Here is a 56,568-nt window from a genome sequence, read left to right as displayed (position 1 = left end):
CGACCCCAAGGATTCGAGCTACACGGCCCAGCGCATCGCGGCGTTCGACCTGCACGTGTGCGCCACGCCGGCCTACCTGGCACGCCAGGGCCACCCCGGGTCGCCCGACGGCCTGGCGGGCCATGCCTGCTTTGCGTATGCCTACGCCACGGCCGGCGCGCGCTGGCCGCTGCGCTGGGCGGGCGACACGCATGTCAGCGTGGCCCCGCGCATGCGCGCCAACAGCACGCTCTTCCTCAAGCGCCTGGTGATGGCCGACCTGGGCATTGCCGTGCTGCCCGACTTCGTGGCGCGCGAAGAGATCGCCGCGGGCACCCTGGTGGAGCTGTTCCCCACTGTCGAGCGCCCGCCGCTGGTGCTCTACGCCATCTACCCCGAGCGGCGGCTGGTGCCGCGCAAGGTCTCGCTGTGCGTGGCCTTTCTCAAGGACTGGTTCGCGCGCGGGCAGCACCTGCCCGCTGGATGATCGGCAGCCGCCACAGCTCGTAGCGCTCTTCCCCCGCCTTCACCGCGCCCGCAAAGTGGTGGTTCAACCGGCTCGACGTGAAGTACAGCGCGCCCCCGGGGCCGATGGCCGGCGTGTCGGGCCACTGCACACCTTCATCGGCGGCCAGCAGGGCCAGGGCCTGGGTGGCAGGGTCGTAGCGCACGATGCCGTTGCGCGTCACGTCGGTGATGTACACGCGGCCGGCCGCATCGGCCACGATGCCATCGGTGTTGCCGCCCACCGCGCCCAGGTCGCGGATGGCGGCGGCACGCTCGGCATCGCTGGCGCCCGCATCGCGCAGCAGGGCCGTGGGCACGGCGCGCAGGCGCGTGCCCGTGGTCACCGTCCAGTACAGCGTCTGCGCATCGGGCGACAGTGCCACGCCGTTGATGCCCAGCAGCAGCGGGTTGCCGGGCCAGACCTCCTCGCCGTGCGAGACGACCTTCACCCCCGGCTCGATCTGCAGGCTGGCATGCTTGTCGAGCACGCGGCGCGCCTGGCTGCTGGCAAAGTCCACCACGATCAGGCCGACCTGGTTGTCGGGCGCGCTGCGCATGCCGCTGTCGGCGATGTACGCCACCTTGCGGCGCTCGTCCACCGCCACGTCGTTCAGAAAGCTGCCCGTGCGGTCGGCCACGCCATCGAGCGCAATGGCCTTGACGGTACGGCCCGTGCGCAGGTCCAGCACCACCAGTTTCTGTGCGCCCTCGGGCGCCACCTTCTCGCCCGCGACAAAGCCCATGTCCAGCGCCCACAACCACTGGTTGTGCCGGTCCACGTAAAAGCCCAGCACATTGCGCAACACCGCGCCCCCGGGGCCGCCGACCGCATTGGCGGCTTGCGACGGAAAGGCGGTGAGCCGCGCTGGGCCGCTTTGGGCGCGGGTGTCCAGAATGCTCAGCGTGGCCGGCGCATCGGCCGACACCAGTCGCGGCGTGGTCACGAAGGCGCGGCCCCGTGCGTCGAAATGCAGCCCGGCAATCGGTGCATTGACCGAGTTCGCAAACCGGCCTGCCGCAGGGGCCTTGGGGTCCCAGCTCACGCCGGTGTACGAGCGCCAGCGCTCGAGCGCCGGGGCATCGCCCGCATGGGCCGTGGACGTGGCGGCCAGCACGGCAGCCAGGGCGACTGCCGCGGCGCGCAGCAGGGGGGTGTTCAGCACATGCACCACCATCACGCCACCTGCCGCATCTGGAACAGCTCGAACACGCCGATCATCGGCCCCGCGTTGGCGCGAAACGTATCCATGTGCGGTCCGGCCATGTGCGCCTCCCACGCCGCGCGGTCGCGCCAGCGCTCGAAGAAGACCACCTCGCCGGGCGTGCCCTCGGCTTCGTGCAGTTCGTAGGCAATGCAGCCCGGCAGGCTGCGGACAACGCCGACCAGTTCGACCTGGGCGGCAACCAGCGCCGCTTCATGGCCGGGCTTGGCCTTGACGTGCGCAACGATGATGAGATCCGGCATGGGAGACAACTTTCTTGCTGGTGAATGGGATCACCGAAGATAGGTCGCCATGCCGGTTTGAAAAACCGGTCTGCAGTGCACAGACTGTGCACGCCAGGGAAAGAATCCGAGCGCTCCGCGCGCTCGTGCGTTGCCGCTCCGTTCAGGACTTGCGCGGCACCGCCACCGGCGAATCGACCTTCGCCTGCGCCGCCCCCGCATCCCGGCACGGCGTGAACATGTCCTGCTCGGGCTGGTAAGCCCCCGTCTGCACATCCATCAGCCCCAGCACCGAATGAAAATAGTGGTCGTGCGTGATGCGCCGCTCGCGCAGGTCGCGCTGCAAGCAGGCCGTGCTGGCGCCGATGCGCGCCTGCATCGCGGGCGAGAGCCAGGTGATCCAGGGCACGTGCTTTTGCACATCGGGCGCGATGGAATAGGGCAGGCCATGCAGGTAGATGTTGTTCTCGCCCAGCGACTCGCCATGGTCGGCCACGTACACCATGGCCGTCTGGGCCGTGGCGTCCTGCCGGCCCAGCCACTGCAGCACGCCGTCGAGAAAGCGGTCCGTCTCCACCACGCTGTTGTCGTACGCGTTCACCACCTGCTGGCGGCTGCACTCCTGCAGTGCGGTGGATGCGCATTCGGGCACAAACTTCTTGGCATCGGGCGCCGAGCGCTTGAAGTACGCCGGCCCATGGCTGCCCAGCTGGTGCATCACCACCACCGTGCCGCGCTGGCGCTGCTCGGCCGGCAGCGAGGCGATGCGCGCGTCCAGGTCCTTGAGCATGATGCGGTCCAGGCACTCGCCCTTGTGGGCGCACAGCTCGGGGTCCTTGAGGTTGGCGGTGTTGGTGTCGCCCAGCCGGTCGCACACGCCCTTGCAGCCCGACTGGTTGTCCAGCCACAGCACGGCCAGGCCCGCATGGTGCAGCACATCGATCAGGCTCTCGAAGTTGGCCGAGCGACCCTCGTAGCCGCTCTTGCCCAGGTGCGAGAACATGCACGGCACCGATGCCGCCGTGCTCGTGCCGCACGACCAGGCGTTGCCCGCGCTCACCAGCTCCTTGCCGCGGGCCGACAGCAGCGGCGTGGTGTCGCGCGCATAGCCGTTGATGCCGAAGTTGCCGCTGCGCCCCGTCTCGCCCAGCACCAGCACCAAGAGCGGCGGCTTGGCCTGGCCCGCATAGCTGGCGCCCAGGTGGGCGTCGCGGCCTACGGGGATCAGCGTGTGGTTGTCCATGCGCAGGGGCTTGGTGGCCACATTGCCCAGTGCGTACACGCTGTTGAGCGGGTTGATCAGGTAGCGCAGCTTGGTGTGGTTGCGCATGGTGGACGAGAAATCCTGGAACACCAGCAGCACGCTGGCCACGATGACCACGATGGAACCCAGCACCAGCAAGCCGTTGTGCGCCACCTGGCGCAGCGGCGCAAGGCGGCGCAGGGGCGTGCGGGCCAGCCAAACCAGCGGCGGTCCGGCCAGCGCAGCCACGGTGAGCAGCATGCGCAGGCTCAGCAGGTCGCCGGCCTCGTGTACATCGGTCTGCACTACGTTGGTCAGCATGCTGGCGTCGATGGCAATGCCATAGGCCAGCATGAAGTAGGCGCCAAACGCCGCCATCAGCACCAGCAGCGCGGCCGCGGGCTTGAGCGTCCAGCGCCAGGCCAGCAGGGCCAGCAGCCCCGCATTGCCCGCCGTGACGATGGCGCCGAAGGCCAGCGCAAAGCCCCAGCCGCGCAGGCTGCCCTGGCCGGGCAGCGCCGCCACCTCGCGCCACAGCGGCACATTGCACACCGTGGCCAGCCACAGGCTCACCAGCAGCACCGCCCAGGCCGGGTGCAGCGCCCGCGGCGGTGCCGAGGGGAGCGGGCGGGTGGCATGCGGGGCGGAAGACGAGGGCGACAGCAGGGGCCGCGACAGCTGCAGGAAGGTCAGGCGCATGGAGGGCAGTCTCCGGGCCTGGGACTTACGGGCGCATTACCGCCAGTTCGTCGCTGGTTCTTCTGCTGCTGCTGTGCTGCTCCTGCGGCGTGGGGGCTGGAGGAGAAGGAGAGGGGGCTGGGCCGGACGAGGATCTGGGGCATGGGCGGCAGTCTCCCGCCCCAGACTTAAGTGCACATTAACGCCGTCTTAGCGTTCCCTTAGCGCTTGCTTGGCCCCGTGCGGTCAGTCCCCTGGCGCGTTGTCGTCCACCTGCAGCGCTGCCCGCACCACCAGGGCGCGCAGCCAGCGGGCCGCGGGGTCGTTTTCCGAGCGGCGGCCATAGACCATGTCGATGCCGAAGGCTGTGTCCTGCAGCTCGGGCGGCAGGGCCCGGATGGCCGTGCCCTCGGGCGCCATGAGGCGCGCCACCCGCTCTGCCATGGTGGCCAGCAGGTCGGTGCCGCGCACGGCAAAGGGCAGCGCCGCGATGTGCGCAAAGGTGGCCAGCACCTGCCGCTCGCGCCCCAGGCGCGCCAGGTGCACGTCGATCACGCCGCGGCTCGACCCGTTGTCGCTGGGCACGAACAGCGCATGCGGCTGGCCCAGGTAGGTCTCCAGGTCCAGGGCCTCGTGCGGCGGGCCCAGCCGCTCGCGGTCGCCGATGCAGACAAAGCGCTCCTCGTACAGCCGCTGCTGCAGCATGCGCTTGGGCGGATCGAGCAGGCCGCCAATCGCCAGGTCGATGCCCGACTGGTCGAGCTGCTCGTACACCGTCTCGCGGTTCAGCCGCGCCACGCGCAGCGCCACACCGGGCGCCTCGCGCCGCAGCAGGGCCACGATGTGCGGCACCAGCACCATGTCGGCATAGTCGCTGGTCGCCATCGTGAAGCGCCGGCCCTGCGCGGCCAGCGGGTCGAAGTCGAGGCCCTGTGCCAGCGCGCGGCGCAATTGCTCCAGCGCCAGCGCAATGCCGGGGGATCAGCGCCTGCGCGCGCTCGGTGGGCACCATGCCGTCGGCCGTGCGCACGAACAGCTCGTCCTGGAACGCGTGGCGCAGCCGGCCCAGCGCGTTGCTCACCGAGGGCTGGGCCCGGTTCAGGCGCTGGCCGGCCAGGGTCACGCTGCCGGTCTCGTACAGCGCCTCGAACGTGAGCAGCAGGTTCAGGTCCATCGCGGCGAGGTTCATGGCCTCAATCTAACCCAAGTGCAATGCAGCACCCTCCATTCACGCCGTGGATACGACGCATGCCGGAAATCCATTTCCCTGCCGGCGCGCTCCGGCCTAGGATGGCCACCCCATGACCCGCAACATCCTCATCACCGGCATCGAACCCTTCGATGGCGAAACCATCAACCCCTCCTGGGAGGCCGTGCGCGTGCTCGATGGCGAGCACATCGGCGGCGGCCACCGCCTGGTGGCACGCCAGCTGCCCTGCGTGATTGCCGAGGTGGGCCCCGTGCTGATCGCCGCCATCGAAGAACTGGACCCGGTGCTGGTGCTCTGCCTGGGCCAGGCCGGCGGACGCGCCGACATCACCGTGGAGCGCGTGGCCATCAACATCGTGGACGCGCGCATCCCCGACAACGCGGGCCGCCAGCCGGTGGACGAGCCCGTGGTGCCCGGCGGCCCCGCCGCGTATTTCTCCACCCTGCCCATCAAGGCGCTGGTGGCGGCGCTGCGCGAGCAGGGCATCCCCGCATCGGTATCGCAAACGGCCGGTACCTACAACTGCAATGCCATCTTCTACGCGCTGGCACACCACATCGCCACGCGCAGGCCGGCCCTGCGCGGCGGCTTCATCCATGTGCCCTATTTGCCCAGCATGGCCACGCGCCACCCCGGCGCACCCAGCCTGGCCCGCGAGATGGTGACGCAGGCGGTGCGCACCATGGTTGCCACCTCGCTCGCTGTGGCCAGTGACATCCGCGCTGGCGGCGGCGCCGAGCACTGACGGGTCAAGAGGCCGTTAGCTCCCTGCCAGTTGCTTTGCATGGTGCGCCAGGTGGTCCGCCATGAAGCTCTGGATGAAGTAGTACCCGTGGTCATAGCCCGCGTGCTGGCGCAGCGTCAGCGGCTGGCCAATGGCCTGGCAGGCCTCTTCGAACAGGCGCGGGTTCAACTGCGTGGGCAGGAACTTGTCGGCCAGCCCCTGGTCGATCAGAATGCCCGCAGGGTAGGGCGCCACCGGCTGGTGCTGCATGAGCACCGTGGCATCGTGCTCGATCCAGGCCGTGCGGTCCGCGCCCAGGTAGCCCGTGAAAGCCTTCTCGCCCCAGGGGCACTGCGTGGGCGCGCAAATGGGCGCAAACGCCGACACACTCTTGAACCGCCCCGGATGGCGCAGCGCCAGCGTCAGCGCGCCATGTCCGCCCATCGAGTGGCCGAAGATGCCCAGGCGCTCGCCATCCACGGGCAGTTGCGCCGCCACCTGCGGCAGCAGCTCCTTCACCACATAGCTTTCCATGCGCCAGTGGCGCGCCCAGGGCTCGGCCGTGGCATCGAGGTAAAAGCCCGCGCCCACGCCAAAGTCCCAGCTCTCCGCCTCGCCCGGCACATTGGCGCCGCGCGGGCTGGTGTCGGGCGCAATCAGCGCCAGCCCCAGCTCGGCCGCCAGGCGCTGGGCCCCGGCCTTGACCATGAAGGTCTCTTCGGTGCAGGTCAGCCCCGCCAGGTACAGCAGGGCCGGCACGGGCCCCTGCTGCGCCGCTGGCGGCAGGTAAACCGAGAACTTCATCGGCAGCCCGATCTCGGTGGAAGCGTGCTGATAAAAGCGCTGCACGCCGCCAAAGCAGGCGTGCTCGCTGAGCAGTTCAAACGATGTGGAAGACATGTTCAGCAGAGCCTCAAGCGGCGTATTTCACAACCGAGCGGATCGACTTACCCTCGTGCATCAAATCGAAGGCTTCGTTGATGTCCTTGAGACCCATGGTGTGCGTCACAAACGGCTCCAGCTGGATCTTGCCGGCCATGGCGTCTTCCACCATGCCGGGCAACTCGCTGCGGCCCTTCACGCCGCCAAAGGCCGTGCCCAGCCACTTGCGGCCCGTCACCAGCTGGAAGGGCCGGGTCGAGATCTCCTGCCCCGCACCGGCCACGCCGATGATGACCGACTGCCCCCAGCCGCGGTGCGCGCATTCCAGCGCCGCACGCATCACGTTCACGTTGCCGATGCACTCGAAGCTGTGGTCCACGCCCCAGGTCGTCATCTCCACGATCACCTGCTGGATCGGCTTGTCGAAGTCCTTGGGGTTGATGCAGTCCGTGGCGCCAAAGGTCTTGGCCAGGTCGAACTTGCTCGGGTTGGTGTCGATCGCGATGATGCGCCCCGCCTTGGCCAGCTTGGCGCCCTGGATCACGGCCAGGCCAATGCCGCCCAGGCCAAACACCGCCACCGTATCGCTCTCCTGCACCTTGGCCGTGTTCTTCACCGCGCCCAGGCCCGTGGTCACGCCGCAGCCCAGCAGGCACACCTGCTCGGGGTTGGCCTGGGGGTTGATCTTGGCCAGCGACACCTCGGCCACCACGGTGTACTCGCTGAAGGTCGAGCAGCCCATGTAGTGGTAGATCGGCTGGCCGTTGTAGCTGAAGCGCGTGGTGCCATCGGGCATCACGCCCTTGCCCTGCGTGGCGCGCACCGCTACGCACAGGTTGGTCTTGCCACTCTTGCAGAACAGGCACTCGCCGCACTCTGCGGTGTACAGCGGAATCACATGGTCGCCCGGCTTCACGCTGGTCACGCCTTCGCCCACTTCCACCACAATGCCCGCACCCTCATGGCCCAGCACCACGGGGAACAGGCCCTCGGGGTCGTCACCGCTCAGGGTGAAGGCATCCGTGTGGCATACGCCCGTGTCGGTGATGCGGATCAGCACCTCGCCCTTCTTGGGCGGTGCCACGTCGATCTCGACGATCTGCAGGGGTTCTCCGGCCTTGAAGGCCACGGCGGCTTTGGATTTGATGGTCATGGTGTTGGGGTGATGGGTTGGTAAAGGGGAGGGGGCCTGAGGTTCTGCGACCTCCGGGCACGGGTGGACTGCATGACTGTAGGCCATGTGCAGCGCATGCAGAAACCCATGGCCGCAGACCTTGGGGGTATGGCCGAATTCCATCGTTCATGCCCCTGGCGGACATGGCCTCCCGTATAGTCCATCGCCTTGCCCTGCACCCGCTCGCCCATGGACAACCACCATCCGCACCACCACCCCGCCGGCCAGCCCCACCGCATCGACCTCGTCGTCTACCCCGGCTTCAAGGCGCTGGAGGCCGTGGGCCCCATGTCCGTGTTCGACTACGCCAACGTCCACCTGCGCCAGCACGGCCGGCCCGACGGCTACGCCGTGCGCGTGGTGGCGGCCCAGGCCGGGGCCGTGCAGTCCGACACCCTCATGGCCCTCACGGCCACCCACACCCTTGCCGAGCTGGAGCAACAAGAGGGCGGCACAGGCTGCACCGTGGTGCTGGTCGGCTCGCGCAACATCGAGCAGGTGCTGGCCGCCTCGCCCGACCTCGTCGCTTGGGCCGCCCGCGTCGCCCCGCGCGTGGACCGCATGATCGCCCTGTGCTCCGGCAGCTTCTTCCTGGCCGCCGCCGGGCTGCTCGACGGCCGCCGCGCCGCCACCCACTGGAGCGTGGCCGCCCTGCTGCGCCAACGCTACCCCGCCATCGACGTGGACCCCGATGCCATCTACGTGCGCGACGGCCCGCTGTGGACGTCGGCCGGCGTCACCGCCGGCATCGACCTCGCCCTGGCCCTGGTGGAAGAGGATTTTGGCCACGCCCTCGCGCTGGAGGTGGCGCGCGACCTCGTCATGTACCTCAAGCGCCCAGGCGGCCAATCCCAGTTCAGCGTGCAACTGGCCAGCCAGGGCACCGCCCACCGCGACATCCAGGCCGTGCAGACCTGGGTCCTCGACCACCTGGCCGAACCCATGCCCCTGGCCGCGCTGGCCGCGCGCGCTGCCATGAGCGAGCGGCACTTTCGCCGGGTGTTCGTGCAGGAGACGGGGCAAACTCCATCGGCGTTTGTCGATGCCGCGCGGCTGGAAGGGGCGCGGCGGTTGCTGGAGTCAACATCCCAGCCGCAGGCCGCTTTGCCGCTGAAAACCGTGGCCGCGCGCGTGGGCATGGGGTCGGAGCAGGCGCTGCGGCAGCTGTTTGTGCGGCATCTGGGGATCACGCCACAGGCGTATCGGGAGCGGTTTGGCGGGCCGGGGCGCCGCTGAATCGCAGCAGTCCTGAGCGGGACTGAAACAAGGGTAGGGCACGGCCCGGGCCGTGCCCCCTGGGGCTCAGGTGGAGTGCATCAGCAGGGGCTCCTGCCGGCGCAGCTCGCGCACCTTGAGCGTGGCGCGGCCCAGGCCGGTCACGGTCAGCACCTGGGCCGGCCCGCCAGTGCCCGCTGGCGGCAACGATGCCGTGACCATCCCCGCAGCCGCCAACACCCTGAGCTTGTCGATCTGGCCCTCGTCCGACACAGCGAGCGGCAACTCGGCATCGGCAATTTCACGAAGGAACTCGATAGGCATGGCATGTGCTCCAGAATTTTTTTGATGCCCGTGGAAATAAGGGCTGCCATGGTGATTTCAAGAACCATGTCGGCGCGTTGAGTGAGACGGCCCGCCGCGCAACCCCTTGGGAGCCTGGGGGCCTACTGGTCCCGCTGCTGCTCCCACAGGGCCCTGGCCGCGGTCAGGCTGACCGCACCGGAATGTGCCTCACGGCATCGCGCTCGGCTTTCGGTATCTCGATGCGCAACACCCCGTCGCGGTACACGGCCACGCCCTGCGCGGCCTGCACGCGCGCAGGCAGTGCCAGGTAGCGGTAGAACGAGCCGTAAGCCCACTGCGACACCTGCCACCCGCCTGTGCGGGCCTGGTGGAACTGTGAGCGCCGCACGCCCCGCACCTTCAGCGCGCGCTCCTGCACCTCGATGCTGAAATCCTCGCGCTGCATGCCCGGCGCATCGATCCGCACGATCACTGCGCGCTCATCCTCCAGCACCGCGGCGGACATGAAGGCCCAGCCCTTGATGCGTGACACCGGGTTGCGCAACGGGCCGGCTTCATCATCGGCTGCTCGGCCAACTGGCGCCCGCAGCGGCGGCCTGTGCTGGTCCCAGGCCTGCCGGGCCCGGGCTAACAGGCCACGCCAGCCGCTGGACATTGCGCTCCACAGGGAGCCCACACCCTGCTTAGGTTTTGCTGCCATAGGGTTCATGTTCATTCTCCGGCAATGGTGGTGTTGTGTGCCCCCCGCAGCTCAGTGGATCGCCACGGGAATCTTGCGCGCCTGCGCATGGGCCTTTTTCGGAATGTGCAGTGACAGCACGCCATCCTTGAGCTGCGCCTGAATGCCGTCGGTATCCAGCTCGCGGCTCAGCACAAAGCTGCGGCGGTAGCGCGGTACGCGCACCTCGGCATGCACCGCCTCCAGGCCCTCCGGCATGCGGGTTTGCACCGTGCCCTCGATCAATAGCGATTCGCCCTCTACCTTGATATCCAGTTGCTCACGCGGCACGCCGGGCATGTCGGCCAGCAAGGTGATGCCATGCGGGTTCTCGAACACGTCCACGGCCGGCAGCACCGAATGCTGCAGATCCTGCTCCACCGCGCTGTTGCCACGGGTGTTGGCGGCGGCAGCGCCGGTGGTGGTGGTGACTTGTTGTTGCTGTTGCTGCGTCATGATGGGTTCTCCTCGATGGTCTGTGGGTTCCGTCGGCCTTCAGTGGATGGCGATGCGCGTGGGCTGGGGCGCTTCCTTGCGGGCGATGCTCACCTGCAGCACGCCGTCCCGGTAGCTCGCGCTCACCTTTTCAGGGTCGATGTCGTCCGGTAGCGAAACGGTGCGCGAGAACGCGCCGTTGCGCCGCTCGCGCGCATAGACCTGCACGCTGGAGTCGTTCTGCGGAATGGTGCTGGCCCGCTCACCCGAGATGCGCAGAATGCCCCGGTCCAGGTCCACGTCGATCTTCGACGGATCGAGGCCGGGCACGAAGGCGTACACCTCCACGCTCGACGGCGTGCGCCCCACGTTCAGGGCCGGCAAGGTGCCCGAGGCAACGGATCGAATGGCGCTCGGCAGGCTGGCAGCGCCGAACACGTCGTCGAGTTCACGGCGCAGCCGCTCGAAATGACCGAACAGGCTGCCTGGATGATTCAACAGCGATGCATACATGGTGGGTCCTCCAAGGGGTGGGTTGATGAACACACCGGCAGGACGGACACCGTCCTGGCCGGCTCGGAAGGAAAAATAGAGCCGGCCAAAAGAGTTTCAAGAGGGTTTTTTTGCAGGCGTGAAACCCTGTCTTCACAGGCGGTGCAGCCTGCGGGGGGGCGTCAAAAAGCGCAAGGTGCAACAGGTGCGCCATTGCCCCCCGCCATTCGCCGTCTGCCATCTACGTGCGCACCGGACGGCGTGCTGTGGACATCGGTCGGCGTCACCGCCGGCATCGACCTCGCCCTGGCCCTGGTGGAAGAGGATTTTGGCCACGCCCTGGCGCTGGAGGTGGCGCGCGACCTGGTCATGTACCTCAAGCGCCCAGGCGGCCAATCCCAGTTCAGCGTGCAACTGGCCAGCCAGGGCACCGCCCACCGCGACATCCAGGCAGTGCAGACCTGGGTGCTCGACCACCTGGCCGAACCCATGCCCCTGGCCGCGCTGGCCGCCCGCGCCGCCATGAGCGAGCGGCACTTTCGCCGGGTGTTCGTGCAGGAGACGGGGCAAACGCCCTCGGCGTTTGTCGATGCGGCGCGGCTGGAAGGGCGTGGCGCTTGCTGGAGTCAGCATCACAGCAGCAGGGTGGAGCAACACGGCCTCTCAAAACCGTGGCCGCGCGAGTGGGCATGGGGTCGGAGCAGGCGCTAAGGCAGCTGTTTGTGCGGCATCTGGGGATTACGCCGCAAGCGTATCGGGAGAGGTTTGGGGCCGGGGAGGCAGTGATTTGGATGAGTCTTTGACTCAACGCTTAACAATGCAAGCCGCCACTTTTAAGGTTATCCTTGTAAAAATATGTACAACTACATGTGTCAATTAAAACTTGACTGGTACTACGGTTGGTGATAATCCAAATTAACATGGCAGCGTAAGAGCTGGTGGGGCGGGCATGATGGGATGGATGTACGGATTGCGGCAGGTGATTTATAGAAATGAATCTCCTAATACTTTGAATGAATGCGCCAATAACGGCTGGTTCTCTTTTTCGGGATCCGAGTTGGTTATTGTTTTCGTTCATGGATTTTTGTCCGATTCAAATAAATGCTGGCGTTCATCCAGCGGATCTTATTGGCCAAAAATAGTCATGGATGATAGTCGATTTAGTGGTGCTTCTGTTTATCTCGGCGGCTTTCATACGTCTATTAATTCTGGTGAATATGATATTAGGCAGTGTGCCTCTGAATTAATTGATTCGTTGAGATTGAAAGATGCTGATCAAAAATGTCCATTGGACTTTCAAAATTTTCTATTTGTTTGCCACAGTCTTGGCGGTGTGGTGTGTCGGCGCATGCTCGAAGAATCTTCGCAAAGGTTTTCTGGAAAAACGATTGGACTTTTCTTGGTTGCATCGCCTACTCTGGGCTCTGAATACGCAGATAATTGGGGTGCGGTGGGGCGGCTCTATGGTAATAAAATTGCTTCAGAGCTGAAAAAAAGTAGTGCGGCACTGGTGGATATTGATGAGCGTTTTCGGAAGCTTCTGGAATATAATCGGTTTAATGCTTTGGTCGGAGCGGAGGTTTGTGAGCAAAATGGACCTATTATGTCGAAGTATCTCCCTATTAGGACTAAGCCAATTGTTGCTGCAGAAAATGCGGCAAGATATTTTGGATCGACAAAAATTATTGCCAAGACAAATCATTCTACTATTGCTAAGCCTTCTTCGTTAGAGGACGCTTCTCATAAGAGTCTTGCTCTTTTTTACCAAGAGAAGCTGAAGCCAGTGTTGTTGCGCAGTTCGCTAAATTTTAAGTCTAGTAAGGCGCTTCTCCCGGTGGCAAATCCATTGTTCGAGGTTTATGGCGGCGCGCATTCTGAATTTTACGTTGTGCGGCCTATTGACGAGTCGTTGGCCGTTAAAATAAAAAATCGCAGCGTTTGGATATACGGGAAATCGGGTGTAGGGAAGACCTCATTGGCTAAGCGCGTAATTGAACGGCTTGGAGGAAAAACGGCTGAAATTCATTTGGGCCATCTGGATGATGCGTCGGCTAAAGATCAGCTGTTAGTGGATATTATTTTTCGACTTAGTCCTGATGAGGATGTTAATCAGCTAAATCTCCACCAGCGAGCGGTACAGTTGATTAATGAAAGGACGGCGGAAACAACTATTCCGATTTTTTTGGATGAAGTTCCTATCGCGCCCGATGGGATTTCTGTGCTGGCTAATATGATTGGTAATATTCTGGATGCTGCTAAGCAAGCTAATTCGAATAATGTTAATTTTCTGATTTGTTCGATATCAGCACCTCCGAGTGATTCGATTTCTCAAAAAATGCGAGAACGTATTAATTTTGTTGAGGCGGAGCTATGGGCTGACGAATATTTGAAGGTGCTTTTTGATATGATTGCGAGGCAATTAAATCTAGTTGATTTCGTGGCTAATGAGCGTTCATCTGTTATAGAAGGTGCTAAAGGGCTGCCTCGCTTTATAAAGAACTTTTTCAGGGCGATTCATCACGCGGATGACCGAGTGAGCTCACAAATGGCGTTAGCGAGAGCGTTGAGTGAGGTCAAATGATGAAACAAGAGAAAGTTCTCAAGCCGCTGCCAATTGTTCCACCAGAGCTTTATGTAGAGCGAAGTGCAGATCGGCAGCTCGCAAGAATTTTAAATGACATGGGTCGGCCTGGCTACGTTCTTGTGGCTCGGCAAATGGGGAAAACGAATCTACTTCTGAATGCAAAGCGCGCGTTCGAATACGCTGAAAATAGTTTTGTATTTCTTGACTGTTCTAATGGTTTTCATGATTCACGTTCATTTTTTAGAAATATCATCGATACTTTTTTTGATATCACTACTTTTGAATTGAATGAGGGGTGGAAAAATTCTCTTCTTTCAAAAAGAAGTTCCTTGTCTAGACCTCCTCACAAAGAACATGAGGCCGAGCTGCGTGATATTCTTTCCGTGTTTCCCGGAAAGCTCATAGTTTGCTTGGATGAAATCGATGCATTGAATAAGTGGACTTATTCGGATCAGGTTTTTTCATTTATAAGAAGTGTGTATTTTCTTCGAAGTAACTTCCCTGTTTTTGAGCGGTTGACTTATGTTTTGTCTGGGGTGGCTGAACCGGCGGATATCATTAAGAACAAGGATATTTCACCTTTTAATATTGGCGAAAAAATTTATCTTGATGACTTTTCTTTAGAAGAGACGAAGCAGTTGCTGGATAAGTCAATATTGCCCAAGGATGATTTTATTGCGAAAAGCATATACGATTGGGCCAGTGGACACCCCAGAATTACTTGGGATATGGCTTCTGAGTTGGAGGATCTGTATGGGGAGGGGCGAGTATTGTCGCCCAGTTTGGTTGATGAAGTTGCAAAAAGACTATACATGTCTGATGTTGAGAGTGCTCCAATTGATAATATTAAGCGTTTGGCTCGGGAGAATAAGGATATTAGGGCGGCACTGATTGCAATGCAGTATGGCACATCAGCTATTCTTACGGAATCAATTAGAGCTAAACTTTATCTTGCCGGAATTACCAAGATGGCTGAAAAGCAAGAAATGGTTTCCTTTAAAAATAAAGTTTTGGAAGAGTCGCTGTCGTTTAATTTTTTGATAACTCTGCCATCAGAGTCTACTAGGGAGGTTATTGACAAAGGTGTGCAGAGCTTTAATAACGAAAATTACTATGTCGCTGCGAACGAGTTCATTGAGGCACTGAAGATTGCGAAAGGCGCAGAAGAAGTCGAAGCTCAGCTATGGCTGGCAAGAGCGCAGTTTTATTCCGGCGAATTTCTGGATGTGATCGAGAATTTAAGCAGTCAAAAGCTACTGACTCATCCAGATGCGGGAAAAGGCGACTTAGTTGAAATTTCCTATCTCAAAGGCTCTGCACATTTGCATAGTGAGAAATTTTCCGAGGCTGTGGTTGAGTTGCGCAGTCTTTTGGATATTAAATATTCAGGTAGGTTTTATTATGAGGCGGCGGTTGACTACATATATGCGGCACTTGAGGGGCCTGAAACAATACCTCTGGATGGTATAGAAAGCCTTTGCAAAAAGCTGTTGGATGATCGCGCAGAGCTTTTAGGCTCTACTTACCTGTTCAGGCCGCAAACAGAAATCTTAGCTCGCGTGCATTATTGTTTCGCTAAAACACTTTTACGCCAAGGTGCGCGTGAGCGTGCTGCTTCAGTTGCAAGTTCTGGGATGGAGTTTGCCGCAATAAACACTAAAATTTTGCTGCTTTTGGTACTGTTTGATGCTGGAAGCAATAAGGTAAAAAATACTGTCATAAATCAGGGGTTGGCATTTCTTAAAGGGTGCAAAGGATTCTCCAGTTTTGCGTTCTTAAAGCCTGATACGGTAGATGTTAAGACACTCTTTGATGTGCTTCGTAGACTACCCGTCAATCAAGTATCACAGGCGATGTCCTATATTTACTCTGAAGCGAAAATTGGCTTGAGTCAATCGAAGGTTTTTCCTGAGCTTGCAAATTTGGCATTTTCTCGTAGTGACAATGCTTTGACAGCGGCTTTTTTAGAGGTGGGTCTCAATGCGCAATTTGAGGAATTTAATTTATTAGAGCGTAGAAATATGTGGCGCTCTATTATGTTTATTTCGCCTGAAAAGATTTCAAAATATGGAAGGGATTTTATCGATTCTTTTGATGATATGCATTCGCCTAGGGCGGAGGATGTGAGGATATTGAATAATATTGCAATTCATAGCATGAATGGAGCTGGTTTTTCGACATCGAATAAAGCAGTTGAATTGCTAAAAGTATTTCTAAAGGAAAATCCTAGTCTTCCGGAGTTGGAGCGAAATAGTTTAGTATTGTTGATTGAATTTATTGATGCACATATAGCTTTTGCGTCACATCCAACGCATGGGCAAATAGCTGCTGCTAGATTTTTGCACGAAAAAATTTCAGCTTTAGGGGATTTTGTTTTTCAAGGCTTTAATAGGAATCATGGGCGTCTTATGCAGTCGCAATTGACGTGGTTGCTTGCGAAGTTTGGTTCGCGCGTGGATGTTAGAAATGGATTAAAAATAAAGCCTAATGACTATGTGTTGGTGAAATATGGCGATAAGACTATCAGGGGGAAGTTTAAAAAATATGAAAATGATATTAGGCGAGGGGTTTGTGAGTTGATTGGGAAGGCTGATTGAGGGGTACGTTGATTCTGGCTTATTTTGATTCGGCATTGATTTAAATTTTTGATATTGAGTTCTGCAAAGAGCTTCTACGGTATCTTTTTTGAGTGGTTTCGATTTGAAGCCTGCCGCCAGAGGCGCAATGCTGGCGCCTCTATCAACCGGTGAGTCTTAAAACCCCGCACTCCAAAAAGAAAAGCGCGTGGCCGCCGCCCTTTCACGGCTGCGGTCAGGCGCTTCGGTCTGGCAACCAAGGCGCACGATGGTGCGTCCTAAAGGTATCCAAGCAATCTTTCACAAAACGCCTCCTCCTGCTTCTTGCTCACAGAAGGCAACAACACAGTTAACAGCAGACCGCCGCCACCGCCAGCAGCGATGCCGACAGTGGCCGGGTCACCAGCACATTCCAGTCCCCGCGCGACAGCAGCAATGCGCGGCATACGCTCTCTTCATCATGGGCCCCAAATCAGCAGCAGCAACGGGGCAGGTTCGGAGACGAGCTTGTGGAACACGTAGCTCACCACGCCGAAGACGGCCACCATCCAGATCTCGAAAGTGTTGTTGATCTCGGAGTACACGCCAATCGCGTAGAACAGCACGATGGCGGGGAACAGCCACTTGTAGGGGATGGACAACAGCTTGAGCCACAGGCCTATCATGGGCAGGGTCAGCACCACCAGCACCAGGTTGTCGAGCCACATCGATGTGATCAGGCCCCAGAACAGGGCGGGGCTGGATGTTGTGGGTGGTCGTAGTGCCCATTACCAGCGCTATCAATGCGTGGGGGAATGCTCAAGCCTCAGCCGCGGGATGAGCGCGGTCCGAGCACCCACCTGCAAGGGCTTTGAGCATGAAAAAGCCCGCCGAAGCGGGCTTGTCTGTTGTGCCATGCCGCAAAGGCCAATAAGGCCTTCGTAAGGCAACTGCCGATCAGCGCTTGCCGATGGGCGGCACATCCCGGCGCACGGAGCCCGTGAACAGCTGGCGTGGGCGGCCGATCTTGTACTCGGGGTCGCCGATCATTTCGTTCAGCTGGGCGATCCAGCCGACCGTGCGGGCCAGGCTGAAGATGCCGGTGAACAGGTTCACGGGGATGCCGATGGCGCGCTGCACGATGCCGGAGTAGAAGTCCACGTTCGGGTAGAGCTTGCGCTGCACGAAGTAGTCGTCTTCCAGGGCGATCTTTTCCAGTTCCTTGGCCAGCTTGAACAGGGGGTCGTTTTCCAGGCCCAGTTCGGCCAGCACTTCGTTGCAGGTTTCCTGCATGAGCTTGGCGCGGGGGTCGTAGTTCTTGTACACGCGGTGGCCAAAGCCCATGAGCTTGACGCCGGAGTTCTTGTCCTTGACCTGCTTGATGAACTCGCCGATCTTTTCCACGCCGCCTTGGGCCTGGATGTCATACAGCATGTTCAGCGCTGCTTCGTTGGCGCCGCCGTGGGCAGGGCCCCACAGGCAGGCCACGCCGGCGGCGATGGCTGCGAACGGGTTGGTGCCCGACGAGCCGCACAGGCGCACGGTGGAGGTCGATGCGTTCTGCTCGTGGTCTGCGTGCAGGATGAAGATGCGGTCCAGCGCGCGTTCCAGCACGGGGTTGACCTTGTACTCTTCGCAGGGCGTGCCGAACATCATGCGCAGGAAGTTGCCTGCGTAGCTCAGGTTGTTCTGCGGGTACATGTAGGGCTGGCCCACGCCGTACTTGTACGCCATGGCCACCAGGGTGGGCATCTTGGCGATCAGGCGGATGGCAGCGATCTCGCGGTGCTGCGGGTTGTTGATGTCCGTGCTGTCGTGGTAGAAGGCCGACAGGGCGCCCACCAGGCCGGTCAGCACGGCCATGGGGTGCGCGTCACGGCGAAAGCCCCGCAGGAAGAACTGCATCTGCTCGTTGACCATGGTGTGGTTGGTCACGCGGCTGGTGAAGTCGGTCTTCTGGGCTTCGTTGGGCAGGTCACCGTACAGCAGCAGGTGGCAGGTTTCCAGGAAGTCGCAGTTCTGGGCCAACTGCTCAATGGGGTAGCCGCGGTACAGCAGTTCGCCCTTGTCGCCATCGATGTAGGTGATGGCCGACTGGGTCGCTGCCGTCGACAGGAAGCCCGGGTCATAGGTGAACATGCCCGTTTGCGCGTACAGCTTGCGGATGTCGATGACATCCGGGCCAATGCTGCCCTGGTAGACCGGCAGGTCTACGCTGGGGCTGCCGTTACTGAACGACAGGGTGGCTTTGTTGTCAGCTAGCTTCATTGTTACTTTCCTTGGGTAGGTTTGCCGGAATTCCGGTGGTAAGGGGCCCTGTCTCCAGGTCAGGCCCGGGGCCGCGCTGCGCCACCACTGAGCCGCAGCATGCCGAGTACTTCACGCACTTCTTCTGTATCGAGCGGACCTTCGGGCTCACGGCGGGCGAGCACCAGGTCCAAAAGGTCGTTGTCCGCCAGGTCCATCAACTGGGTCATGCCGTAGGCCTGGCGCCAGTTGATGGTGGCCCCGTGCAGCGCAAAGAAGTTCTCGATGTAGAGATCGTTCTCCAGCAGGCCGCGGCGCGAGCGCCAGTGCAGTTTGGCGCGCTCGCGGTCGTCCAGCAGGTCGGTAGGGGCCGGCGTCTGGGCGACGGGGGTCAGGGTCTCGGACATGGCAGTACGGGTCTCAAGAGGGTCAGACAGTGCGGCGCACCATCAGTTCCTTGATCTTGCCGATGGCCATCGTGGGGTTGAGGCCCTTGGGGCACACGTCCACGCAGTTCATGATGGTGTGGCAGCGGAACAGGCGGTACGGGTCTTCCAGGTTATCCAGGCGCGCACCCGTGGCTTCGTCGCGGCTGTCGGCGATGAAGCGGTAGGCCTGCAGCAGGCCGGCGGGGCCCACGAACTTGTCGGGGTTCCACCAGAAGCTGGGGCAGCTCGTGGAGCAGCTCGCGCACAGGATGCACTCGTACAGGCCGTTGAGCTCTTCGCGCTCTTCGGGGCTCTGCAGGCGTTCCTTCTCGGGGGCCAGGTCCTCGGTGATGAGGTAGGGCTTGATCGAGTTGTACTGCTTGAAGAACTGCGTCATGTCCACGATCAGGTCGCGGATCACCGGCAGGCCGGGCAGGGGCTTCAGAACAATGGTGCCCTTGAGGGTGTTCATGTTCGTCAGGCACGCCAGGCCGTTCTTGCCGTTGATGTTCATCGCGTCCGAGCCGCACACGCCTTCGCGGCACGAACGGCGGAACGACAGCGACGGGTCCTGCTCCTTGAGCTTGACCAGGGCGTCCAGCAGCATGCGCTCGTGGCCATCGAGTTCGATCTCGATGGTCTGCATGTAGGGCTTGGCGTCCTTGTCCGGATCGTAGCGGTAGATTTGAAAGGTGCGCTTCATGTTGTTCTTTCGTGAGGCTGCTGGTTCATCAGAACGTACGGACCTTGGGAGGCACGCTGTCCACCGTCAGGGGCTTGAGGTTCACAGGCTTGTAGGTCAGGCTGTTGTTCGCGCTGTGCCACAGGGTGTGCTTCATCCACTCCTTGTCGTTGCGGCCCAGCGGGAACTCAGCGTGGTCGGCAGGGTGCTCGTAGTCGTACACCGTGTGCGCGCCACGGCATTCGCGGCGGGCCGCGGCCGAGGTCATCGTGGCCTGGGCCACTTCGATCAGGTTGTCGACTTCCAGGGCTTCCATGCGGGCCGTGTTCCAGACCTTGGACTTGTCCTTCAGGGTCACGCCGCCCACGCGTTCGCGGATGGCGTTGATCTTGACCGTGCCTTCGTCCATGCTGGCCTGCGTGCGGAACACGCCGGCGTGCTGCTGCATGCTCGAGCGGATGTCGTTGGCCACGTCCTGGGCGTAGATGCCTTCGGTAGAGTCCTGCAGCTGGTTCAGGCGCGCCAGGGTGCGCTCTGCACCGTCGGCAGGCACGGCCAGGTTGTCGCCAAAGCCCTTCACGTAGCTCACGATGTGCTTGCCGGCCGACTTGCCGAAGACCAGCAGGTCCAGCAGCGAGTTGGTGCCCAGGCGGTTGGCGCCGTGCACCGAGACGCACGAGCATTCGCCCACGGCGTAGAGGCCGTTGACCACGTTGTTCTGCTGGCCGTCGTGCACCACGACCTGGCCGTTGATGTTGGTGGGGATGCCACCCATCTGGTAGTGGATGGTGGGCACCACAGGGATCGGTTCCTTGGTGATGTCCACGTTGGCGAAGTTGTGGCCGATCTCTTCCACCGATGGCAGGCGCTTGCGGATGGTGTCCGCGCCCAGGTGATCGAGCTTCATCAGGATGTAGTCCTTGTTCGGACCACAGCCACGGCCTTCCTTGATTTCCTGGTCCATCGAGCGCGACACGAAGTCACGCGGTGCCAGGTCCTTCAGGGTGGGCGCATAGCGCTCCATGAAGCGCTCGCCATTGCTGTTGAGCAGGATGGCGCCTTCGCCGCGGCAGCCTTCGGTCAGCAGCACGCCCGCGCCGGCCACGCCGGTGGGGTGGAACTGCCAGAACTCCATGTCCTGCAGCGGGATGCCGGCACGTGCCGCCATGCCCAGGCCGTCGCCGGTGTTGATGAAGGCGTTGGTCGACGCCGCGAAGATGCGGCCCGCGCCGCCGGTGGCCAGCAGCACGGCCTTGGCGTGCAGCTCGTACAGGTCGCCGGTTTCCAGCTCCAGCGCGGTCACGCCGACCACGTCGCCCTGGGTGTTGCGGATCAGGTCCAGCGCCATCCACTCCACGAAGAAGTTGGTCTTGGACTTCACGTTCTGCTGGTACAGCGTGTGCAGCATGGCGTGGCCGGTGCGGTCGGCCGCGGCGCAGGCGCGCTGCACGGGCTTTTCACCGTAGTTGGCGGTGTGGCCGCCGAAGGGGCGCTGGTAGATGGTGCCGTCGGGGTTGCGGTCGAACGGCATGCCGAAGTGTTCGAGCTCGATCACCACGTTCGGCGCTTCGCGGCACATGAACTCGATGGCGTCCTGGTCGCCCAGCCAGTCCGAGCCCTTGATGGTGTCGTAGAAGTGGTAGTGCCAGTTGTCCTCACTCATGTTGCCCAGCGATGCGGACACGCCGCCCTGCGCTGCCACCGTGTGCGAGCGGGTGGGGAAGACCTTGGACAGGCAGGCCACGTTCAGGCCTGCGCGGGACAGTTCCAGCGAGGCGCGCATGCCGGAGCCGCCGGCGCCGACGATGACGACGTCGAACTTGCGCTTGGTGATGTTAGCTTTGGAGTAGCTCATTGTTGTTTGCCTTCAGTCGCGGGGGGGATCAATCAGAGACGCCACAGAACCTGGATGCCCCAGCCGGCGCAGCCGACGAGCCAGACGATGGTGAAAACCTGCAGCACCAGGCGCAGGCCCACGGGCTTGATGTAGTCCATCAGGACTTCGCGCACGCCCACCCAGGCGTGCCAGGCCAGCGAAATGATCACGGTGAAAGTCAGCACCTTCATCCACTGGGCCGAGAAGATGCCGGCCCACTTGTCGTAGCCGATGGGGCCCTTGTTGAAGATCACCTGGACCAGCAGGGCCAGTGTGAACAGCGCCATCAGGATGGCGGTAACGCGCTGGCTGAGCCAGTCGCGCAGGCCATAGTGGGCGCCGACGACGACGCGCTTGGAACCGTAATTGACGGACATGGATGTTTTCCTTTTGTCTTGTTCTGCGTGGAGCACTTGGGGCAGCGGCCGCTGCCTTTTTTTATGGGGTTTGTCGAGCGGTCAGTACAGGCCGAACAGCTTGGCACCCAGCACCAGGGTCAGGGGGATACTGATGGCGAGCACGGCCAGGGCCGAGGTCTTGCCGAACTGCTTGTTCACGGCGCTGTGGCTCACATCCATCCACAGGTGGCGCAGGCCGGCCGTGAAGTGGTGCAGGTACGACCAGATCAGGGCCAGGGCCGCGAGCTTGACGAACCAGCCGGGCACGAAGCCGATGCCGATGTTGAACGCAGCGGTGAAGCGGGCGAACGAGATTTCGGACGACACCGAGGTGTCGAACATCCAGATGATGAAAGGCAGCAACAGGAACATGATCAGCCCGCTGCCGCGGTGCAGGATCGAGACCCACGCTGCAGGAGTCATGCGGTAGGTGGTCAGGTCCTTGAAGGCATTGATGTTGCGGAATTCAGGCCGTTTTTTGGCGAGTTCGGTCATGTTTTGTGCTTTCGTGGATGTAACTGCTTTGTAATTTGGACATGCAAAGAACGCAAAATTCTATTGCAACGCAACACACGCGGTTTCAAGTCGCCCCTAATGCCGACATTTCCGCTCAGTTGCCAGGGTAGTGTCAGCTCAGTTCATTACGGTAGTGGTGGGTGTCCGTGAGGTACAGCCCGCGCCGTAACTCCATCGGAACGTCGTTGTAGGTATACGCAATGCGCTCCACGCTGAGCAGCGGCGTGCCCGGTGCCACCTTCAGCACCGCAGCCTGTTCGGTATCAGGCAACACGGCTCGTATTTTCTCCTCGGCGCGCACCATGCGCACGCCGAAATCGATTTCGAACATCGCGTAGGTCGGGCCCTGGTAGCTGGCCAGCTGGTCTGCCGTCAGCCCTTTGAAAGCCTGGCCCGGCAGCCAGATGTCCTCGAGGATGGTGGGCACGCCCGCAAACGACAGCACGCGCCGCGCCTGCACCACCGGGTCGGCGCTGCGCAGCGCCAGCGCGCGCGCCACGTCGGCGCTGGCGCGCACGCGCTTGCAGTCGATCACCTGGCGCTGGGCGCGGCCCTCCACGCGGGCGTCGCCGGTGTCGGGCATGAGCTTCAAAAAGCGGTACTGCACATGCTGCTCGGCATGCGTGGCCACGAAGGTGCCCTTGCCCTGGCGGCGCATCACCAGGTTCTCGGCCGCCAGCTCGTCGATGGCCTTGCGCACCGTGCCCTGGCTCACCCGAAAGCGCGCGGCCAGGTCCATCTCGCTGGGGATCGCCTCGCCGGGCTTCCACTCGCCCTGCTGCAGGCTTTGCAGAATCAGGCCCTTGATCTGCTGGTACAGCGGGCTGAAAGCCGGCGTGGCAGAGCCCGCGCTGGCCGCAGGCTGTGCAGGGGTGTCGGCGTTGAGCGGTAGCGAGGACATGGCAGTCGGAGAATGGGGCTGTGGCTGGGGGCGTGTGGTGCGCTGCGAACGGGCAGGCGCACACCTTCCCCAGTTTGCTTTTTCAGGGTCCCGATCATATCTTATATAAGACATAAGACAAATTGACCAGGGTATTGAATCGGCGGTACACTCCAAGGCTGTTTTGCGGGGCACGGGCTGCTGGTAACAGGCGCTGGTGCTTGCGTTGCACACACCCCCTGATTTCCTCACTTCCCTGGAGTTCTCACCATGAGCAAGAAGCCCGTTCGCGTTGCCGTCACCGGCGCCGCTGGTCAAATCGGTTACGCACTGCTGTTCCGTATCGCCTCCGGCGAAATGCTGGGCAAGGACCAGCCGGTCATTCTGCAACTGCTCGAAGTCCCTGTCGAAGGCCCCCAGAAGGCGCTCAAGGGCGTGATGATGGAGCTGGACGACTGCGCGTTCCCGCTGCTGGTCGGCATGGAAGCCCACAGCGACCCGATGACCGCCTTCAAGGACGCCGACTACGCGCTGCTGGTCGGTTCGCGCCCACGTGGCCCGGGCATGGAACGCGCCGAGCTGCTGGCCGTCAACGGCGCCATCTTCACGGCACAGGGCAAGGCCCTGAACGCCGTGGCTTCGCGCAACGTGAAGGTGCTGGTCGTCGGCAACCCCGCCAACACCAACGCCTACATCGCCATGAAGTCGGCACCTGACCTGCCACGCAAGAACTTCACCGCCATGCTGCGCCTGGACCACAACCGCGCTGCCAGCCAGATCGCTGCCAAGACCGGCAAGGCCGTGGCCGACATCGAGAAGCTGACCGTCTGGGGCAACCACTCGCCCACGATGTACGCCGACTACCGTTTCGCCACCATCAACGGCGAAAGCGTCGCCAAGATGATCAACGACCAGGAATGGAACGCCAACACCTTCCTGCCCACCGTGGGCAAGCGCGGCGCCGCCATCATCGAAGCGCGCGGCCTGTCGTCGGCTGCTTCGGCTGCCAACGCCGCCATCGACCACATGCGCGACTGGGCCCTGGGCACCAACGGCCAGTGGGTCACCATGGGCATCCCGTCGGACGGCCAGTACGGCATCCCCAAGGACACCATGTTCGGCTTCCCTGTCACCTGCGAAAACGGCGAGTACAAGCTGGTCGAAGGCCTGGAGATCGACGCCTTCTCGCAAGAGCGCATCGACAAGACCCTGGCCGAGCTGCAAGGCGAGCAAGACGGCGTCAAGCACCTGCTGTAATCGGTAGCCAAAAGTCCTTCATGGCCGACTGGAACCCCGCGCTCTACCGCCGCTTCGAGGACGAGCGCACGCGCCCGGCCGATGAGCTGCTGGCGCGTGTGCCCCTGGCAGAGGCCACCCATGTGGTGGACCTGGGCTGCGGGCCGGGCAATTCCACCGAGCTGCTGGTGCGGCGCTTTCCAAAGGCGCAGGTCACCGGCATCGACACCTCGGCGGCCATGCTGGCCAGCGCGCGCGAGCGCCTGCCCGGCACGGCCTTCGAACAAGGCGACATCGCCACCTGGGTGCCCACCGTGGCACCCGACCTGATTTACGCCAACGCTGCCCTGCAATGGGTGGCGGGGCACGAAACCCTGGTTCCCCGGTTGTTCAGCCTGCTCGCCCCCGGCGGCGTGCTGGCCATCCAGATGCCCGACAACCGGCAACAACCCTCGCACCGCCTGATGCGCGACATCGCCGGGCAGTCGCCCTGGCGCGAGCCCATCGGCGATGCCGACAGCGTGCGCACCGAACTGGCCACCATCGCCGGCTACTACGACATGCTGGCCAGGGAGGCCGCCCTGGTGGACGTGTGGCACACCGTCTACCAGCACGTCATGCCCACGGCCGGCTCCATCGTCGACTGGCTGCGCAGCACCGGCCTGCGCCCCTTCCTCGACGCGCTGCCGGACGACGCCCTGCGCGCCAGTTTCCTGGCCGAGTACGAGCGCCGCATCGCCGAGGCCTACCCCGAGCGCAGCGACGGCAACCGCCTGCTGGCCTTTCCGCGCATGTTCATCGTTGCGCAGCGCCGTCCATCATGAGCACCGTGTCCGCACCCGCACACCCTGCCAGCGTATTGTTGGGCGCCCAGGCGGCCGCTGTGCGCCTGCCCGTCTGCGACCACTACAGCGGCGTGGAAGCGCGCATGAAAAAGAGCCTGCAGCTGCAGGCCGAGATGAGCGCCGAGTTCGGCCACTGCGTCTTCGACGTCACCCTGGACTGCGAAGACGGCGCCCCCGTGGGCCAGGAGCGCGAGCACGCCGCCCTGGTCGCGTCGCTGGTGCTGGGCGCCGCTGATGGCGCGCGCGTGGCCGCCCGCGTACACACCGTGGACCACGCCGCCTTTGCCAACGACATGGCCACCATTGCCGGCGAGGCTGGCCACCGCCTGTCGCACATCATGGTGCCCAAGGTCGAGTCGGTGGACGACGTGCTGCACGCCGAGAAGGCGCTGCTCGCCGCATCGGCCGGCCACCTGCCGCTGCACGTGCTGATCGAATCGCCCGCCGCCGTGCACCGCGCCTTCGAGATCGCCGCGCACCCGCGCGTGCAGAGCATCAGCTTCGGGCTCATGGATTTTGTCTCCGCGCACGGCGGGGCCATCCCCGCGTCGGCCATGGGCTCGCGCGGCCAGTTCGAGCACCCGCTGGTGGTGCGCGCCAAGCTCGAGATCGCCGCCGCCTGCCACGCGCACGGCAAGGTGCCATCGCACTGCGTGGTCACCGAGTTTTCCGACACCGCTGCCATGCAGGCCGCCGCCACCCGCGCCTCGCAGGAGCTTGGCTACACCCGCATGTGGAGCATCCACCCCGGCCAGATCCGCCCCATCCTGCAGGCCTTCGCGCCGCAGCAGGACGAGATCGACGTGGCCGCCCGCATCACTGTTTCCGCGGCGCAGGCCGACTGGGCGCCCATCAGCCACGATGGCACCCTGCACGACCGCGCCAGCTACCGCTACTACTGGCAGGTGCTCGAACGCGCCCACCAGACCGGGCGCGCACTGCCGCCCCAAGTAGCCCACTGGTTTGCTGCTTCCCCCGCTCCCCACCACGCTTGAAACCTTAAGCAGGACTCTCCCCATGAAATCACTGATTCTCACGTCCGCCCTGATGCTGGTGGCCCCTGGCCTTGCCCTGGCGCAGGCCGCTGCAGAGCCCGCCAAGAAGAGCGCGCCCGCTGCGAAGAAAGAAGCCGCTCCCAAGAAGGACACGGCTGCAGCCAAGCCGGCCGCCAAGCCCGCGGCCAAGACCGCCGAGGCCAAGGACAAGGCCCCTGCCAAGAAGACCGCCAAGGCAGAGCCCACCAGCAGCCGCCAGCAGCTGAACACAGCGGCCAACCAGGTGGCGTCCGGCCTCATCGCGGCCGATGCCGCGCTGAGCCCCGAAGAACAGGCCATTGCCCAGAAGGTGCACACCGGCCGCATTGCCTGCGAGCTGGGCGCCTTCGTCAACGTGACGGCCGATCCCGCCATCCCCGGGCGCTTTCACATCGAGGGCAAGGGCTTCAAGTACCACATGACTCCCGTGGTCACCAGCACCGGTGCCGTGCGCCTGGAAGACCAGAAGGGCGGCGCCGTGTGGCTGCAGATCGCCAACAAGTCCATGCTCATGAACCAGAAGCTCGGCCAGCGCCTGGCCGACGAGTGCATGAGCGCCGAGCAGACCCTGGTGGCCGAGGCCGCCAAGAAGGCGCCGCCCCAGAGCGTGTTCGACCCCGCGCCTGCCGCCACGGCCACTGCCACCACCAAATAACCAGAACCCGACGAGACACGGTACCCCCGCGCCGCATGGCCCTTGCAGCCCCGGCGCAACCACCCCACTTTAGAACGCAACCGGAGAAAAATGATGTTGAAAGCCTACCGTGACCATGTGGCCGAGCGCGCCGCGCTGGGCATCCCACCGCTGCCCCTGACGGCCAAGCAGACCGGCGAGCTGATCGAACTGCTCAAGAACCCGCCCGCTGGTGAAGAGGCCACGCTGGTGGACCTGATCACGCACCGCGTGCCAGCCGGCGTGGACGACGCCGCCAAGGTCAAGGCCAGCTACCTGGCCGCCGTGGCCCACGGTACCGAAGTTTGCACGCTGATCGGCCGCGAGCGCGCCACGCAGCTCCTGGGCACCATGCTGGGCGGCTACAACCTCACCCCCCTGATCGACCTGCTGGACGATGCGGCCGTGGCCTCCGTCGCCGCCGAAGCGCTCAAGAAGACGCTCTTGATGTTCGACCAGTTCCATGACGTCAAGGAAAAGGCCGACAAGGGCAACACCTTCGCCAAGTCCGTGCTGCAAAGCTGGGCCGACGCCGAGTGGTTCACCAGCCGCCCCGAAGTGCCCCAGAGCATCAAGCTCACCGTGCTCAAGGTCACCGGCGAAACCAACACCGACGACCTGTCGCCCGCGCCCGACGCCTGGAGCCGCCCCGACATCCCGCTGCATGCGCTGGCCATGCTCAAGAACAAGCGCGACGGCATCACGCCCGAAGAAGACGGCAAGCGCGGCCCCATCAAGTTCATCGAAGACCTGCGCGCCCGTGGCAACCTGGTGGCCTACGTGGGCGACGTGGTCGGCACCGGCTCCAGCCGCAAGTCGGCCACCAACAGCGTGCTGTGGTTCACGGGCGAAGACATCCCGTTCGTGCCCAACAAGCGCTTTGGCGGCGTGTGCCTGGGCAGCAAGATCGCTCCCATCTTCTACAACACCATGGAAGATGCCGGCGCTCTGCCCATCGAGCTGGACGTGAGCCAGATGAACATGGGCGACGAGATCGAGCTGCTGCCCTATGCCGGCAAGGCACTGAAGGACGGCCAGGTCATCGCCGAGTTCACCGTCAAGAGCGAAGTGCTGTTCGACGAAGTGCGCGCCGGTGGCCGCATTCCGCTGATCATCGGCCGCGGCCTCACGGCCAAGGCCCGCGAGGCCCTGGGCCTGGCGCCTTCCACCCTGTTCCGCCTGCCCCAGGTGCCTGCCGCTACCGGCAAGGGCTTCACCCTGGCGCAGAAGATGGTCGGCCGCGCCTGCGGCCTGCCCGAAGGCCTGGGCGTGGTGCCCGGCACGTACTGCGAGCCACGCATGACCTCGGTCGGCTCGCAGGACACCACCGGCCCCATGACCCGCGACGAACTGAAGGACCTGGCCTGCCTGGGCTTCAGCTCCGACCTGGTGATGCAGTCCTTCTGCCACACGGCCGCTTACCCCAAGCCCGTGGACGTGAAGATGCACCACGAGCTGCCCGACTTCATCAGCACGCGCGGCGGCATCTCGCTCAAGCCCGGCGACGGCATCATCCACAGCTGGCTCAACCGCATGCTGCTGCCCGACACCGTGGGCACGGGCGGCGACTCGCACACCCGCTTCCCCATCGGCATCAGCTTCCCCGCCGGCTCCGGCCTGGTGGCGTTCGCTGCCGCCACGGGCGTGATGCCCCTCGATATGCCTGAATCGGTGCTGGTGCGCTTCAAGGGCAAGATGCAGCCCGGCGTCACGCTGCGCGACCTGGTGCACGCGATTCCGCTGTACGCCATCAAGGCCGGCCACCTGACCGTGGCCAAGCAGGGCAAGAAGAACATCTTCTCGGGCCGCATCCTGGAAATCGAAGGCCTGCCGGACATGAAGGTCGAGCAGGCGTTCGAGCTGTCCGACGCGTCGGCCGAGCGCTCTGCCGCCGGCTGCACGGTGCGCCTGAACAAGGAACCCGTGATCGAGTACATCAACTCGAACATCGTGCTGCTCAAGAACATGATCGCCCAGGGCTACGCCGATCCACGCACCATCGGCCGCCGCATCAAGGCCATGGAAGCTTGGCTGGCCAATCCCCAGCTGCTGGCCCCCGATGAGAACGCCGACTACGCCGAAATCATCGAGATCGACCTGGCCGAGATCACCGAACCCATCGTCTGCTGCCCCAACGACCCCGATGACGCCAAGACGCTGTCGGACGTGGCCGGCGCCGCGATCGACGAAGTGTTCATCGGTTCGTGCATGACCAACATCGGCCACTTCCGCGCAGCCTCCAAGCTGCTCGAAGGCAAGAAGGACATCCCCGTCAAGCTGTGGATGGCCCCGCCCACGAAGATGGACGCGCACCAGCTCACCGAAGAAGGCCACTACGGCGTGTTCGGCGCGGCCGGTGCCCGCATGGAAATGCCCGGCTGCTCGCTGTGCATGGGCAACCAGGCCCAGGTGAAGGAGGGCGCCACCGTGATGTCCACCAGCACCCGCAACTTCCCCAACCGCCTGGGCAAGAACACCAACGTCTACCTGGGCTCGGCCGAACTCTCGGCCATCTGCTCCAAGCTGGGCCGCATTCCTTCCAAGGAAGAGTACCTGGCCGACATCGGTGTCATCAACCAGAACGGCGACAAGATCTACCAATACCTGAACTTCGACAAGATCGCCGAGTTCAAGGACGTGGCAGACGGCGTGGCCGCCTGATAGGCACCCTGAGGGACCGTTGACCGGTCCTTCCCAAGAAAAAGCGGCCCCGCGGGGCCGCTTTTTCTTTGCCTGCCCGCTCAGCCCAGCCGCATCGACAGCTCCACATCGCCGGCAAAGGGCACGCTCAGGTAGCCGCTGCCCGGCGCACGCACGCGCGCCAGGTAGTCGGGGCTGAAGTCGGCGTTGTCGGCCACGATCAGCGCGCCCGGGCGCAGGCGGGGCTCCACCAGCGCCAGCACGTCGGCGTACAGGGCCTTGGCGCCATCGAGCAGCAGCAGGTCGATGGCCTCGGGCAGGCCGCTGGCCAGGGTGTGCAGGGCATCGCCCTCGCGCACCTCGACCAGGTCGTCCAGGCCGCCCTGGGCCAAGTGCTCGCGCGCCCGGGCCACCTTGTTCGGTTCGAACTCGCTGGTGACAAGACGCCCGCCGCCGTTGTCGCGCAGCGCCGCGGCCAGGTGCAGGGTGGAGATGCCGAACGAGGTGCCGAACTCGACGATATGGTGCGCGCCCGTGCTGCGCGCCAGCAAGTAGAGCAGGGTGCCCGTGCTGCGCGACACCGGCAGCCACAGGTCCTTGATGCGGCTGTAGAAATCGAGGTACTCGGTCTTGCTGTGCATCAGGCGCTCGCGCTCTTCGCGCGAGATGCCGGCCAGTGCCGGGCTGGTGGCCGCATCGGCCTGCTCGAACAGGCGCTCCAGCAGGGGCGCCAGGGGAAGGGTGTTCAGTGTGTTCATGGACTTGTCCTGGATCGAAGCGCCTGGTGGGCACTCCCTTAGAATGCGATCAATTCGTCGCGTTTTGAGTATGCGATGAATTCGTCGCATTCACCAGTCGCATTCGCTGCCGCCCTTTTGGATCCCCATGACCGAACCCCGCCGTCCCCAGATCTCCTCGAGAAAGCAGCCCCAGCAGGCCCGTTCTGCCGGGCTCGTGGCCGCCATCCTGGAGGCCGCTGTTCAGGTTCTGGCCAAGGAAGGGGCGGCGCGCTTCACCACCGCCCGCGTGGCCGAGAAGGCCGGCGTCAGCGTCGGCTCGGTCTACCAGTACTTCCCGAACAAGGCGGCCATCCTGTTCCGCCTGCAGGCCGACGAATGGCAGCAGACGCAGGACATGCTGCGCAGCATCCTTACCGATGCCAGCCAGCCCCCGCTGGCGCGCGTGCGCACGCTGGTGCATGCCTTCATTCGCTCGGAGTGCGAGGAGGCCGGCATGCGCAGCGCCCTGCACGACGCGGCCCCGCTGTACCGCGATGCGCCCGAAGCGCAGGCCGTGCGTGCCAATGCCGACGGCATCATCGAGGCCTTCATGCAGGAGCTGTTGCCCGAGGTTCCCGCCGCGCAGCGCGCGCTGGCGGGCGACATGGTCACCGAAACCATGGCCGCCCTGGGCAGCCGCTTCTCTGCCAGCCCGCGCACCGAGGCCGAGATGACCGCCTATGCCGACGCCATGGCCGACATGTTCTGCGCCTACCTGCAGGCGCTGCAGCAGGGCTGAGCTGCAACGTATTTGCAACACAGCCGCCACCGGTTTGTCATGCAATTGTCATGATTGGCCTGCATTCTTCGCCCATAACAACAACAAAAAGAAATGGAGGGACATCCATGGCAAGAGAGAACAACCCCGAAGAGATAGACACCCTGGGCAAGCGCCTGGGGATGCTGCTGTTCAGCGGGCTCTTCGCAGCGGCCTTTGGCCTGGGCGGCTACTTCGCGGGGATCCAGCCCCTGGCGCAGACGCTCCGGGCGGCGCTGGAGGTGCGCAGCTGGCAGCCGGTGGCGGCCCAGGTGCTGGGCACCGAGCTCAAGCGCCACACGTCCAGCGACGGCACCACCTACCGGGTGCACGCCCGCTACCGCTACGAATTCGCGGGCCGGCAGTACGAGGGCACCCGGGTGGGGCTCGACCCCGAGGCCGGTGCCGACAACATCGGCGACTGGCACCAGCACTGGCACGGGCTGCTGCAAAGCGCCCAGTACCGTGGGCATCCCATCACCATCATGGTCAACCCGCAGGCGCCCGCGCAGGCCCTCATCGACCCTTCCATCCGCTGGGGGCTGCAGATGTTCCGCGTGCCCTTTGCCCTGGTCTTCACCGGCGTGGGGCTGGTGGCGGGCTGGTTCTTCGTGCATATCCTGCTGGGCGGGGGCGGCAGGAAGGAGGAGGCAGCGCAGGGCGTTTCGCCCAAGCCACTGCAAAAGGGCGCGGCCAGCAAGTCGGCGGGCGCCATCTGGTTCTTCACCGTCTTCTGGTGCGGCATCGCCTTCCCCATGGCCGCCCTGCTGTGGACCAGCGGCAGCGCCCCCTGGTACGCCAAGGCCTTCATCTCCATCTTCGTCATGGTGGGCGTGGGCCTGATCGGCCTGGCGCTGCACCAGACGCGCCTGGCCTGGCGCTATGCGGGCGCGGCGCTCTCGGCGCTGCCGTCCCAGCCGCGCGCCGGCCACCCGGTGGAGCTGACGCTGCTGCTGCCCGAGCGCGCTGCCGCCCACCAGCAGGACCACCGCCCGCAGCTGCGCCTGGCCCAGTACCGGGTGGACGAATCGAGCTCCGGCTCGCCCGAGCGCTGCGTCGAGTCCTTCACCGAAGCGGCGCGCATGCAGCGCACCGCAGATGGCGGGCTGCGGCTGGTGGCGCGCTTCGAGCTGCCGGCCGATGCGCCCCCGCATGGCGCCCAGCGCTCGGGCGAGCGGGTGGACTGGCGGCTGGAGCTGCTGCACGGGCCGGACGGCTCGGTGGAGCTGACCTACGACCTGCCCGTGCAGGCCGCACCGCGCGGCTTCGGCGGGGGCGACGAACTGCCCGACCGCTTCGACCGGCGCGCGGCCTGGAAGCAGGTGGTGCCCATTGCGCCCCTGGGCGAAGCCGAGGACGTGGACGAAGGCCCCCTGCCTTTGCCCCCGGCGGTCACGCTGCAGGAGACCCGAGAGGCATGGACCTACGAATTCAGCCAAAGTGGCTGGCGCTGGGCCGCCGGCCTGGTGCTGGCCGGCTTGGCGCTGGAGGCAGCCATCAACGGGCGCCTGGGCGCACAGGGCCTGGTGCTGCCCCACGGGTTCTTCGCGGCGGGCGCCTGGATCGGCCTGGCCGCGTTGGCCCTGCATGCCGCCACCCGCCGCTGGACCTTGACCGTACAGGACGGCGGCATCACCGCACGCCGCCACTCCTGGCTCTGGTCGCGCGCCGACACCGTGCCCGGCGATGCCAGCCGCACCCTGGTGCACAAGCTGCTGTACGCCACGGGCAGCGGCGCCAGCGAGCACCGCTACCACGCCGTGTATGCGCGCGGGGCTGGCGACACGCTGGTGCGGCTGACCCCCGGCCTGGGCGGCGAGGCGGCGGCCACGGCGCTGGGCCATTCACTGGCCCAGGCCTGGGCGCACCGGCGTGGCCGCTTTGCGGCCGGCATGCAGCGGCCTGCGCGGGCCCAACATGCCCGCCCGGCCTGGGGCGCGCTGCTGGTGCTGGCCCTGGTGGCCTGGTGGGTCGTGGGGCCCAAGGTGGCGGGCACCGCGCGCCGCGCGCCAGCGGCAGAGGCGACGGCGCCCGCCGTGTCGTACTCCGCCGTGGACGGCCGCCTGCTCGATGCCCAGAACGCGGGCGACGCCGCCGCCCTGCGCGCCGCGCTGGCGGCCGGTGCCAACCCCGATCTGCTGGCGCCCAACGGCTCCAGCGTGCTCATGCTCGCCGCCCACCGGGGCCAGCTGGAGCACATCGAAGCCCTGCTCGCAGCCGGTGCCCAACCCGACCTGCGCCAGACGCAAAAGGACAGCGAGCGCGGCGACACCGCGCTGCTGCGCGCCTTCTACGGCGGCCACCTGGCGGCGGCCCAGCGCCTGGTGCTGGCCGGGGCCGGCCTGTCGGCCCGCAACCGCTGGGACTGGGGCCCCGTGCACATGGCGGCCCAAAGCGGCTGCATCGCCTGCCTGGAATGGCTGGCTGCGCAGGGCCAGCCGCTGGATGAACCCGCATTGGCCAGCCGGGGGGAGACGCCGACCATGCTGGCCGCCGGCCGGGGCCGGGTGCAGGCGCTGCAGTGGTTTGCCGCCAGGGGCATCGACCTGGCGCGCAAGGACGCCCATGGCAAGACCGCACTCGACTGGGCGCGCTTCAAGCAGCAGGGCGAGGCCGAGCAGTGGCTGCTGGAGCGGGCGCGCTGAAGGCCTAGGCTTTTCGCTTCACCTGCGCACGCAGGTAGGCCAACAACCGCTCCACCCGTGCCAGCACCGCGTCTTTCTTGGCGGCAGGTGCCAGGCGTTCTTCGGTCTCCCGCTTCTTTTGGGCCATGGCCTGGAACTGGTCACCGCCGTACAGCCAGGCACTGACCAGCGCGGCGTAGCCGAAGTTCTGCTGGGCGTGCTCGGCCAGCGACTTGTGGCCCTGGCGATTGCCGGGGGGCAGGGGGAACACGGTGGTGCCCGCCATGATGGCGTGCATGCCTTGTGGCGTGCGGGTCATCTCGAGGATGGGGCCCACAGGGTCTTGCACCTCCTGCACCATGCGCTGCAGGTCTGCCGTGGACCGGATGGGGACATAGCCAGGGACGCCATGGAAAATCCCGACGTGAAAATTCAGCTGGCGCCTAAAGAACATCTCGTCGTGCTCGGGAAACACGGCCCGCAGGATGTTGGCGATCTCTTCGCTGAACACGTTCACGTCGATGGTGAGGCAAGGCAGTTGGTTGGTCGTCGACGTCAGCAGCACCACGCCCTGGCCCCCCGCCGGGGTGGTTCGGAAATAGGTCGCCTCCGCCTGGGCGCGGTAGTACGGCAGATCCAGCGCCACCCGCGGCGAGATGAAACCGTGCTGCGGCAACAGCGAGGCGAGCACGGCGCGCATCTCGTCGCGCGCCGACACCAGAGCCATGGTCATGGGGGCCGGCGCCGGCACGGGCGCTGCAGCGGGCGGGGGTGGCGGCCTGGGCGTGGGGGCGGGGGCGCCAGCAGTGCCCCGGGGCGCCCCTTCCAGAACCTGCATCGCCTCTTTCCAGAAGTCGGTGCGCTCCGGCGGCAGCACCTGGTTGGGCGCGGCCAGCGCCAGCCCCAGCTGGTCGTCCAGCACCGTCAGGCCCAGCGCATTGGCCCGCCTCACCACGGCCACCAGCAACTGCATGCGGTTGTCCGCAGGCAGCTGGAAGGTCCACACCCCCTTGCGGCAGGCCTTGGCATCCGCCACCGGATCGCCGACCCAGGGCGCGTCACCGTAGTCCTTGTACGCTGCCATCTGCGCGGCCAGGGCCGCGAATTTCGGGTTGGGCCCGGGCTCTACAAGCTCCAGCTCGAACCAGCTGCGCAGCGCTGCCTCGAACGAGGCCGGGGTGGCCTGGCCGGCGGGTGGTTCCCAAACACGAAGGTCGTAGCTCATGGTGCGGGTGTGAAACAGGGTGGAGCGGTTTTACCACTGGATGTGGGGTGTCGCACTGCGGCCAAGAATCAAAGCTGCGATTCGATCGCCGCCTTGTCGATCACCGACCACACCTCGGCGATCTTGCCATCGCGGAAGGTATAGAACACGTTCTCGGTGAACTGCACGCGCTGCCCGTTCACCGGCAGGCCCAGAAACTCGCCCGCCGGCGTGCAATCGAACTGCAGCCGCGCCGCCACGTTTCCCTGCAGAGGTCCGGCATCGGCCACCAGCTGGGCGATGTGGAACTGCAGGTCGGGGATGTCGCGGTAGTCCTGCTCCAGCATGGCGCGGTAGCCCGCCACGCCCAGGTGGCGTGCGTTGTGCGACGCCTCGGCATGCACGTAGTGCTGCAGCTCCTCCCAGCGCTGTGCGTTCAGGCAGGCGATGTAGGCGCGGTACACGCCTTCCAGGTCGGTGGCATTCGTCGTCATGGTGCGGCAGGTGGTGTTTCTTGCAAGGTCAGGTGTTGTACCAGTTGCTGGGCATGCTGGGGCAGGGCATTCAGGTCGCGCAGGCACAGCACCAGTTGCCGATTCGCCCAGGCATCGGTCAGGCGCACGGCCTTCACATGCTGCGCGCGGGCATGGCGCACCGCCGCCGCGCGGGGCAGTATGCCCACGCCCACCCCCAGGCCCACCAGCTGGCACACGGCCTCGAACTGGCGCAGCCGCACCCGGTAGCGCAGCCGTTGCCCCTGGCGCTGGGCGTGGCGCACCACCAGGGCCTGCAGCGCGCTGCCTTCGGCCAGGCCGATGAAGTCCAGGTGCGCCACCTCGGCCAGCGCCACGCTGCGGCGCGCGGCCAGCTCGTGGCCCTGCGGTACCACCAGCACCAGCGGGTCGGGCCGCAGCACCTGGGTGGCCAGACCTTCGAGGTCCACCGCGTCGGACACCAGGCCCATGTCGCACAGGCCTGCGCGCACCGCATCGGCCACCTCCTGGCTGGAGCGCTCCTCTACGTCCACCGAAATGCGCGGATGCCGCGCGAGAAAGCCCGCTATCGCCTGCGGCAGGTATTCGCTCAGCGCCGAGCTGTTGCACAGCACGCGCACATGGCCCGCCAGGCCCGCGCCGTACTCGCCCAGGTCGCCGCGCAACTGCTCCATCTGCTGCAGCACCAGCCGCGCATGGTGCAGCAGGGTGTGGCCCGCGGGCGTTGGCTCCACACCGCGCTGCGCGCGCAGCAGCAGGGGCACGCCCAGCGCATCCTCCATGCCACGGATGCGCTCGCTGGCCGAGGCCAGCGCCATGTGGCTGCGCTCGGCACCGCCGGTGATGGTGCCGGCCTCGTGCACGTTCAAAAACAGCCGCAGATCGGTCAGGTCAAAGCGCATGGGCCACAACGTACCACAACAGCCTTCGGCCCAGCCTGAGGCTGGGTGCACCGCATTCCGCATTTCCAGCAGGGCCCGCCTTGCCAAGAATGGCATCCGTCCACCTGCCGTACCTGGCAGGTACCGCACGGAGCACCCACGATGAGTTCAGCACAATTTCAAAATTGTCCTATATGCCAGGCCCGCAAGCCGGGGCGCCAGCCATGGTGACCGGCCTGTTCGGCGCCCACTCCTGGGCCTGGCTCGCGGGGGCCGGTGCGGTCTTTCTGATGGCCGGTGGGGTGAAGGGCATCGTCGGCCTGGGGCTGCCCACCGTCTCCATGGCCCTGCTGGCCATGCTCATGGCGCCGGCCGAGGCCGCGGCCCTGCTGGTCGTGCCCTCGCTCATCACCAATGTCTGGCAACTGCGCCCCTGGGCCAGCGTGTTGCCGCTGCTGCGCCGCCTGGGCGGCATGCAGCTGGGCATCTGCGCGGGCACCTGGCTCGGGGCCTGGGTGCTGGGTGCGCCAGCCGGTGCCTGGTCGCGCGCGCTGCTGGGCGGGGCGCTCATCGCCTATGGCTGCTGGGGCCTGGTGGGTGCGCGCCTGTCGGTGCCGCCCCGGGCCGAGCGCTGGTTGTCCCCCGTGGTCGGCTTTGCCACCGGCTGGGTCACGGCCGCCACCGGTGTCTTCGTGGTGCCCGCGGTGCCTTACCTTCAAGCCCTGGCGCTGCAGCGCGATGCGCTGGTGCAGGCCATGGGCATCTGCTTCACCGTGTCCACCATCGCGCTGGCCGGCGGCCTGGCGCTCAATGCCAGCTACCCCGCCGCTGCCCTCGTGCTCTCGGCCTGGATGCTGCTGCCCGCGCTGCTGGGCATGGCCCTGGGCACCCGCATCCGGCAGCGCCTGTCGGCCGTGTGGTTCCGGCGCTGCCTGATGGTGGGGCTGCTGGCGCTGGGGATCTACATGGTGGCGGATGCGCTGGCCTGGCACGGCTTCTCGTCGCATGGCGGCGAGAGCGAGGGGGCGCTGCGCATGGCGCGGGAGGGGGCGGGCTAGTTGTGACCCGGTACCACGTGGCGCCAGGCAAACTCCACGTCCAGCCCCAGAACCCGTTCGCCGTCAACCCGGTTGCCCAGCTTGAGTTCTGCACCAATGGTGCGCGCCAGGTCCGCACAGATGGCCAGCCCCAGCCCCGCGCCGCTGCTGGGCCGGGCCGAGGGCTCACGGGCGAATGGTGTAAACGCCATGGCCTGCATCCCGGGCGACATGCCGGGCCCGGTGTCCCACACGATGAGGCGCACGCCGCCTTGCTCCATGGCCTCGATGCGCACGCCGAGCTGGCCCTGCCCGGGCGTGAATTCAATGGCGTTGCGCAGCAGGTTCGCAAGGACCTCGCGCACCATCCAGCGCTGGCTCTCCATCACGAAGGGCCTGGCGTCCAGCTGAAAGTCGAGGTGCTTGCGGGCGATGAGGGGCGACAGGTCGATGGCGATCTCGCTCACCAGTTCACCCAGGTCGAATGCCTCGTTCTGTACCGCAGTGAGCGATTCGGTCTGTTGCGCCCGCGCCAGCGAGAGCAGCTGTTCGGCCAGCCGCGTGGCGCGGCGCGAGGTGGCGACCTGCTCAGCCGCATGTGGCCGGTCGACTGGGGCCATTCCCCCGACACCATCCACGCTGCGCTGGTGGAAACGCTGCACATGCCCACGCTGGGCACGCTGCTGTCGCTGCCACTGGCCATTCCGCTGGGGCTGCTGATGGCGTCCAACCTCACGCGCAACCGGACGCTGAGCTTCATCGCCCGCGTGCTGCTCGTATCGAGCCGCTCGGTGAACTCGCTGGTGTGGGCGCTGCTGTTCGTCGCCATCTTCGGGCCGGGGCCGCTGGCCGGCATGCTGGCCATTGCGCTGCGCTCGGTGGGGTTCGTGGGCAAGCTCATTGCAGAAGCCATCGAACAGACGCCACGCGGCCCGATCGAGGCGCTGCAGGCGGCGGGTGCCTCCACACTGGCACAGGTCTGGTACGGCTACTGGCCGCAGATCAAGCCAGCCTTCTGGTCGGTCGCTCTGTTGCGCTGGGACATCAACATCCGCGAATCCGGCGTGCTCGGGCTGGTGGGCGCGGGTGGCATCGGCATGGCGCTGGACACCGCGCTCAATCTCTTCCACTGGAACCGCGTCGCCCTGGTGCTGCTCGCCATCTTCGCGGTGGTGCTGATCGCGGAAGTGGTGGTGGTGCAGATCCGCAAGCGGGTGCTGTGAGCGACGGCAAATGAATCCCTGCTTTGGGAGGCGCAGCCGCGACAAGATTTTCCTATCGCTGGCGAATCGAATTCTTCGTTTGGCATGGGCTACGCCGCTGCCTAGCATCAGGCGCTCACCATTTGTAGTTCCTCACATGCAGATCAAGTCACTTCCCGGAGAGCTGTTCATCTGGACCAACGTAGAGCACGAATACGAGGCAGACATGAACCACTGGTATGAATCGGAGCATCTGCGCGAACGCGTTCTGATCCCCGGATTCCGGTGGGCGCGACGCTACTGCTCCCGGCAGGGACCGCGCCGCTACCTGGCGCTGTACCGTACCGACGCTCTGGATGTCTTTTCGTCACCGGCGTACCAGTTCGCTTTCCGCAACCAGACCGAATGGTCCCAGCAAGTGTTCACCCGCATGCGCGACACCATGCGGCGGGTCTGCAGCGTGCCGCATGTGGGTGGCGTTGGCACGGGACAAGGCGGCATACTCCTTGAACTGCCGCTCAACCTGTCCCAAGAACTGCAAGGCCAACTCCTGTCGAATCTGGGCAAGCTTGCGGGCGTGGCTGGATTCCATTGGCTGGAGCCCGTGGCCGAACTCTCGACACCATTGCCTGGTGGCGATTTCGGCAACTTGTCGCCGATGGTGTTTGCCGAAATTCTGCAGCCTGAAGCGCATGCACAAGTAGTATCCATGCTGCGCCACCTGGACCTCGGGACTTCCACCCAAGTCCATGCCTTCGATTTCATGCGCGAAGTGCGCGCCGCTGATCTCGTGCAAGCACCGCATTGACATCCCGCGTGGGACCGAACGAGATACGCCGTGCCTGAATGCAAGCGCTTTTCATCCGTTCCTGGTGCAAGTCGCCGGTCAACTCTACGATAGGAGTCAGCGTGAACACTCGGTTCCTGGATGCCTTGATCTGGGTCGCCCGCCTGCGCAGCTTCCGAGCGGCGGCGGACAAGCTGCACGTCACGCAAGCGGCAATTTCCAACCGCATCTCAGCGCTTGAGGAAGAGCTGGGCGTCCAGCTGTTCGAGCGTGACAGCCGCGAGGTTCGATTGACCGATTGTGGGCGAACGGCATTGGCGCAGGCCGAGCAGATTTTGCGGCTGGAGCGCGAATTGAAGGCGTCGGTGACCGGCCGCTCCGAGGCGGAAGGCATGGTACGTGTCGGGTGCATCGAATCGATCGCGCATTCCTGGCTCGTACCGATGGTCCGTGAGCTAGCTGTCACCCACCCTCGGCTGTCGCTCGAACTGACCATCGAGCCGACATCGCACCTGCACGCACATCTGCTTCGCGGCAGCCTGGATGTCGCATTGCAGACCGATGCGGTGGTCGAAGAACACATCGTCAACCGAAGCCTCGGTGCGATGACCATGGCCTGGTTTGCCGGACCGGAGGCCGCGCTGGCCATCGGCGAGTCACCGTGGGAGCAGGTGCTGGACTTGCCGGTGATCACTTTCACCCGCGGGTCGCAGCCGCACGCCAACGTGCTGCGGGATATGGAAACTGCGGGCGAGAAGGTGCGGCAGGTGCATTGCGTCACGGCCATCTCCGTGCTTCGGCAACTCGCACGGCAGGGCTTCGGCGTGGCGACATTGCCGCCCGCGGTAACGCAGGACGAAGTGGCGCGTGGTGAACTGGTGCAAGTCGCTTCCAGCATCGTCCTGCGCCCGCTCGAACTCGTTCTGAGCTACCGGCGTGACGCCACCTGGGCTGCGATAGACGTGGTCGTGGAGGGCGCACTGCAACATGCGACCCGCTTCGCGCAATCGACCCGCAATGCCCTCGCGACGCCGCCCTGAACTCAGGCCTCCTGCGTCACACGCCAAGCTTTGGTTGCAGGTTTGAACGCCTCCGGGCGCAGCATGTCCAAGCGCCTGGTCGCAATCCGATCCAGGAGGAGTTCCGCCAACTCGATGGCTGGATTGCACCTTCCTGAGGTGAAGGACGAAGCCTGCATTCATACGCTCTTCCGAGGCTTGATCGCGCGTCACGACAAAGCCTTTCACGGGTGGTGATCACGCGCTGCACAGGGCTACCTGGGCCATGGTTGGGCTGGCGCCTCACTTCAGCAGCGCAAGCGACGACGCATGCCGGTTGCAGTCCGTTTGTAGGTCCGAAGAAGCCACTCGTGCGCTTGCGGGCCAGGCCCCTGGACCACGGAACTGCTGAAGTTTCGTTGATGGGTGCCGATTGATTTAATCCGTTTTGCCATCGCCATGTCGACTGCGACCATTGCAGCCTCAACAACGAGGAGACGTTCATGGCCCGAAGCTTTGGTGGGAAGACTGCAGCAGTGTGTTGCGCATCGGCCGCCCGGCTTCTCCTCTCGTTGGTCGCGCATGCAAGCGTGTTGGAGGCAGCCCGTTGGGGCTTGTCCCGCGCTTGCGTCGCATCGAATGGCCACGTCGAAAACTCCATGCAATTCGCGCAGGAGATCGAACGTTCGACACCCGGTCGCCCCTTCTTGTTTGATCTCTAAAAGAGAAACCCTAGCCATGCCTCTTTCCTTTGATTTCCCGGGGCGGGATGTCCATCGACGTCTCGAAGTCGAGTTCAACTGTCTGGTCGTTGCCGGCTGGACCGGTCGCGATGCACACGCCGTTGAGCACCACATCCATGAACTTGAAGCGATTGGCGTACCGCGTCCCAGTGCGGTCCCGCTTTTCTACCGGGTGGCCGCCCACCAGTTGAGCCAGGCCGACGCCGTGCAAGTGGTGGGCGATGGAACGTCGGGCGAAGCGGAACCTTTCCTCTTCTTCCACGCAGGCGAATACTTCGTGTCGCTGGCGTCAGACCACACGGACCGGACACTCGAAGCCCACAGCGTTGCGCTCTCGAAGCAAATCTGTCCGAAGCCGGTGGCGCGCAACGCTTGGCGCCTGGCCGACGTGCAGAACCACTGGGACGATCTGGTGCTGCGCTCGTGGATTGAGGAAGCCGGTGAGTTCCGCCTGTACCAGGAAGGTACGCTGGCTGCGCTGCGCGATCCTGCGGACCTGCTGGCACGTTACGGGGCCAGCAATCCGTCGCCAGCGGAAGGCTTTGCTATGAGTTGCGGCACCTTGGGCGCCATTGGCGGCGTTCGGCCTTCCTCCAGTTTCCGGATGGAACTGTTCGATGCCCGCCTGGACCGTCGCATCACACACGCCTACCGATGCACGGCACTGCCCGTCATCGCCTGACAGCCAAGGGCATCGCGATGTCTCAACAACCACACCCCACCCTCACACTTCACGGTGCCCGTACGGGCATGGACAATGGCCAGACCAGTTCCCTCGCGCTGACGGAATCGGCGCTGGATCACATCGCCGACCCGGCGGGAGAGGGCGCGCGTACCTTCACCCAGGTGTTCGCAGAACGTGCGTTGCGCATGGCACAGGTCAGCGACAGCATGCGTTCGGCGGGCCAGAAACGCTCACCGCTGGAAGGCGTTCCCATCTCGATCAAGGATTTGTTCGACGTGGCAGGGACGCGCACACTGGCGGGCTCCGTCGTGTTGCACGACGCCCCTGCGGCTGAGCGGGATGCTGCGGTCGTGCAGCGCTTGCTGGCCTCCGGCGCCGTCCTGGTGGGCAAGACGAACATGACCGAGTTTGCCTATTCCGGCCTGGGCATCAACCCCCATCACGGCACACCGGCGAACCCCTGGCGACGGCATGAGCAACGCATTCCCGGTGGTTCTTCTTCGGGTGCGGCGGTCGCCGTCACAGACGGTATGTGTGTGGCAAGTGTCGGCAGTGACACGGGCGGCTCGGCGCGCATTCCTGCTGCGCTGTGTGGCATTACCGGGTTCAAACCCACGGCGCGGCGCATCTCGGCTGAAGGCCTTGTTCCTCTGTCGCCAGCGCTCGACACGGTGGGCGTGCTCGCTGCCGACGTGCAGGGCTGCGCCGTGGTGGACGCGGTACTTTCCGGAGCGTCCCACACACCCCGTACACCCTCCTTGAAGCAGGCCCGTTTTGCAGTGCCCACGACCCTGGTGCAGGACGGAATGGACGCAGTGGTGGCCACCTCGTTTCGGCACGCATTGGACCGGATCTCGGCTGCGGGGGCGCAGGTGGTCAGCCTGGACGTGCCCGAATTCAGCGAGCTGGCCCGCATCAACGCTGCAGGTGGCTTCAGTGCCGCAGAGTCCTGGGCCTGGCATGCCCAACTGATCGACCGCCGTGCCGCAAGCTACGACCCGCGCGTGCTGTCTCGCATCCTGCGCGGTCGTGACATCTCCGCGCAGGCGTACATCGATCTGCTGGCCAGGCGCGCCGACTGGCAGCGCCGAATCGCGGCGCGTTTTGACGGATTCGACGGCTGGCTGATGCCTACCGTGCCGACGATCGCTCCCGGCATTGCAGACCTGGTCGCCAGCGAAACGATGTATTTCGAATCCAACGCGCTGATGCTGCGCAATCCGTCCATCGTCAACTTCATGGACGGTTGTGCGATCTCCTTGCCCTGCCACGAACCCGGCGCCGCTCCTGTGGGGCTCAGCCTGGCGGGGCCGCCCTTGGGCGACGCAGCGGTCCTGGACTGGGCCGCATCCATCGAAGCAGTCTTGCACTGAGGGAGGACGCTGCATCGAAACACGCCCCCCTTGCCGACCGATCCCCCTTGCATCAACAGAGTCAACTCCCAGGAGCCATTTATGAAGACCGTCTTTCATCTCCCCATTGCGCTTGTGATCGCAGGTATTGCCTGCATGGCGTCCACCGCGAACGCCCAGGACGCCTACCCCTCAAAACCGATCAAGCTGGTCGTCGCATATCCACCCGGCGGAAGCAACGACATGGTCGCCCGGATCGTGGGCCAAAAGCTGTCCGAGAATTTGGGCCAGCCCGTCGTGGTGGACAACCGGCCCGGAGCCAGTGGAAACATCGGCATCGACTATGTTGCCAAGGCGCCCAATGATGGCTACACCCTCCTTCTGGCCCATGCCGGGTTGACCTCCAGCAAGCACATCTACGCCAAGCTTCCCTACGACCCCTTGAAGGACATTGCGCCGATCATCCACATTGCCGATCAGCCGAACGTGTTGATCGTTCATCCGAAGTGGTCGTTCAAGAACGTGGCGGAACTGGTGGCCTACGCAAAGGCCAACCCCGGCAAGCTGACCGTTGGAAACTCGGGCGTCGGCGGCCCGCAGGATATCTCTGCCCAGATGTTCATGCGGATGACCGGCACCGACATGCTCAGCATTGCCTACAAGGGCGGAGCACCTGCCCAGGCCGACCTTTTGGCGGGTCATATCGACCTGATGTTCGAGACGTCTCCCACTGCGGTCCCCGTCGCCAAGAGTGGCAAGCTCAGGGCGCTGGCGGTGACGGGTGACAAGCGCCTGTCGACGTTGCCAGACGTGCCGACGCTGGCGGAAGCGGGTGTTGCGAACTACAAGTACGTCGCCTGGGTGGGGTTGGCGGCACCTGCGGGCACGTCACCGGCTATCGTCACCAGGCTGAACCAGGAGGTTCAGAAAATTCTCAACACCTCGGATATGAAGAAGCAGATTGCCGAGATCAGCCTGGGGATTACCGGAGGCTCGGTCAATGGCTTCTCTTCCTTTGTGCGCCAGGACTACGATTTCTACGCAAAGATCGTCAAGGACTACAACATTACGCCTCAATAAGCTTGGGCGGCTGGCTGCCAAGCCAGGCCCTAAACCGGCCCCGGCCACACCGGCTTAGCCGCACTCTCCAGCACCCACAGCGCCGCCCGCGCCCGCGTGGTGGCCACGTAGAGCATGTTGCGCTCGCGGTAGGCCTCCTGGTGCGATGCGGGGCCCGGGAAGCGCCCGCGCTCCACGAAGGGCACGGCCACAAAGGTGAACTCGCGGCCCTTGCAGGCGTCCACGCTCAACAGGCGCAGGCTGATGGGCTCAGGCCCGTTGTGCATGGCAATGCTCGTCGTCACCAGCAAGGTGAGGCGACCCAGCAGCTCCGCCACGGGCAGGCCGTGCGCCAGGCGGGCCAAGCTGTCCAGGCTGGCCATGCAGGCGCTGCGCTCCGTGCCGTTGATGGGCGCATCGGCAAAGATGCGCCGCACCAGCGGGTGCTGGCAGAACGCGCCGGCATCGGCCAGCACGGCGGCCCGCGCCGCAGCGGGCAGGGCCATGATCTCGGCACAGGCGTCCTTGAGCTCGGGCGCATTCGGGTTCAGCGTGCCGTGCGCGATGTAGCGGCGCATGCGCGTGGCTCCGCTGTGCAGCGTGGCAGCCAGCTTGCTGCCCTCGTCGGCGCCGGGCAGGTCGGTCCAGCCCGCGTTGTCGAACTGGCCCTGGGCCAGCAGGTCCACGTCCGCCGCACCGCTGCGTGCCGTGCGCCGGCCATAGTGCAGCAGGCCCTCCACGGCAGCGCCCACGATGCCCGGGGTCAGGTAGCGCTCATGGCCGTCATCACCCTGCAGCGCCCACATCAGCGCCAGCGCCAGCGCCACCTCGCGGCGCAGGTAGAAGGGGCTCATGCCCTGGCAGCCGTAGTGCACGCCCTCGTGGCCGAACACCCATTCGAGCAAGATGCTGTCCTGCGGGTTGCGCAGCACCACGTTCAGCGCACTGTGGTGCTGTGCGCCTTGGTCGCCCTTGGCTTGCTGCAAGGCGCCCCAGCCGTTGACGATCTGCCCATGCAGCTCCACCAGCTGCGCGGCGCAGTGCTCGTCGCTGTCGTAGGTCAGGTGGGCAAACGCGTCCGAGCTGCCCGCCACCGGCGCAAACTCCACGCCGAACAGCGGGTTCAGCGCCGCGCAGATATCGGCACCGAAGCGGCGCGTGGTGTTGATGCTCAGCACCTGTGTGTCCGCCGGAAGGCACTCGCGCACGCGCTGCATGCCGCCGCCGAACACCGAGAACGAGCCCTCGTGGATGTGCTGGTTGAAATCCCCCGCGCCCACGAAGAAGCCATTGCCGCCCTGCACCAGCTTGCGCAGCACCGTCAGCGCGCCCTCGTCCAGGTCGTGCAGCTCGTCGAACAGCACGGCGCTGTAGCGCCCCTGCAGCCACTCGAAGGGCTGGTCCCAGTCCAGCCCACCGAGCTGGCGGCACAGCTCGAAGGTGCAGTCGCCCTCGGCATAAAAGCGCGGCTCGTGGTTCATGCCCACGCGCATGCGCTCGTACTGCCCGTACAGGCGGCACAGGCCGTAGTCCAGGTCGCGGTCTTCGCAAAACGCGCGCAGGTCCAGGCCCGAGTCCTCCACCTCGCGCTCCAGCAGCTTCTTCTTGGCCAGCGCCTCGAAGGCCAGAAAGGCATCAATGTCCACGTTCTGTCCCAGCAGGGCGTCGTCGATGCCCTCACCGCCACTGCCACCGCTGCCATCATTGTGCTCCAGCTCCAGCCGCAGGGCCTGCTGCGCCTGCAGGATCAGAAAACGCCGGCGCACCGGGTCGTCGAGCCGCTCCACCGGGTCACCCTGTTCCTTGAGCACCGCCTCGCACAGCTGCTCCATGGTCAGCACCTCCATGCTGCGCGGCACGGCACCATGCAGCTGCAGCATGCGGTCGCGTATCGCCGTGACCCCGGCGCGCGAATACGCCAGCACCAGGATGCGTGGCGGCGCTGCAGCTTCGCGCTGGCCCTGCAGGCTGGCCAGCAGGTTGCAGGCCTTCATGCACAGCGTGGTCGTCTTGCCCGTGCCCGCCAGCGCGCTGATGATGATGGCCGGCGCCGTGGAGTCCAGCACGCGCCGCTGCTCGGCGGTGGCCGTGATCCGTGTGTGGGCCCAGCTGCGTGCGGCAGACGAGGCGGAGGCGGGAGAGCGTGGAGCGGGCATGGAGTCGGTGAGCGGGGCGGGGTGCCATTGTCCCTGACTGGCGGCAAGGCCCTGCGCCACAAGCCCCTGCGGCGCTGCGGGCCCGCCGCACCGGTCACCGGCAGCCCGCTGCCCGCATGTCTTCCGACCCCACCCGCAGCGTGCTGCCCGGCTTGGTGATCACGCAGCGCGACTGGAAGTAGAACGACAGCCGGTCGCGCACCGGCGTGCCGCCCACCAGGTAGGGCCGGTTGCCCTTCAGGACCGAATCGCCCGCGGCGGCCTTGTCGTACAGCCCCTGGCTGATGTTGTGCCGGTCGGCCGAATCGTCAAACGTTTGCGCCGTGAGGCGCCGGTACGCATCGGCCGCCAGCGCCGGGTCGTGCGCGCCCTTCAGGTAGCGGTCGAACCAGGCCAGGGTGTAGTAGTTGATGACACTCTCGCCATGGCGGCTGGCCGGCCCGCCGAACAGCGAGAAGTCCAGGTGCGTGCCCGCGCGCAGCACCACCAGCATGGTGTCCACGCCGGCGCCTTTCAGCTCCTGGTAGCCCGGGTCCTTGGGGTGGGGCTCGGCACCGCGCCCCCGGCCACCTTGCGTGTTGGCCTTGGCGGGCTCGGGCGCTTCGGTGGTCGGCACCACCTTGAAGTAATAGTCGGCGCCGATGCCCAGCGCCGGCGTGCGCAGGGCCAGGTCGGCCGGCGGGTCCATGCCGATCTTGTCGACCCAGCCGGTCTTCAGCGCGGTGAGGTTGTCCCAGGCCACGATGGCGCGGATGCGCTTGTCCGCCTGGCCGATCAGGCTGGCCGTGCTGCCGCCCTGCGAGTGGCCGGCAATGCCCACCATGCGCGTGTCGAGCTGGTCCCAGTGCGGGAAGAAGTTGGCGCCTGCTACCGGCGCCTTGGGTGTGGCAAACACCCAGTCCACCACGCTCTGCGCATCGGGCCCGTGCGTGCCCATGGGGGCCGTGGTCTCCAGCGCAATCGTCATGTAGCCGGCCTCGGCCAGCACCTGCGCGGCCGAGCGGTGCAGCCGCTTGGAGCTGTAGCCCCCGTGCACGATCACCACCGCAGGGTAGGGCGCCTCGAAGGTCTTGAGCCCCGCCGGCAGGCCGGTGCAGGTGCCCGCAGCGCACGGCCGGTAGATCTCCACCGCAATCGGTTTGCCCGATGCGGAAGATGGCGTGCTCGCCTCGGTGTACCGAAAGCGCTTGTCCGCATGGCTGGCCGGGTTGCGGTAGGCGTCGAGCGCGGGCGTCTTGCCGGGCGTGAACAGCGCGGCGGGCTGGCTCGCAAAATCGTCGATGCGCTGGCGTGCGCAGGCCATGTTGTCGGCATCGCGCTGCTTCCACTCGGCCGAGCCGGGTGCAGGCGATTCGTGCTGCACGGGGCTCAGGCAGTTCAGAGGGGCAGGGTCTGCGGCGTGGGCCATGGTGGCGCCACCCAGCGCCAGTGACAGGAGCAGGCCCCGCATCACTTGCCGGCCCCCGCGCTCGCATTGCGCTGCAGGAATGCTGCGAGCGGCCGGATCACGTTGTTCGTCGCATCGTCGTCGGCCGTGACGATGTCCACGTGCGAGTAGCCCTCGCTCATGTGCACCTCAAAGCCACCCTCCACCCCGCCGTACTGGCGGTTGGCCACCAGCGTGGCCTGGCCTGCGGGGGTGCGCGCAATGCCTGCCTTGCAACTGGCTGCGGCGCAGGGCGCAATCGCCTCGGCAAAGCCGCGCCAGATGCCGGCCACGGGTGTGAGCCCGTTGGTGCCGCCAAACGCGATGACGGGGATGTCGATCTTTCGCGCCTGCGTCTGGTTCACGATGTCGGCGCGGCCGCGCCCGCCCTGGCTGGCGGGCAGCGACAGGGCGCTGGTATCCAGCCCCAGGTTGGCGCCGCCGCTGCCCTCGGCATTGGCGAGCAGCAGGCCCGAGCTGGGGTAGTACCAGTCGCTGTAGGTGGTGTTGCCCAGGTACAGCGCACGCGACAGGCGCTTGAGGTTGGTGGGCTCCACCTCCTTGCCCCAGGCGGGCGGGTTGGCCACCAGCGTGGCCGGCTGCGGCCCGAAGTCGCGGTACGCCGTTGCAGGCAGCGGGTCGGTGTTGTCCAGCCAGGTGCGCAGGCCGTCGGCACGCGCCGGGCCCAGGGCGCCCATGGACACCGAATAGAACACCGTGCGCTGCAGGTTGTCATCGTCCATGAAGGTGCCGATGGCCGCGCCCGCCGTCACGGGGAAGTCGCGCTTGGTGAAGTCCGCCACGCGGTTGTAGACGTTGTTGCCCGCTACGCCCCCCTGGTCCGCCTGCAGCAGCGCCTGCGTGCCGTTGATGGTGCCTTCAAAGGCCATCTGCATGCCCGCGATCTCGGTCGATGCGCTCACGCGCGGCGTGAGGCCGGGGCGCGAGACAAAGCCCGGCTCGGCCCCCGAGGCCACGGCCGCATACAGCCCGCCATCGGCCGCGCGCACCACCGCATCGAGCTGCGCCGCCGTGGGCGCACTCGTTGCCAGCGCGCCGCCCGGCCCCTCGAACAGCACCAGCCCCTTGAGCTTGGCATACCCAGGCTGCGCCGGCCCCGTGCCCGTGAGGTTGAAGTCCGTGGCCGCATAGCGCGCCACAAAGCCCGTGCCCGCCGAATGCCCGCCCAGAAACACATTGCCGTCGCGCGCCACCGTGTGCGCTGCGGTCACCACCGCATCCAGGTCCAGCGAATGCACCTGCGGCGTCCAGTCCGCGAGGAAGGGGATCTCGCGGCTTTCGTGGAACACCGCGCGCCGCGCCAGCTGGGCCGGCAGCGGCAGCCCCAGCTCGCCGCCGTACAAGAAGTTCAGGCCCAGCGCCGCATCGCGCGCGCGCTCGGCGATCTGCAGGCCCTCCATGTCCTGCAGCGCCACGGAGCGGCGGTCCACCCCCCACACCTCCACCACCGCCTTGTGGTCGGCCCACATGCGGCGCACCAGGTTCTCGGCCAGGATGAGGTAGCTGTGCGATGCCGCCAGCGTGCCCGGCATCGCCACCAGCACCGCATCCACCGGCTTGCCCGCGTTGGCTGCCAGCCCATAGCGCGTGTAGCGCACCCGGTTCAGGTCGGGCCCCGCCGCGCCGAACTGCGTGGCCAGCTTGCTGCCCGCCGCCACCGCCACGCCTGCAGTGCCCGGTGTGCGCGCCGCCTTGGCGCGGCTGGCCAGCTCGTGCGTGCTGATGGTGAAATCGCCGGTGGTGGTGCTGCCGCCATCCACCAGCGCCTGCCCGCCACCGCCGCAGGCCGTGAGCGCAGCGGCCAGGGTCAGGCCGAGCAGCGTACGGCGCAGGGGCGCGCCGGTGTAGTGGTTGCCGATATCTCTGTTGTTCTTTTGCATGCTTGTCTCCTTGATGGTGTGGGAAGTGGTGGATAAAAAATGGGCGCAAGCTGGCGCTGCAGGTGCGTTGCCCAGGCAACGCACACGCGCGGTTCATCACAGGTGGTTCAAAGCGGTTAAGAAAGCCTCTCTGGCTAGGCGCTTCTGTCGCAGACAGTACTGCAGGTACGGCAAGACAGAACAACGACGCCAGGGAGGCTTTGTTAGCCGCTCAACCCAGCCACCAGATAAGCCAAAAACTCTTCTTGTTCGCGCGCTTCGTTGCCGGGCATGGACAACTCCATCGCCCCGAACGGCGAGCGCCGCATGTAGCTGCGGTACGAGATGCCGTAGTACACGGCGTTCATGGTCAGCAGCAGCCGAAACTGGATCGTCTCGCGCCCTACGGCGGGCATCAGCGCCTGCAGCCTTGCCAGGGTCAGCTCCAGCGTGCGGCGGTGCAGGGCGGCAGAGATCACCTGGCCCTTCTCGCCATAGTCCCACCCCAGCCGCCCGATGAAGTTGACGGCATCGCGCCCCAGCGTGGGCTCGCCCAGCATGGCGATCACGGGGCCAAAGGCGGCTTCCACCACATCGCGCACGGTGTGGCCCGGCTGGCTGGCCAGCGCCTCCAGCCGCGCACAGGCCCGCGGCTCCAGCCACTGCTGCAGGAAGTTGGTGATCGCTTCGATCAACTCATCGCGCCCACCAAAGTGGTAGTGCAGCGCCGAAGGGTTCTGCGCCCCCGCCGCGATCACGATGCGCCGCAGCGACACCGCATTCATCCCCTCTCGGGCCATGAGCCGCATGGCCTCTTCGATCAGGCGGGTGCGGGTGGCCTGCGGGTCGGTGGGGGAGGGGGCTGGCGGCGAAGGATCATCGGCAGACGAGGCAAGGGCAGGCATCATGGGGTGAATAATGCACTTGAATTAATTCATGTGCATTAGGGCTTGCCCTCAATGGACTGGCGAGCCCATGGCTGTGCTGGCGGGTTACCCTCGGGACCATGCCCATGGATGACGATTGGTTCGAGAAAGAGCGCCTGCACCGTGCGGCGGCCGATGGCGATCAGGAAGAACTGCGTCGATTGCTGGCCGCACGCAACCACGCGCTCGACGCATTCGATGACCTGGGCCGCACCCCGCTGCACTACGCAGTGGAGGGCGAGCACTACCGGGTAGCGCAATGGTTGATCCAGCAGGGCGCCAACGTCAACGCGCATGACGAGGCCACGATTGGCGAGACACCGCTCTCGTTGGCGGTGCAGCGCGACTATCCGGAAATGGTGGAGTTGCTGCTCCAGCAGGGGGCCGACCCTGACATCACAGGATGGATGGGGAACACTGCGCGCATGCGTGCACAGCGACGCAAGGACGACGCTGGCAAAGCGATCGTGTCCCTGATCCAACGCTACCGGCCACACTGATCCGCCACGGATTTCGCGGCGCACAATGGCGCATTTCTTGCGGTGCCGTTGGCATGTGCCGCCCACAAGGCACAGCCACTTTCATTTCCCTTGCCAAGGTGTCTTCCATGCTCTTCAACAACGCTTCTTTCCGTCCCGCGCGCTGGCTTTTGCTGGCCCTGGCTGCGCTGTCCATTGCCGGCTGTTCCACAGCACCTTCTGCGACTACCACCACCAGCAATGCCGCACCCATCCGCGTCAAGGTCTTCGTCGCTGCCATGTTCGAGATCGGCAAGAACACCGGTGACCGTGCGGGCGAGTTCCAGCACTGGTACGAGCGGTATTGGAAAGACGCCACCCCCATCATCGTGCCCGGCGCACTGGGCCCCGTCTACTGCAACGCCGATGGCGTGTGCGGCGCCGTGCTGGGCATGGGCAAGGTCAACTCGTCCGCATCCATGCAGGCCATCCTGTTGAATCCGAAGTTCGACTTCGCGCAGTCGTACTACGTAATCTCCGGCGTGGCCGGCACGCCGCCGCAGCGCGGCACCATTGCCGATGTGAGTTGGGGCACCTGGCTGGTGGACTATGACCTGGGCCACCGCTGGGCGCCTGAAGAGAACACGGCCGGCGCGCCCACCTTCATGCCGCGCAAGGGCTACGAGGAATACCGCCGCTTTCAACTGAACCCGCTGCTGGTGGACTGGGCCATGAATCTCACGGTGGACGTGCCCCTCAAGGACTCCGACAGCGCCCGCACTTATCGCCTGCGCTACCCCGACACAGCGGCCCGCCGCAGCCCTGCCGTGACCAGCGGCACCCACATGACGGGCGACACGTTTTTCCACGGCCCCGGCATGTCCCGCCAAGCCCAGTACATCGCCAAGCTCTACGGTGCGGATGACTACGTCATCACCGAGATGGAGGCCGCCGCCATTGCCCTGGTGGTCAAGCGCACCCACGGCACCGACCGCCTGATGAGCCTGCGCGGCGCGGTCAATTTTGACCAGGGCAACCCGAACGAAACCACCTTGGCGCACCTGGATCCTGCGCCGGGCGAAACGGCCGGGGGCTTTGCGGAGACGGTGGAGAACGTGGCGCTGGTGGGCACGCGGGTGGTGGACCACATCGTGCGGAACTGGGGGCAGTGGCGGGGTGGGGTGCCGGCGCGGTAGGGTTTAGCTCGCGGCCCCTTCGATGATTTCGTGCGTGCTTCTTCAATGTTTTTGGGCAGACTAAGCGATGGCGGTTCGCTATAGTGCGCATGCAATGCAGAAACCTTGCCAAAAGCTTTCTAACGCCAGTGAGCAACACCGACTTACCAACATGATGTCGAACGAACGCCATCGAACTCTAGCTAAGATTTTTACTCGTCCAATGTTGGATGCTCTGGCCCGAAGCGGTAGTGCAGCTCATGTGTTGTCGTTGCTGCCGTCAACGGCAGGAAAGGGGCAGGCATCAGACGCTACAGTTGCAGATGTGTTCGAGAGATCATTCGAGGACATCAGGAAGCACTATCGCAACGAGTACGTCTACAAGACAGCCCTTGCGAATCGGATAGTTTTCGGACGGCATAGTCCAAAAACTGCAGCTATGCAAATCGAGCTTCAAGTTGGACGCTCCATTGTTGATGTTGCTGTGTTTAATGGCACGTCCACCGCCTATGAAATTAAAACGGAGCTGGATACGTCAAAGCGCCTGAATTCGCAATCTGCTGACTATTTGAAGGCATTCGATCGAGTTTTTTTGGTCACTCATCCTGAATTTATTCAGAAATTTGAAAGTGTTCTTGATCCTCGAGTGGGAATTATTTCCTTGACAAAAAAAGAAAATTTGAGTGTTGTGCGTCCTGCTCTGAGCAACGCTCAGCATATTTGTCAATCGACCGTAATTCGCATGCTTCGGCGGGATGAGTACATAGCAGCGGTGGAAAAAGCGTGCGGAAAGCAGCCCAGATTACCAAGTGGTTTGATTTTTTCACATTATGAGAAAAATTTTAATGAGCTGACGCCTATCCAAGCTCATCAGGCGCTAGTTGACGCGATGCGTTCAAGAACGACTGACGACGCCTATGTGGATTACGTGTCAGCACTGCCGCAAAGCCTGCGTGTGCTAGGGTACGCGACACCCCTTTCCGGTCTTCAACGGAGTCGTGTGCTTTCAGTTCTTGCATCTCCTTCCTTGTTACATATAAGATAAGTGCTTTCATCTGTCGGCAGAATTGCCGGAAGGGGGAGGCGACATGTATTTTCCTTTTTTGTATGGAAGACGGTCCGAATTTTTAGCTTTGCGAGCGATGCTTTCAGATCATCGTTCTCTTGAGTCACTTGTTCCGGTCATTGAACCTGTGAACCTCAAGCCCGATGATCTTTTACGCTGTCTAGATGCCTATGGAAAAGCTAAAAATCGTATCGCCGTAATAATTAATCCAGATAAGCACCAGCTTAATAGCAATGCCGCAGTGAAAGAATGGAGATCTTTTGTAGAGCCGGTTTTGAATTCTAGTGAAGTTCTGTTGCCCGCATATCGTTGCCATGCGCAGTCCAAGCAATCTAATTTAGATGCATTTTTTAAATTGTTTCCAGAAGGTGATACTGCTATCGTCTATGCAAGCCCCGGGCTTGGCGACGCGGAGTTAAAATCTCTTGCAGGATCTGCCCGAGTAAAATTTCATATCGTTTTGAATGGAAAAATACCTGCGGCACAGCGGGCGATGCTGCCAAAGGGAAAACTAGTAGATATTCAAGATGACTTCAATAAGCTTGCTCGTAATGCTGATTACGGCGGCCCCGAATTTTTTACAGATCGGCACAAAACATTCAAGGCTAGCGGCATAGGGTTCGGAGATTACACATCTGTGGGCTCCGTATTTCGTGATGGTGGATCAACTCCACATGCTGTGGCTATGCATGCAATTTATCGAAATAAATTGACTTTCGATATTTGGGTCGAGCATTTTGTCTCCGATGATGTTGTCAAGGAAATTGGCGATGTCGGTGGAAAATATCTGCAAGCTGTGAGGAAGTTGGTTACGGCCGCTAAAAAACGACCCACAGAATTCGGAGTGAATTTTGCGCTGGATGCATATGCTTCTCACGTAAAATCTTCTGAATACCCAGGTCTTGGGAAGAATAAAGAGTTGCAGATTGATCATCACATTTGTCTAATGCTTGATGTGCTTTCTGGGTCTTTGTAAAAATTCCTTTTATAAAATATGGAGTTTCCTTCGTGGCGCTATGTAATGGGTGGACTTGTGTGTTCAGGATTTTTTAATTGTGGATGAGCTGCGAATTTTGCATGGTATCGCGTCTGTAGAAATTTCCACCAAGGCCCCTCCGCACTGGCATTGCGTTCGCCTTTGATAAAGTCACCTTTCCAGTGCCTAGGGCGCTGGCGGACTTCGATCTCTGGCGGACGTACGTGAATGCTCAGCATCTCGGTGATCTGTCCCCTGCGGTCCTTGCCTTTGCTGCGCGACATTCGCTTGTTGTGGGTATGGCCCAAGGTGGCGATCAGCTCTTTTGCGCAGCTCGCCCACAGGCATGGCATAGATGCAGTTGTAGATGGTCTCGTGTAGAACTTGTGGGAGATGCGGTGCTCATGGCCTTGGAGATGCAAGCGTGCCAGTGTCAGGGCAATCTGCTCGGGCGACCAGTGAAGCCGCAGCAGATGGCTCACCAAGCCCCACAGGATGGAGTCAGGGTGCAGCTTGACTGCGGGCCTGCCACAGCGCCTGCACTGCAGGCAAAGGTTCTGCGCCTTGAAGCTGTCATAGTCCGATGGATGGCCCGATGGGTGACCATTGCGCAGCAGCTCCCGGCTGATTGTGGCGGGTGAGCGCCGCAGCTGCCTTGCGATGGCCCGCACGCTGTAGTCTGCTGCTTCAGGTTGGCAATGGTGACGCGGTCTGAGCTGCAGCTGGCTGTAGTGGCTAGAACGGGAGGAGCAATGCATCTGCGGACCTTCAGCTTGGCAGGTGTTGCACTTCAGTTTTGAATATTCCGCTTTTAATTGATTATTCGAGGCGGATGGTTAGACGCGAACTAATTGCATTAGTGGTTCAAAAGAGTATAAGGCAGGCCTTCGCCCTGAGGGTTCCTCAATTATTTTGAGCAAGCCATTTTCAAGAAGTACTCTTGAAAATCTTGAGGCAGTCGGTCCAGGAATTCCACTTCCGGAAGTGAATTTGTTATTTCGAAATACGGGGTTAGTGAAAACAAAGTCGAGCGCTGACACACTCCATTTCGATGATAGTGTCTTGCTAAATTTAATTTTCATTTCTTCATATAAATTGTTTATACTTTCTGCGACTTCGAGATTGCGGATGGCTTGTTTTTCTATTGCTTCAAGAAAAAATGAACACCACGCAGTCCAGTCATCTTTTTCGGAGACTGCTCGCATCGTGTCTATATATTGATCCTTATGCTCTTCCAAGTAGCCGCTCAAGTAAAAATGCGGTGCTGAAATAACCTTGGATGACCATAGTAGTAGTGTGACTATCATTCTGCCTATTCGTCCATTACCGTCCTTGAAGGGGTGGAGTGCTTCAAATTCAATATGTGATATGGCTGCTTTTATAAGAGGTGTATCGTTGCTTTCGTTGATGTACTGAAAAAGTTTATCCATGCCTTCTTGTAGGTACTCTGGAGAGATCGGAATAAACAAAACTTTTTTCCCTCGCTCCGCTAAGTAGTTTTGCTCTATTTTGTATTGCCCCGGAGATTTGCTTGCTCCTCGTCCAAATGATAGCAGTGTCTGATGTGCTGCTCGAATCAAATATGGCGACAAAGGTTGGCCCGAAAGCATTGCTTGTTGTGAGGCTGTCAGTGCACGTTGATATAAGTATGTTTCAATTACCTCTTGGCGAGTATGAGGTGATTCTTTGCTTGATTCATCATAGTCGGCTTCGTATTTTAAAATTTCATCCATTGTGCTAACAGTTCCCTCCATTCTAGAAGAGATAACTGCTTCTTGGTTGCGCAAGGGTGCCAACAGTATTTCGCTGTTGTGCATGTTTTTAAGCATTTGATCGTATCGCGCAACGGCATCAGTCGCTTTAACGAGTTGGGGAACTAGAGATGCGTAATCAAGTAATGAAGGCGGAAACTTACCGTAATGGTAGTTGACCGCTGAATCAAGATTAATATTTTGCATGAAAGGAGTTTGATGTGAAAATTTAATTGAATTTTAGCATCAAATTGCTTTGATGATCAAATTTTCTTAAAAATTGACAGCAAATGCTTTTGGGTCGACTTTTGTGGGTCTGGTCTTGAAGGACGCAGTGCAAAGTTTGTGCTGAGTGCTCGTGCTGCATCTTTGTTGCAGGCGCTAGCTAAGAGCGAAGCAACTTGCTTCGAAGCCACCTACCATGAATTGGCGCAACTCGTAAGCTCAAGCTATCTTGTCAATCACATCAGAGGCTAGATGATAGGCAACGTAGCTTGAGGCTAAGGAAGTTAGGTCAAGCTATCTTGTCACTCACATCAGAGGTTAGATGA

The 56,568-nt window shown here is 63.5% G+C and carries 49 protein-coding genes and 5 pseudogenes (1 of these 54 cut by a window edge); 24 read left to right on the top strand and 30 right to left on the bottom strand.

All coding sequences use genetic code 11. The features are described from left to right. Window positions 1–466: the 3' portion of a LysR family transcriptional regulator gene (locus AC07PF_RS30305; RefSeq protein WP_007862321.1), read on the top strand. The gene continues 440 nt to the left of window position 1, outside the view; 466 of the gene's 906 nt are visible here — the last part of the coding sequence; its start codon lies off the left edge, out of view; its stop codon occupies window positions 464–466. Here AC07PF_RS30305 and AC07PF_RS30300 read toward each other — a convergent pair. The 5 genes and pseudogenes from AC07PF_RS30300 to AC07PF_RS30280 all read right to left on the bottom strand — a co-directional run. Beyond that, window positions 423–1,649 (bottom strand): L-dopachrome tautomerase-related protein, encoded by a 1,227-nt coding sequence (locus AC07PF_RS30300; RefSeq protein WP_494614378.1) that lies wholly within the window; start codon window positions 1,647–1,649, stop codon window positions 423–425. The two genes, AC07PF_RS30305 and AC07PF_RS30300, sit on opposite strands and share 44 nt — an antisense overlap. A gap of 11 nt (window positions 1,650–1,660) precedes the next feature. After that, complete coding sequence (locus AC07PF_RS30295) at window positions 1,661–1,951, bottom strand: putative quinol monooxygenase (RefSeq protein ID WP_494614377.1); 291 nt, start codon at window positions 1,949–1,951, stop codon at window positions 1,661–1,663. 142 nt (window positions 1,952–2,093) lie between these two features. Then, window positions 2,094–3,872: a phosphoethanolamine transferase gene (locus tag AC07PF_RS30290; RefSeq protein WP_494614376.1), complete on the bottom strand. Its 1,779-nt coding sequence runs from the start codon at window positions 3,870–3,872 to the stop codon at window positions 2,094–2,096. A gap of 225 nt (window positions 3,873–4,097) precedes the next feature. After that, a complete protein-coding gene (locus AC07PF_RS30285; RefSeq protein ID WP_494614375.1) occupies window positions 4,098–4,802 on the bottom strand; it encodes a LysR substrate-binding domain-containing protein in 705 nt (234 codons plus the stop codon). A 97-nt stretch (window positions 4,803–4,899) separates the two neighbouring features. Further along, window positions 4,900–5,025: pseudogene (locus AC07PF_RS30280) on the bottom strand (LysR family transcriptional regulator); the annotation flags it as partial. 127 nt (window positions 5,026–5,152) lie between these two features. On the opposite strand from AC07PF_RS30280, the gene pcp reads away from it, so the two are divergent. After that, window positions 5,153–5,806 carry a pyroglutamyl-peptidase I gene (pcp, locus tag AC07PF_RS30275; protein ID WP_494614374.1) on the top strand — a complete coding sequence of 218 codons (654 nt, stop codon included), beginning with the start codon at window positions 5,153–5,155 and terminating at the stop codon, window positions 5,804–5,806. 15 nt (window positions 5,807–5,821) lie between these two features. On the opposite strand, the gene fghA is transcribed toward pcp, so the two are convergent. Both fghA and AC07PF_RS30265 read right to left on the bottom strand, forming a co-directional pair. Next, window positions 5,822–6,685 carry an S-formylglutathione hydrolase gene (fghA, locus tag AC07PF_RS30270; RefSeq protein ID WP_494614373.1) on the bottom strand — a complete coding sequence of 288 codons (864 nt, stop codon included), beginning with the start codon at window positions 6,683–6,685 and terminating at the stop codon, window positions 5,822–5,824. Between the two features lie 13 nt (window positions 6,686–6,698). Further along, window positions 6,699–7,814, bottom strand: coding sequence for an S-(hydroxymethyl)glutathione dehydrogenase/class III alcohol dehydrogenase (locus AC07PF_RS30265; RefSeq protein ID WP_494614388.1), 1,116 nt, complete (start codon window positions 7,812–7,814; stop codon window positions 6,699–6,701). 216 nt (window positions 7,815–8,030) lie between these two features. Between AC07PF_RS30265 and AC07PF_RS30260 the strand changes: the two genes are divergently transcribed. Then, window positions 8,031–9,077, top strand: coding sequence for a GlxA family transcriptional regulator (locus tag AC07PF_RS30260; RefSeq protein ID WP_494614372.1), 1,047 nt, complete (start codon window positions 8,031–8,033; stop codon window positions 9,075–9,077). A gap of 66 nt (window positions 9,078–9,143) precedes the next feature. Here AC07PF_RS30260 and AC07PF_RS30255 read toward each other — a convergent pair whose 3' ends face one another. The 4 genes from AC07PF_RS30255 to AC07PF_RS30240 form a co-directional block, all read right to left on the bottom strand. Continuing rightward, entirely contained in the window at window positions 9,144–9,380 is a 237-nt protein-coding gene (locus tag AC07PF_RS30255; RefSeq protein ID WP_494614371.1) for a hypothetical protein, read from the bottom strand. A 163-nt stretch (window positions 9,381–9,543) separates the two neighbouring features. Further along, window positions 9,544–10,071, bottom strand: a complete 528-nt coding sequence (locus AC07PF_RS30250; protein ID WP_494614370.1) for an Hsp20/alpha crystallin family protein — start codon at window positions 10,069–10,071, stop codon at window positions 9,544–9,546. A 42-nt stretch (window positions 10,072–10,113) separates the two neighbouring features. After that, window positions 10,114–10,536 carry an Hsp20/alpha crystallin family protein gene (locus tag AC07PF_RS30245; protein WP_494614369.1) on the bottom strand — a complete coding sequence of 141 codons (423 nt, stop codon included), beginning with the start codon at window positions 10,534–10,536 and terminating at the stop codon, window positions 10,114–10,116. Window positions 10,537–10,575: 39 nt separating this feature from the next. Continuing rightward, window positions 10,576–11,028 (bottom strand): Hsp20/alpha crystallin family protein, encoded by a 453-nt coding sequence (locus tag AC07PF_RS30240; RefSeq protein WP_145699214.1) that lies wholly within the window; start codon window positions 11,026–11,028, stop codon window positions 10,576–10,578. Window positions 11,029–11,271: 243 nt separating this feature from the next. Between AC07PF_RS30240 and AC07PF_RS30235 the strand changes: the two are divergent. The 3 genes and pseudogenes from AC07PF_RS30235 to AC07PF_RS30225 form a co-directional block, all read left to right on the top strand. Beyond that, a pseudogene (locus tag AC07PF_RS30235) lies at window positions 11,272–11,810 on the top strand (GlxA family transcriptional regulator); the annotation flags it as partial. Between the two features lie 146 nt (window positions 11,811–11,956). Next, window positions 11,957–13,588 (top strand): alpha/beta hydrolase, encoded by a 1,632-nt coding sequence (locus AC07PF_RS30230; protein ID WP_494614368.1) that lies wholly within the window; start codon window positions 11,957–11,959, stop codon window positions 13,586–13,588. After that, a complete protein-coding gene (locus tag AC07PF_RS30225) occupies window positions 13,588–16,188 on the top strand; it encodes an AAA-like domain-containing protein (protein WP_494614367.1) in 2,601 nt (866 codons plus the stop codon). The genes AC07PF_RS30230 and AC07PF_RS30225 overlap by 1 nt, the downstream gene beginning before the upstream one ends. Window positions 16,189–16,445: 257 nt before the next feature. Here AC07PF_RS30225 and AC07PF_RS30220 read toward each other — a convergent pair. The 8 genes and pseudogenes from AC07PF_RS30220 to AC07PF_RS30185 all read right to left on the bottom strand — a co-directional run. Then, window positions 16,446–17,003: pseudogene (locus AC07PF_RS30220) on the bottom strand (tripartite tricarboxylate transporter permease); the annotation flags it as partial. A gap of 100 nt (window positions 17,004–17,103) precedes the next feature. Further along, window positions 17,104–18,414, bottom strand: a complete 1,311-nt coding sequence (locus tag AC07PF_RS30215; protein WP_494614366.1) for a citrate synthase — start codon at window positions 18,412–18,414, stop codon at window positions 17,104–17,106. A gap of 59 nt (window positions 18,415–18,473) precedes the next feature. Then, a complete protein-coding gene (locus tag AC07PF_RS30210; protein ID WP_007848479.1) occupies window positions 18,474–18,800 on the bottom strand; it encodes a succinate dehydrogenase assembly factor 2 in 327 nt (108 codons plus the stop codon). A 22-nt stretch (window positions 18,801–18,822) separates the two neighbouring features. Then, window positions 18,823–19,524 (bottom strand): succinate dehydrogenase iron-sulfur subunit, encoded by a 702-nt coding sequence (locus AC07PF_RS30205; RefSeq protein ID WP_007848477.1) that lies wholly within the window; start codon window positions 19,522–19,524, stop codon window positions 18,823–18,825. A gap of 28 nt (window positions 19,525–19,552) precedes the next feature. Continuing rightward, window positions 19,553–21,358: a succinate dehydrogenase flavoprotein subunit gene (gene sdhA / locus AC07PF_RS30200; protein ID WP_494614365.1), complete on the bottom strand. Its 1,806-nt coding sequence runs from the start codon at window positions 21,356–21,358 to the stop codon at window positions 19,553–19,555. Between the two features lie 32 nt (window positions 21,359–21,390). Beyond that, a complete protein-coding gene (sdhD, locus tag AC07PF_RS30195) occupies window positions 21,391–21,756 on the bottom strand; it encodes a succinate dehydrogenase, hydrophobic membrane anchor protein (RefSeq protein ID WP_494614364.1) in 366 nt (121 codons plus the stop codon). A gap of 81 nt (window positions 21,757–21,837) precedes the next feature. Then, window positions 21,838–22,272: a succinate dehydrogenase, cytochrome b556 subunit gene (gene sdhC / locus AC07PF_RS30190; protein ID WP_007848467.1), complete on the bottom strand. Its 435-nt coding sequence runs from the start codon at window positions 22,270–22,272 to the stop codon at window positions 21,838–21,840. Window positions 22,273–22,405: 133 nt separating this feature from the next. After that, window positions 22,406–23,194, bottom strand: a complete 789-nt coding sequence (locus AC07PF_RS30185) for a GntR family transcriptional regulator (protein WP_494614363.1) — start codon at window positions 23,192–23,194, stop codon at window positions 22,406–22,408. A gap of 249 nt (window positions 23,195–23,443) precedes the next feature. Between AC07PF_RS30185 and AC07PF_RS30180 the strand changes: the two genes are divergently transcribed. The 5 genes from AC07PF_RS30180 (at window position 23,444) to acnB (ending at window position 29,622) form a co-directional block, all read left to right on the top strand. Further along, entirely contained in the window at window positions 23,444–24,430 is a 987-nt protein-coding gene (locus AC07PF_RS30180) for a malate dehydrogenase (protein ID WP_494614362.1), read from the top strand. A gap of 20 nt (window positions 24,431–24,450) precedes the next feature. Next, window positions 24,451–25,233 (top strand): trans-aconitate 2-methyltransferase, encoded by a 783-nt coding sequence (gene tam, locus AC07PF_RS30175; protein ID WP_494614361.1) that lies wholly within the window; start codon window positions 24,451–24,453, stop codon window positions 25,231–25,233. Then, the gene (locus AC07PF_RS30170) at window positions 25,230–26,249 is read left to right on the top strand and encodes an HpcH/HpaI aldolase/citrate lyase family protein (protein WP_494614360.1); all 1,020 of its coding nucleotides are present in this window, start codon (window positions 25,230–25,232) and stop codon (window positions 26,247–26,249) included. Before tam ends, AC07PF_RS30170 begins: the two co-directional genes overlap by 4 nt. A gap of 22 nt (window positions 26,250–26,271) precedes the next feature. Beyond that, the gene (locus AC07PF_RS30165; protein ID WP_494614359.1) at window positions 26,272–26,943 is read left to right on the top strand and encodes a hypothetical protein; all 672 of its coding nucleotides are present in this window, start codon (window positions 26,272–26,274) and stop codon (window positions 26,941–26,943) included. Window positions 26,944–27,036: 93 nt separating this feature from the next. Then, window positions 27,037–29,622 (top strand): bifunctional aconitate hydratase 2/2-methylisocitrate dehydratase, encoded by a 2,586-nt coding sequence (acnB, locus tag AC07PF_RS30160; RefSeq protein WP_494614358.1) that lies wholly within the window; start codon window positions 27,037–27,039, stop codon window positions 29,620–29,622. Window positions 29,623–29,702: 80 nt separating this feature from the next. On the opposite strand, the gene AC07PF_RS30155 is transcribed toward acnB, so the two are convergent. Further along, window positions 29,703–30,359, bottom strand: coding sequence for an O-methyltransferase (locus AC07PF_RS30155; protein WP_494614357.1), 657 nt, complete (start codon window positions 30,357–30,359; stop codon window positions 29,703–29,705). Between the two features lie 127 nt (window positions 30,360–30,486). Between AC07PF_RS30155 and AC07PF_RS30150 the strand changes: the two genes are divergently transcribed. Beyond that, entirely contained in the window at window positions 30,487–31,119 is a 633-nt protein-coding gene (locus AC07PF_RS30150; protein ID WP_494614356.1) for a TetR/AcrR family transcriptional regulator, read from the top strand. 107 nt (window positions 31,120–31,226) lie between these two features. After that, complete coding sequence (locus AC07PF_RS30145) at window positions 31,227–33,782, top strand: ankyrin repeat domain-containing protein (RefSeq protein ID WP_494614355.1); 2,556 nt, start codon at window positions 31,227–31,229, stop codon at window positions 33,780–33,782. A gap of 4 nt (window positions 33,783–33,786) precedes the next feature. Here the strand turns inward: AC07PF_RS30145 and AC07PF_RS30140 are convergent, their stop codons facing one another. From AC07PF_RS30140 to AC07PF_RS30130, 3 genes are all read right to left on the bottom strand, one after another. After that, a complete protein-coding gene (locus tag AC07PF_RS30140; RefSeq protein ID WP_494614354.1) occupies window positions 33,787–34,986 on the bottom strand; it encodes a hypothetical protein in 1,200 nt (399 codons plus the stop codon). Between the two features lie 68 nt (window positions 34,987–35,054). Further along, window positions 35,055–35,459: an ester cyclase gene (locus AC07PF_RS30135; protein ID WP_494609746.1), complete on the bottom strand. Its 405-nt coding sequence runs from the start codon at window positions 35,457–35,459 to the stop codon at window positions 35,055–35,057. Beyond that, complete coding sequence (locus AC07PF_RS30130; RefSeq protein ID WP_007848440.1) at window positions 35,456–36,361, bottom strand: LysR family transcriptional regulator; 906 nt, start codon at window positions 36,359–36,361, stop codon at window positions 35,456–35,458. Before AC07PF_RS30130 ends, AC07PF_RS30135 begins: the two co-directional genes overlap by 4 nt. Before the next feature lie 203 nt (window positions 36,362–36,564). Between AC07PF_RS30130 and AC07PF_RS30125 the strand changes: the two genes are divergently transcribed. Continuing rightward, a complete protein-coding gene (locus AC07PF_RS30125) occupies window positions 36,565–37,398 on the top strand; it encodes a sulfite exporter TauE/SafE family protein (RefSeq protein ID WP_494614353.1) in 834 nt (277 codons plus the stop codon). Here the strand turns inward: AC07PF_RS30125 and AC07PF_RS30120 are convergent. Next, a complete protein-coding gene (locus AC07PF_RS30120) occupies window positions 37,395–37,745 on the bottom strand; it encodes a sensor histidine kinase (protein ID WP_494614387.1) in 351 nt (116 codons plus the stop codon). The genes AC07PF_RS30125 and AC07PF_RS30120 overlap by 4 nt on opposite strands. A gap of 216 nt (window positions 37,746–37,961) precedes the next feature. Here AC07PF_RS30120 and phnE point away from each other — a divergent pair. From phnE to AC07PF_RS30090, 6 genes and pseudogenes are all read left to right on the top strand, one after another. Then, window positions 37,962–38,600 (top strand): annotated as a pseudogene (gene phnE / locus AC07PF_RS30115) (phosphonate ABC transporter, permease protein PhnE); the annotation flags it as partial. 136 nt (window positions 38,601–38,736) lie between these two features. Further along, on the top strand, window positions 38,737–39,387 hold the full coding sequence (locus tag AC07PF_RS30110) for a hypothetical protein (RefSeq protein WP_494609750.1): 651 nt from the start codon (window positions 38,737–38,739) through the stop codon (window positions 39,385–39,387). A gap of 101 nt (window positions 39,388–39,488) precedes the next feature. Further along, on the top strand, window positions 39,489–40,406 hold the full coding sequence (locus AC07PF_RS30105) for a LysR family transcriptional regulator (protein ID WP_494609751.1): 918 nt from the start codon (window positions 39,489–39,491) through the stop codon (window positions 40,404–40,406). Between the two features lie 696 nt (window positions 40,407–41,102). After that, window positions 41,103–41,789 carry a DUF2848 domain-containing protein gene (locus tag AC07PF_RS30100; RefSeq protein ID WP_494614352.1) on the top strand — a complete coding sequence of 229 codons (687 nt, stop codon included), beginning with the start codon at window positions 41,103–41,105 and terminating at the stop codon, window positions 41,787–41,789. A gap of 17 nt (window positions 41,790–41,806) precedes the next feature. After that, window positions 41,807–43,165 (top strand): amidase, encoded by a 1,359-nt coding sequence (locus AC07PF_RS30095; RefSeq protein ID WP_494614386.1) that lies wholly within the window; start codon window positions 41,807–41,809, stop codon window positions 43,163–43,165. An 81-nt stretch (window positions 43,166–43,246) separates the two neighbouring features. Then, entirely contained in the window at window positions 43,247–44,224 is a 978-nt protein-coding gene (locus AC07PF_RS30090; protein WP_494614351.1) for a Bug family tripartite tricarboxylate transporter substrate binding protein, read from the top strand. A 29-nt stretch (window positions 44,225–44,253) separates the two neighbouring features. On the opposite strand, the gene AC07PF_RS30085 is transcribed toward AC07PF_RS30090, so the two are convergent. From AC07PF_RS30085 to AC07PF_RS30070, 4 genes are all read right to left on the bottom strand, one after another. Further along, window positions 44,254–46,359 (bottom strand): UvrD-helicase domain-containing protein, encoded by a 2,106-nt coding sequence (locus tag AC07PF_RS30085; protein ID WP_494614350.1) that lies wholly within the window; start codon window positions 46,357–46,359, stop codon window positions 44,254–44,256. Window positions 46,360–46,453: 94 nt separating this feature from the next. After that, window positions 46,454–47,767, bottom strand: a complete 1,314-nt coding sequence (locus AC07PF_RS30080) for an alpha/beta hydrolase (RefSeq protein WP_494614349.1) — start codon at window positions 47,765–47,767, stop codon at window positions 46,454–46,456. A 41-nt stretch (window positions 47,768–47,808) separates the two neighbouring features. Next, entirely contained in the window at window positions 47,809–49,686 is a 1,878-nt protein-coding gene (locus AC07PF_RS30075; RefSeq protein ID WP_494614348.1) for a hypothetical protein, read from the bottom strand. Between the two features lie 203 nt (window positions 49,687–49,889). Continuing rightward, entirely contained in the window at window positions 49,890–50,573 is a 684-nt protein-coding gene (locus AC07PF_RS30070) for a TetR family transcriptional regulator (RefSeq protein ID WP_494614347.1), read from the bottom strand. Window positions 50,574–50,677: 104 nt separating this feature from the next. Here AC07PF_RS30070 and AC07PF_RS30065 point away from each other — a divergent pair, with 104 nt between their 5' ends. The 4 genes from AC07PF_RS30065 to AC07PF_RS30050 all read left to right on the top strand — a co-directional run bounded on the left by AC07PF_RS30065 (window position 50,678) and on the right by AC07PF_RS30050 (window position 54,266). Beyond that, window positions 50,678–51,091 (top strand): ankyrin repeat domain-containing protein, encoded by a 414-nt coding sequence (locus tag AC07PF_RS30065; protein WP_494614346.1) that lies wholly within the window; start codon window positions 50,678–50,680, stop codon window positions 51,089–51,091. A 107-nt stretch (window positions 51,092–51,198) separates the two neighbouring features. Beyond that, complete coding sequence (locus AC07PF_RS30060) at window positions 51,199–52,245, top strand: purine-nucleoside phosphorylase (RefSeq protein WP_494614345.1); 1,047 nt, start codon at window positions 51,199–51,201, stop codon at window positions 52,243–52,245. Between the two features lie 151 nt (window positions 52,246–52,396). Continuing rightward, window positions 52,397–53,269 carry a sce7726 family protein gene (locus AC07PF_RS30055; RefSeq protein ID WP_494614344.1) on the top strand — a complete coding sequence of 291 codons (873 nt, stop codon included), beginning with the start codon at window positions 52,397–52,399 and terminating at the stop codon, window positions 53,267–53,269. Window positions 53,270–53,312: 43 nt separating this feature from the next. Next, a complete protein-coding gene (locus AC07PF_RS30050) occupies window positions 53,313–54,266 on the top strand; it encodes a sce7725 family protein (protein WP_494614343.1) in 954 nt (317 codons plus the stop codon). Window positions 54,267–54,400: 134 nt separating this feature from the next. On the opposite strand, the pseudogene AC07PF_RS30045 reads toward AC07PF_RS30050, so the two are convergent. Beyond that, window positions 54,401–55,024, bottom strand: a pseudogene (locus AC07PF_RS30045) (IS30 family transposase); the annotation flags it as partial. A 78-nt stretch (window positions 55,025–55,102) separates the two neighbouring features. Next, complete coding sequence (locus AC07PF_RS30040; protein WP_494614342.1) at window positions 55,103–56,224, bottom strand: Fic family protein; 1,122 nt, start codon at window positions 56,222–56,224, stop codon at window positions 55,103–55,105. Window positions 56,225–56,568: the final 344 nt, after the last annotated feature.

It is taken from the genome of Acidovorax sp. GW821-FHT10A04 (genome assembly GCF_059415825.1).
The sequence above is the reverse complement of the archived record's forward strand: the minus strand, read 5'-3'. Positions and strand labels throughout refer to the sequence as shown.

Excerpts from the sequence above, each read along its gene's own strand:
- AC07PF_RS30295 (WP_494614377.1), bottom strand. The coding sequence starts at position 1,951 with ATGCCGGATCTCATCATCGTTGCGCACGTCAAGGCCAAGCCCGGCCAT.
- AC07PF_RS30290 (WP_494614376.1), bottom strand. The coding sequence starts at position 3,872 with ATGCGCCTGACCTTCCTGCAGCTGTCGCGGCCCCTGCTGTCGCCCTCG.
- pcp (WP_494614374.1), top strand. The coding sequence starts at position 5,153 with ATGACCCGCAACATCCTCATCACCGGCATCGAACCCTTCGATGGCGAA.
- fghA (WP_494614373.1), bottom strand. The coding sequence starts at position 6,685 with ATGTCTTCCACATCGTTTGAACTGCTCAGCGAGCACGCCTGCTTTGGC.
- AC07PF_RS30260 (WP_494614372.1), top strand. The coding sequence starts at position 8,031 with ATGGACAACCACCATCCGCACCACCACCCCGCCGGCCAGCCCCACCGC.
- AC07PF_RS30255 (WP_494614371.1), bottom strand. The coding sequence starts at position 9,380 with ATGCCTATCGAGTTCCTTCGTGAAATTGCCGATGCCGAGTTGCCGCTC.
- AC07PF_RS30250 (WP_494614370.1), bottom strand. The coding sequence starts at position 10,071 with ATGAACCCTATGGCAGCAAAACCTAAGCAGGGTGTGGGCTCCCTGTGG.
- AC07PF_RS30245 (WP_494614369.1), bottom strand. The coding sequence starts at position 10,536 with ATGACGCAGCAACAGCAACAACAAGTCACCACCACCACCGGCGCTGCC.
- AC07PF_RS30240 (WP_145699214.1), bottom strand. The coding sequence starts at position 11,028 with ATGTATGCATCGCTGTTGAATCATCCAGGCAGCCTGTTCGGTCATTTC.
- AC07PF_RS30230 (WP_494614368.1), top strand. The coding sequence starts at position 11,957 with ATGATGGGATGGATGTACGGATTGCGGCAGGTGATTTATAGAAATGAA.
- AC07PF_RS30225 (WP_494614367.1), top strand. The coding sequence starts at position 13,588 with ATGAAACAAGAGAAAGTTCTCAAGCCGCTGCCAATTGTTCCACCAGAG.
- AC07PF_RS30215 (WP_494614366.1), bottom strand. The coding sequence starts at position 18,414 with ATGAAGCTAGCTGACAACAAAGCCACCCTGTCGTTCAGTAACGGCAGC.
- AC07PF_RS30210 (WP_007848479.1), bottom strand. The coding sequence starts at position 18,800 with ATGTCCGAGACCCTGACCCCCGTCGCCCAGACGCCGGCCCCTACCGAC.
- AC07PF_RS30205 (WP_007848477.1), bottom strand. The coding sequence starts at position 19,524 with ATGAAGCGCACCTTTCAAATCTACCGCTACGATCCGGACAAGGACGCC.
- sdhA (WP_494614365.1), bottom strand. The coding sequence starts at position 21,358 with ATGAGCTACTCCAAAGCTAACATCACCAAGCGCAAGTTCGACGTCGTC.
- sdhD (WP_494614364.1), bottom strand. The coding sequence starts at position 21,756 with ATGTCCGTCAATTACGGTTCCAAGCGCGTCGTCGTCGGCGCCCACTAT.
- sdhC (WP_007848467.1), bottom strand. The coding sequence starts at position 22,272 with ATGACCGAACTCGCCAAAAAACGGCCTGAATTCCGCAACATCAATGCC.
- AC07PF_RS30185 (WP_494614363.1), bottom strand. The coding sequence starts at position 23,194 with ATGTCCTCGCTACCGCTCAACGCCGACACCCCTGCACAGCCTGCGGCC.
- AC07PF_RS30180 (WP_494614362.1), top strand. The coding sequence starts at position 23,444 with ATGAGCAAGAAGCCCGTTCGCGTTGCCGTCACCGGCGCCGCTGGTCAA.
- tam (WP_494614361.1), top strand. The coding sequence starts at position 24,451 with ATGGCCGACTGGAACCCCGCGCTCTACCGCCGCTTCGAGGACGAGCGC.
- AC07PF_RS30170 (WP_494614360.1), top strand. The coding sequence starts at position 25,230 with ATGAGCACCGTGTCCGCACCCGCACACCCTGCCAGCGTATTGTTGGGC.
- AC07PF_RS30165 (WP_494614359.1), top strand. The coding sequence starts at position 26,272 with ATGAAATCACTGATTCTCACGTCCGCCCTGATGCTGGTGGCCCCTGGC.
- acnB (WP_494614358.1), top strand. The coding sequence starts at position 27,037 with ATGTTGAAAGCCTACCGTGACCATGTGGCCGAGCGCGCCGCGCTGGGC.
- AC07PF_RS30155 (WP_494614357.1), bottom strand. The coding sequence starts at position 30,359 with ATGAACACACTGAACACCCTTCCCCTGGCGCCCCTGCTGGAGCGCCTG.
- AC07PF_RS30150 (WP_494614356.1), top strand. The coding sequence starts at position 30,487 with ATGACCGAACCCCGCCGTCCCCAGATCTCCTCGAGAAAGCAGCCCCAG.
- AC07PF_RS30145 (WP_494614355.1), top strand. The coding sequence starts at position 31,227 with ATGGCAAGAGAGAACAACCCCGAAGAGATAGACACCCTGGGCAAGCGC.
- AC07PF_RS30140 (WP_494614354.1), bottom strand. The coding sequence starts at position 34,986 with ATGAGCTACGACCTTCGTGTTTGGGAACCACCCGCCGGCCAGGCCACC.
- AC07PF_RS30135 (WP_494609746.1), bottom strand. The coding sequence starts at position 35,459 with ATGACGACGAATGCCACCGACCTGGAAGGCGTGTACCGCGCCTACATC.
- AC07PF_RS30130 (WP_007848440.1), bottom strand. The coding sequence starts at position 36,361 with ATGCGCTTTGACCTGACCGATCTGCGGCTGTTTTTGAACGTGCACGAG.
- AC07PF_RS30125 (WP_494614353.1), top strand. The coding sequence starts at position 36,565 with ATGGTGACCGGCCTGTTCGGCGCCCACTCCTGGGCCTGGCTCGCGGGG.
- AC07PF_RS30120 (WP_494614387.1), bottom strand. The coding sequence starts at position 37,745 with ATGGTGCGCGAGGTCCTTGCGAACCTGCTGCGCAACGCCATTGAATTC.
- AC07PF_RS30110 (WP_494609750.1), top strand. The coding sequence starts at position 38,737 with ATGCAGATCAAGTCACTTCCCGGAGAGCTGTTCATCTGGACCAACGTA.
- AC07PF_RS30100 (WP_494614352.1), top strand. The coding sequence starts at position 41,103 with ATGCCTCTTTCCTTTGATTTCCCGGGGCGGGATGTCCATCGACGTCTC.
- AC07PF_RS30095 (WP_494614386.1), top strand. The coding sequence starts at position 41,807 with ATGTCTCAACAACCACACCCCACCCTCACACTTCACGGTGCCCGTACG.
- AC07PF_RS30090 (WP_494614351.1), top strand. The coding sequence starts at position 43,247 with ATGAAGACCGTCTTTCATCTCCCCATTGCGCTTGTGATCGCAGGTATT.
- AC07PF_RS30085 (WP_494614350.1), bottom strand. The coding sequence starts at position 46,359 with ATGCCCGCTCCACGCTCTCCCGCCTCCGCCTCGTCTGCCGCACGCAGC.
- AC07PF_RS30080 (WP_494614349.1), bottom strand. The coding sequence starts at position 47,767 with ATGGCCCACGCCGCAGACCCTGCCCCTCTGAACTGCCTGAGCCCCGTG.
- AC07PF_RS30075 (WP_494614348.1), bottom strand. The coding sequence starts at position 49,686 with ATGCAAAAGAACAACAGAGATATCGGCAACCACTACACCGGCGCGCCC.
- AC07PF_RS30070 (WP_494614347.1), bottom strand. The coding sequence starts at position 50,573 with ATGATGCCTGCCCTTGCCTCGTCTGCCGATGATCCTTCGCCGCCAGCC.
- AC07PF_RS30065 (WP_494614346.1), top strand. The coding sequence starts at position 50,678 with ATGGATGACGATTGGTTCGAGAAAGAGCGCCTGCACCGTGCGGCGGCC.
- AC07PF_RS30060 (WP_494614345.1), top strand. The coding sequence starts at position 51,199 with ATGCTCTTCAACAACGCTTCTTTCCGTCCCGCGCGCTGGCTTTTGCTG.
- AC07PF_RS30055 (WP_494614344.1), top strand. The coding sequence starts at position 52,397 with ATGATGTCGAACGAACGCCATCGAACTCTAGCTAAGATTTTTACTCGT.
- AC07PF_RS30050 (WP_494614343.1), top strand. The coding sequence starts at position 53,313 with ATGTATTTTCCTTTTTTGTATGGAAGACGGTCCGAATTTTTAGCTTTG.
- AC07PF_RS30040 (WP_494614342.1), bottom strand. The coding sequence starts at position 56,224 with ATGCAAAATATTAATCTTGATTCAGCGGTCAACTACCATTACGGTAAG.